Source organism: Shewanella sp. AC91-MNA-CIBAN-0169 (assembly GCF_040310165.1).
Lineage (GTDB): Bacteria > Pseudomonadota > Gammaproteobacteria > Enterobacterales > Shewanellaceae > Shewanella.
In genome coordinates, this window is sequence record NZ_JBEOPM010000026.1 from 1 (window position 1) to 57,671 (window position 57,671).

A 57,671-nucleotide genomic window follows, 5' to 3' on the forward strand; every position below is an offset into this window, starting at 1 on the left:
TTGGAGCGACATATCAGGTTCGAACTGATGACCTATACCTTGGCAAGGTATCGCTCTACCAACTGAGCTAATGTCGCGTACTGTTTGCTTCATTGTTACAATCAACAAGGTATCGTCTTTCAACCTATGCCAACTGAACTAATGTCGCGTACTTTCAAATTTCATTACAACTTTCTATGACTCAGAGTTTGGCGCTCTGTAGAAAGTTGAGGCCGCATTATAGGTAAATTTTACTATGCTGCAACCCCCTTTTTAAAAAAAATTGTTCGATTGGTTAAATTTTAAATACTTCTTTGCGATAAAACTGCATTTCAGCAATAGATTCCTTAATATCTTCTAATGCTTGGTGAGTATTTTTCTTGCTGAAGCCATTCATTGTTTCAGGACTCCAACGACGAACCAATTCTTTAACTGTGCTGACATCAATGTTGCGATAATGAAAGAACTCTTCAAGTTCCAACATGTACTTATTCAAGAAGCGACGATCTTGACCAATACTATTACCGCACATTGGCGATGCGCCTTTAGGCACGTACTGAGCTAAAAAATCAATCGTTTGTGTTATCGCATCTTGTTCAGAACATTTACTGGCACGCACACGGTCAACTAATCCAGACTCTCCGTGATGTTTTTGGTTCCAATCATCCATGCCTGCTAGTACTTCATCGGTCTGATAAATGGCTAGAACAGGGCCTTGAGCAATGATGTTGAGTTCTTGGTCGGTCACTAAAGTTGCAATTTCAATGACTCGATCGACATCTGGTTCTAAGCCTGTCATTTCCAAATCAACCCAAATTAGATTATTCGCATCAACAGCCATTTATGCCGCCTTATGTTATCTGTCGCCTAAATTCAGGCATTTTTATAAAAGAGTGTGTATCATACTGTTTTTTTGACACACAAAAAAACACCTATTTAATGAAGATAAGCCAGTGAGTAAAAAGAAACCCCTAAGCCAAGGCCAATTACGCCGAATGCGAGCGAATCAAACCAAGCGATTAAAGCGCGGTGACGATGACACTCAACAAGCTGAGTTACAGGATAACCTCTTAGGCCCTGAGCAAGCTGGAGTGGTTATTTCGCGCTTTGGTCAGCATGCCGACATCGAAACAGCTGACGGTACTGTATCGCGATGTAATATTCGCCGCGCAGTGACCAGTTTAGTTACTGGTGATAAAGTGGTGGTCCGATTAGCGACAGAAGTCCAATCTGGCTCCAGTATCGGTGGTATTGTTATCGCCGTTCACCCTCGAAAATCTTCTTTAACTCGACCAGATTTATACGATGGCGTAAAAATTATTGCCGCCAACATCGATCAAATCTTAATTGTGTCATCGGTATTACCCAGCTTTACCACTCAAATTATTGACCGATACTTAGTGGCTTCAGAAGATACAGATATCACACCGATCATCATTCTCAATAAAATTGATTTATTGGATGACACTAATCGTGATGAAATCGAAACGGCATTAACGCGTTACCAAAATATTGGTTATCAGGTTTTCCGCGTCAGTAGTCACACCGGTGAAGGCGTTGAAGACCTTAAAGAATTACTCAATAACAGCGTCAGTGTTTTTGCTGGTCAGTCTGGTGTTGGCAAGTCTTCTTTAATCAATGCATTAATGCCTGATGCTGAACTGTTGATCGGAGATGTGTCTGGCAACTCAGGTTTAGGGCAGCACACTACAACCACGGCCAAATTACTGCACTTTGTCAGCGGCGGTGATTTAATCGACTCACCTGGTGTTCGCGAATTTGCCTTGTGGCATTTGGATGCCATCAGAGTGGGCTGGTGTTTTGTTGAGTTTAGAGACTTTTTAGGATCGTGTAAGTTCCGTGATTGTAAACATGGCGACGACCCAGGTTGTGCTTTACAGCAGGCTTTAGCTGATGGAAAGATAACTCAAGACCGCTTTAGTAATTACCAACGTATTATTGCCAGTTTAGACGAGCAACGTCATGCACGACATTTTCGTGCTATTGATGAATAATACTCAATAGAATAATATTTTATGGTTCAACCAGATTAGAGAAAAGGAAAATACATTGGACTCAATTAAAATTGCTTTGCAATACATGCTACCAAAACATTTTCTGTCGCGTTTAGTGGGTAAGTTTGCTGCTGCGGAAGCAGGCGCTATCACCACGGCAGGAATTAAATGGTTTATCAAACAATACAAAATTGATATGTCTGAAGCACAGCAACCTGAGCCCGAAGCCTATAAAACGTTTAATGCATTTTTTACCCGTGCATTAAAGCCTGAACTCAGACCTATCTGCACAGAAAGTAATATGATGGCGCACCCTGTTGACGGTGCGGTAAGCCAATGTGGACCCATTGAAGCGGGCAATATTTTCCAGGCTAAAGGCCACACTTATACCTCTGAAGCATTGTTAGGTGGTAATAAGGCCGATGCTGCACGCTTTGATGGTGGAGATTTTGCCACCATTTATTTGGCCCCAAAAGATTACCATCGCCTGCATATGCCTATTACAGGTACATTATCAAAAATGACTTACGTGCCAGGTGATTTATTCTCGGTTAATCCACTTACCGCTCAAAACGTGCCAGGACTGTTTGCCCGTAATGAACGTGTTGTAGCTATATTTGAAACCGAAGTAGGTCCACTAGCAATGGTACTAGTTGGTGCAACCATTGTTGCCAGTATTGAAACCATATGGTCTGGCACGGTAACACCGCCAGGCGGTAAGCAAGTATTTAGCTGGGACTATCCAACCACGGGTCCAGAAGCGGTCACCTTAGAAAAAGGCGCTGAAATGGGCCGCTTTAAACTAGGCAGTACTGTGGTGATGTTATTTGCCCAAGATGCTATTGAAACATTTGCAGATGGTGTTGAACCAGGTGCAACAACTCGTATGGGTCAGCCGTTCGCTAAACTCACACAGCAGTAACCAACATGACAACAACTAAACCACACTCTGGCTTAGTTGAGTTACATATAGCCGTACTGCTCTTTGGTGGTACGGCTTTATTTTCTAAACTCATTCCCCTTAGCGCACTTAACATTACCTTTTTGCGCTGTATCATCGCCGCAATAGTACTCGCTGCAATGATTAAAGCGACCAAACGCCCACTTAGATTACAACGCCAACAAGATTATTGGGCGGCCTTAGCGCTAGGCACTTTAGTGTGTCTGCATTGGGTAACCTATTTTGCAGCTATGCAGTTGTCATCTGTCGCCATTGGCATGATTGCATTTTTTACTTATCCCGTCATGACGGTATTAATCGAACCATTAATCAATAAAACGCAGCTCAAACTTGTCGATGTAATATCCGGTATCGCGGTATTAGCAGGCGTAATAATGCTGATCCCTGAGGCAAATCTGAATAACGACACCACCTTAGGCATTATCGTTGGCGTTATTTCAGCAGTTTTATTTACCTGCAGAAATTTGCTTCATAAACGAGTGTTTTCGCAATATAGCGGTCCGCATGCTATGTTTTATCAGACACTGATAACGTTAATTCTATTGAGTCCTTGGCAAGATGTCGCTGCCCAGCACATTAGCCAAACCACTTGGGGATTGATTCTGTTACTTGGCATAGTGTTCACCGCCTTACCTCATGCATTATTTACTACAGCACTGCGTTTTTTAAGCGCTAAAACAGTGGGGTTAGTGTCGTGTTTACAACCGTTTTATGGTGCAGTGCTCGCATTATTGGTTTTAGACGAACAACTCACAACACCAACCCTTATCGGCGGAACCATTATTGTGGCAACGGCTTTATTTGAAACCCAACAAAGTCATCAAAAAAGTAGAGCATAATCACGCAAATTTGCTACCATGGCCTTACTCCAACCTGAGCAAAGTATTATGTTACGTTTAGCGTGTTTATTCCTGTGTTTCCTTATAGTTAATACACTGTCGGTTTCTGTATTCGCCAATACTCCCCTAACCCTAGATAAGCGTTTGGGGCTCAATAGCCAAGCCGAAAATCAGCCGCTTGATATCACATCTCAAATTGCAGAACTGCAAAGCAGCATTGAAAAGCTGCAAATAGAACAACAAACCTATACCAATATTGAACAATCTAACAACGAAACCAAACTATCACTTACAGGGCAGCTACGTGAAGCGCAAATAGCATTGAGTCTAGATGCGGATATAGACCTTGATCAGCAAGCTTCAATGGCCTACTTTCACTTATCGGAATTAAAAGAGACTGAGTCGAGCCTTAATGATAAGTTGCGCCTAATTTCACAACGTCAGACATTATTACCAGACTTAATCGTTCAGGCACAAAATGCCTTAACTCAACATAATAAAACCCTCCAAGTCCCGATTGAAACTCCGTTAGGTCAACGTAACAAACTTCAAGCAGAACTGCTAACGCAGCATATTGCGACCTTAGAATCGGAACGTTTAGCTAACCCTAAGCAATTAGAGATCACCCAACTACAACAACAGCTCAATCGCTTATCGTTAAGCCAACAAGAAACCTTTATCGAGCTTATCAACAAACATAATATTGAGTATCGTCAGCAGCAAACTGCAGACACCATAGCCAACAACTTAATTGATGCCCAAGAGCTAGCCGACCCATTGTCTCAAGATTTAAGCAAATTAAATCAACACTATGCAGAACAATTACAAAAACTTACTAGCAATATAAAATCTGCGATAGAGAAACAGCAACGCATTGAAAAACGCTATCAATCGCAAAATGCACAGCTATCAAACGTGCTTGAGCAAATTACCTGGGTTAAAACTAATTCTGCATTTGGCGATCGTTTTTTACAAATGCTGCAATCATTGCCGAAACCGCCCAATCTCGACAAATTGCAAACTGAATTAGCTGACACACGGCTAGAGCGCTACCAATTAGAACAACAACAAGCGTTAAATAGTCAGCAACTCGATGACAGCGAAATGTTTAATGAAACCCAAATCAAATTATTGCAATCACAGCAAGTATTGATAGAGCAGCTACTGCAAAGCTATGATCGATATTTAGCTGAATTTGCAAAATTGCGCATTGGGTATGAACAGTTAAATCAACTGCATAACACATTAAAAAACACTCTTAATGAGCATTTGTTTTGGGTACCTAACGCCCCTAGCATTGGCGCGTTATGGCTAATTGATTTAAGCCACAGTAGCGTTTGGTTGCTGCAACCGAGTCAGTGGCAGTCATTACAACAAGCGTGGTCCGAACAAAGTAATTATTGGGCTTGGTGGGGAATTTTATTATTGTGCTGTTTAATGGCACAAGACATGCTGACACCTAAGTTCAATAAAGCGATTGGGCGCTACGCCATCTTTGTCGGTAATGTGACTCAAGATAAATTTAAATACACCATCAAAACCTTAATCATCAGCCTAGTGTATGCCCTAATAAAACCCTTACCGGTGATCATGGCTGGGTTTATATTCTCGCGATCAGAACAAAACATGGTGTATGCCGTCGGAGTGGGCATCTTAGCCATTGGTGTCTGTTATCTCATTTATCAATTCTTTTACTTATTAACCGTTGATAAAGGCATTTTGATTAGCCACTTCAGACGGCCCAAAAAAATTGTTAAACAAGCACAACAAACCATGGCTTCATTTGTCATGGTATCGGCACCATTAATCGGCTTAATGGGTTTCACCGAAGCACTAGATACTTCATTAGTACGCAACAGCCTTGGCCGCGGGGCATTTATCGTTTTCTGTATTGTGTTATGCCTGTTGTATAAAGATATCATGTTACTTATTGGCCAATATCGTAAAAATAAGCCTAACGCCACTAACATGGAGTTGATTCAAAAAGCGGTATGGGCACTTCTAGTTGTCACGCCAATTTTTAGCGCTATCTTAGCGGGAATAGGTTACTACTTCACGGCTTTCCAGCTGCTATTACAGCTACAAATATCGGTACTGTTAGGCTTAGGTTTCTTACTCACCTATCAGCTCATTAAGCGTTGGATGTTAATCGAGCGTCGCTTAATTGCCTTTGACCGTGCCAAAGCTAAACGTGCAGAGCGTCTTGCACAGCGTGAAAGAGGCGAAATGAATAATGAGCCGATAGAAACCTACGAAGAACCCGTCGTTGATTTAGAAACCATCTCTAGCCAATCGTTAGGCTTAGTAAGATCGATCCTAATCTTAGCTTTTTTTGCCAGCTTATTAGGCATTTTGGCGCAAACGCATACCGCGGTATTCTCATTTTTAGATGGCATTACCTTATGGACCACCAATAGCAATGTAAATGGTATTGAGCAACAAGTGCCCATTACATTAAAGTCGATTTTATTTGGCATCATGTTAGTCGGGTTCTCAGTCGTTATTGCGAAGAATCTACCCGGTTTACTTGAATTAATGCTCTTACAAAGACTCGATTTATCACCAGGCACAGGTTTTGCGATTACCACGGTAAGTAGCTACCTTGTGGTATTTTTTGGCACGTTGTTCGGTTTTTCAACCTTGGGCATGGAATGGTCAAAATTACAGTGGTTAGTTGCCGCATTATCAGTGGGCTTAGGTTTTGGCCTCCAGGAAATTTTTGCCAACTTTATTTCCGGTATTATCATTCTATTTGAAAAACCGATCCGTATTGGCGATACCGTCACCATTAGAGATCTCACTGGTACTGTCAGTAAAATCCAGATTCGAGCAACCACAATTGTCGATTGGGACCGTAAAGAAATTATCGTGCCTAACAAAGCCTTTATTACCGAGCAATTGGTCAACTGGTCTTTATCAGATCCAATTACCCGCGTTATCGTCACGGTATCGGTGTCTCGTGATTCAGATCCAACCAAAGTAGAAATGTTATTGCATCAAGCGGTGCGCGAATGTGATTTATCATTAACTAGCCCAGAACCCGAAGTGTGGTTTGCTGGTTTTGGTCAACACACACAAGATTATGAAGTACGTTCGTATGCTAAAGACATGTCTGATCGTTGGCCACTACGCCATAATTTACATAAGCGTATTAGTAAAAAATTGAAAGACAATAATGTTGAACTTGCCTACCCTCAGATGGAAGTTCATATTAATCATGCGCCTAAAGAATCCACAGGATTATACAAGGGCTAAGCTAAGTATTGATTAAGGACACCTATGCTCGTTTTTGCTCACCGCGGCGCCAGCGGTTATGCTCCTGAAAACACCTTAGCCGCGATGGACAAAGCGCTCGACTTGGGTGTTAATGCCATTGAACTGGATGTGCATTGCGTTGAAGGTGAATTAGTGGTGTTTCATGATCGCCGCTTAGAAGGTAAATCAACCGGAACAGGGCTAATCCATTTAACCACCAAGGCAGCATTGGCTCAATTTACGGTTGGCGGACAAGCAATCCCCACATTGTGGCAAGTACTCGAACGAGTCAGTGTTAGCGGCAAAGGCTCGTGTACTATTAACATCGAATTAAAAGGCATTGGCTGCGTACAACCGTTTATTGCCTTATATCCTCAAGCCTTAGAGCAACTTAGTTTCACCCCAGAACAACTGTTAATATCATCCTTTAACCATCCTTATTTGGCGCAGATAAAACAGTCTTTTCCGCACGCGGTGATCGCACCATTATTAGCAGGCATTCCGCTCGATCTAGCTACAATAATGACCACACTTAATGCCTATTCAATCAACCTTGATGTTGGTTTTATTAATCAAGCCATTGTTGATGATGCCCACCAGCGAGGCGGCAAAGTGTTTGTTTATACGGTTGATAACCCACAAGATATTCAAGCGTTAAAAGCGATGGGCGTGGACGGTATATTCAGTAATTACCCAGATAAAGCCCTCGCTGCTGCAATGATGCCGATAACAACCGATTATAGCGCTTGGTTTGAATAATCTAGTTATCCCACGTTCGACAATGAGGTTAATGTGGCACATAAACTGTTATTACTCACCAGAGAAAACGATCAATATAGGCAACTATTAACAAAACTTTGCCTGCCGAACCTCGAAATTGTTGACGATCTGATGGTTGATGATTCAGGCCATTATACTGGCGGCAATATTAGCGATACCGATATTTGGTTAGCAGAACCTCATCTAGCCGCTTCATTATTGCCGCATGTACCGTCGCCCAAATGGTTACAATCTACCTTTGCCGGTGTCGATGCATTAATGCATATGTCGTTACCACATGATTATTTACTGACTAATATTCGCGGTGTGTTTGGTCCACTTATGAGCGAATATGTTTTTGGTTACCTGCTAAGCCATTATCGCCACCATAATGCGTACACTCAACAGCAACAACAGCAGCGTTGGTTACCGAGTAGTTATGGTACTTTGCAAGGAGTCAAACTATTAATATTAGGCACCGGCTCTATCGCACAGCACCTTACAAAAACAGCCCATCATTTTGGTATGACTGTCAGCGGGCTTAATCGAAAAGGTGCTCCTGTTAGTGGCTTTGATAACATCGACACCATTGATAAATTAGCCGACTATTTGCCTCTAGCAGATGTGATTGTTAGCGTATTGCCCAATACACCTCAAACCAAGCACATATTAAATGCGGCTAATCTGTCGTTATTAAAAGCAGATGCCATGTTATTTAATATTGGCCGAGGTAACGCCATTGAATTAGATGCGTTACAAGCTGAATTAACCTTACAACCACAACGTCAAGCCATATTAGATGTATTCGAACAAGAGCCCTTACCTGCTGAACATCCACTATGGCATTACCATAACGTCACTATCACACCGCATATCGCTGCACCAAGCTTCCCTGAACAAGTAACACAAATTTTCAGCCACAACTATCAACTATGGCAACAATCTAAACCATTACAATATGTGGTCGACGTTAAACAAGGTTACTAAAGCTGCAATCAATTTAGGATTAACAGGGAAGGCTTGCGGAGATTTTGATCACTTTGGTGTATAACATCAAGCATGTACTTAATCTAATCCAGCTAGCATCTAACATTAACCACTTTCACAGTTCTCTTCACTCATCGAACTAAATTAATTTATATCAATACGTTAATTAACAACTGGTTTATGCCGGGACTAATATCGTGGTGCTGGTTTATCGGAAAAAGGTGAGCCAGATCAAACTGTATTAAAAATGATCGCTACATAAGCAAAATAGTTATTGCCAATGATAACTGTTTTCATTTAGAATTGGATTACTTTCTAGCTCAGACCATTTTTTTGAATGAAGAGGCTTTCCCTATGTTCGTTTGTCTTTGTCATGCGATTACCGACACTCAAATCAAAGCAGCTGTTAGCTTAGGTGACAGTTCGTTAGCTGATGTAAAGAAACGTCTTGGCGTTGCAGACCAATGCGGCAAATGTGCCCGCATGGCTAGTCAAATAATTCAAACACAGCTTGAGTACGAACCTAATTTCTATGAAGTTGCCTAGTCGCATTAATATATAAGTCGACTCTGCTTCCATAAAAAAATGCTGCTCATATGACATATGAGCAGCATTTTTTTATTCTACAATCCAGCATTCTTACTCGTTTATATCCAGATTATCGTCTTGCAAGCCGTCTTCTGCCAATGGTCCCATTTCGACATCAACACTGTCTACGCGTTGTAATCCTCTTGGTAACTTAGCACCACGTCGACCTCGCTCACCACGATAGTGCTCTAAATCGCTTGGTTTCAAGGTTAGCTTGCGCTTACCGGCCCACAAGGTTACCGCGGTATTATGCGGCACTACATTTAAGTGCAAAAGTAACTCTTCACGATTTTTAGCGCGATCGGTTGGAATACCAATAATCTTATTGCCTTTACCTTTTGATAACTGTGGCAAGGCATCTAAACTAAACATCAACATTCGGCCTTCAGAGGTAATGGCTAACAACGATTGCTCTGCCGTTTTATTGATTAACTTTGGCTGCATAGCTAACGCATTGGTTGGCAGACTGAGTAGTGCCTTACCGGCTTTATTGCGGCTAACCAAATCTGGGTAAGCACAAATAAAGCCATAACCAGCATCGGTTGCCAACAAGAAGAACTGTTCATCTTCGCCCATGAGTACATGTTGCATCGTCGCGCCAGGAGCCATATTAAAGCGTGTGGTAATTGGCTCGCCTTGGCTGCGCGCCGAAGGCAACGTATGACTGTCTGTGGCAAATGCACGTCCAGTCGAATCTATAAACACCGCAGCTTGGTTACTCTTGCCCATCACGCTACAAAGATAACTGTCACCAGACTTATACGATAAGCCTTCTACATCGACATCATGGCCTTTAGCACAACGTACCCAGCCTTTATCAGACAATACAACTGTGACAGACTCAGTTGGCGTTAACTCTTGCTCAGTCAGCGCTTTGGCATCTAAACGCTCAATAATTGGCGAGCGACGATTATCACCATAAGTCTCACCATCTTGGATTAATTCTTTTTTCACTAAGGTTTTCATGCGACGTTCTGAACTTAACAATAACTCTAATTTGTCACGTTCTGCCGCAAGCTCATCTTGCTCACCTTTAATTTTAAATTCTTCAAGCTTGGCTAAATGACGTAATTTTAACTCTAAAATTGATTCAGCTTGTTTATCCGACAAGTTAAAGCGTGCCATCAACTCAGCTTTAGGTTCGTCGTTATAACGAATAATTTCGATCACTTCATCAATGTTTAAAAACGCAATCATTAACGCTTCTAAAATATGTAACCGGGCTAATACTTTATCAAGTCGATATTGCAAGCGGCGAGTGACCGTTGTAAGGCGGAACTCCAACCACTCAGTTAATAGTTGTTTCAGACCTTTTACTTTCGGACGACCGTCCAGTCCCAACACATTTAGGTTAACTCGAAAGCTTTTCTCAAGGTCTGTAGTCGCAAATAAATGGGTCATTAGCTGATCACAATCAATGCGATTTGAACGAGGTACAATCACTAATCGCACTGGGTTTTCATGATCAGATTCATCACGTAAATCAGACACCATCGGCAGCTTTTTGGCCTGCATTTGATTGGCGATTTGTTCTAAAATTTTACCGCTACTGGCTTGATGCGGTAATGACGTAATGACAATCTCGCCCTGCTCTTCACTGTAAACTGCACGCGCTCTGATTGAGCCTTTACCAGTTTCATAAATCCGCTCAATATCAGCTCTAGGAGTAATAATTTCGGCTTCTGTTGGATAATCAGGACCAGGAACAAACTCCATTAGGCGGGCTAAATCAGCTTTAGGATTATCGATTAGCTCTATACAGGCGCCTACTAATTCACGCACGTTATGCGGCGGAATATCCGTTGCCATGCCCACTGCGATACCGGTAATACCATTCAATAATATATGCGGTAATCGTGCTGGTAAGGTTACAGGCTCTTTCATGGTGCCATCAAAGTTAGGGCTCCAATCTACGGTACCCTGCCCTAATTCCGACAATAACACTTCAGAAAACTTTGATAATCTAGCTTCGGTATAACGCATTGCAGCAAATGACTTAGGGTCATCTGGCGCACCCCAGTTACCTTGGCCGTCAACCAGCGGATATCGATATGAAAATGGTTGCGCCATTAACACCATAGCTTCGTAACACGCACTATCACCGTGCGGGTGATATTTACCTAACACGTCGCCGACAGTACGGGCTGATTTTTTGTGTTTAGATTGCGCTGATAAGCCTAATTCGCTCATTGCATAGATAATGCGGCGTTGGACAGGTTTTAGACCATCACCAATGTGCGGTAGGGCGCGATCCATAATCACGTACATGGAATAATTTAAATAAGCCCCTTCGGTAAAGCGCCTCAGCGGCATTTGCTCTACACCATCAAGGCTTAATTCAATCGCATCACTCATTATTCGTTTCCTGTGATTGTTCGGGTGCATTATAAAACAAGCGGTAAATATTACCTTTTAGATCATCTGAAATGTACATTGCACCATCAGGCGCATTAATCACATCAAATGGACGTGCTACCGGAAATTCTCCATCCAGAAAACTCACCACGGTTTCACGTTTCATAATTTTGTTATCTTCCATTTCAAGCATCACAATTTGATAACCGACTTTACTTGAACGGTTCCACGAACCGTTTTCAGCCACAAAAATCTGTTTGCGATAACGTTCAGGAAATTGCTCGCCTCGGTAAAAGCTTAATCCCGTTGCAGCAACATGGGCTGGTAATTCAAATTCGGGCAGGGTGATGTTTAAATTTTCCGGTTTATCATAGGCGGGTTCAATAACATTTTTACCGTGCAAATAAGGAAAGCCAAAATGGCTGCCTTTAACGTCTAAACGGTTTATCTCATCAGCGGGAATATTATCGCCCATCCAATCTCGGCCTAAATCAGCAAACCACAACTTGTTAGTATCGGGTGACCAATCAAAGCCAATAACACTGCGAAGCCCAGAAGCTACTTGCTCACTGGCACCGGTATCGACATTAATCGCTAATATACTGCCAAATGGCGAAGCAGCCTCGCACACATTACAAGGCGATCCGATGGCAATGTATAAACGTCCGTCGGGTCCAAAATGCATCGAACGCGAATACTTTTTGTCTAAGCTTGGTAAATTTGAATACACTTCACGCGCACGGCTAGGGCGACGCAAGCGAGACTCAATCTCTTCAAAACGGATAATGCGATCGTCTTCAGTGACGTATAATGAACCATCATGAAAGGCTAACGCTTCAGGATAATCGAGGCCTCTGGCAATAAGATAACGTTTATCAACTTGGCCATTTTGATCGCTATCAACTAGCGCATAAACAGTGCCACTTTTTTGAGAGCCTACAAAAAGAGTGCCCTCATCGCCTACAGTTAATTGCTTAATATCACCTAAATCGGAAGCATATAAACTTAATCCAAAACCTTTGGTAACGGTAATCATCACCGATTGCGCAGCAGAGGCTAAAATAGGCGTCAGGGCTAAAAACATAACCCCCATGAAGGCGAATTTACCGCCCAAATTTACGTAAGATCGTAATCTAATATATTGCATGCTAATTATCTTTTGCCTTATGTTATACATTATTATTGGCACTAAGAAACACGGCTAAAGTAACGCTAGGTCACCTTTGGTTTCTAACCAACTTTTACGATCCGGTGCACGCTTTTTGGCAAGTAACATATCCATTAATGCCACGGTCTCATCGGCATCATCAATGGTTAATTGCACTAAGCGTCTAGTATTGGGATCCATAGTGGTTTCACGTAGCTGCAACGGGTTCATTTCACCCAGACCTTTAAAACGAGTCACTTGCACTTTACCTTTTTTATTTTCTGCCGCTATACGGTCTAAAATACCGGTTTTTTCCGCTTCATCCAAAGCGTAAAAAACCTCTTTACCGATATCAATACGAAATAACGGTGGCATTGCAATATACACATGACCATTGTTAACTAATACACGATAATGCTTTAAAAACAACGCACACAACAATGTCGCAATATGCAGCCCATCAGAATCCGCATCGGCTAAGATACAAATTTTACCATAACGTAATTCTGAAATATCATCACTGTCAGGATCGCAACCAATCGCAATCGAAATATTATGTACCTCTTGCGACGCTAACACTTGTCCGGAATCAACTTCCCAGGTATTTAAAATCTTACCTCTTAGCGGCATAATCGCTTGAAACTCGCGGTCTCGTGCTTGTTTGGCGCTACCACCAGCAGAATCACCCTCTACTAAAAACAACTCTCCTCGCATTGGGTCTTGGCCGCTACAATCGGTTAACTTGCCCGGTAACGCAGGTCCAGAAGTGACTTTTTTACGCGCGACTTTTTTGGCTGCCTTTAAGCGCCGCAATGCATTGCCAATACACAATTCTGCCAACTGCTCTGCTAACTCAGTATTAGAATTTAACCACAACGAAAAGGCATCACGAGCAATACCAGAAACAAATGCAGAGCTTTGACGGCTCGATAATTTTTCTTTGGTTTGCCCAGCAAATTGTGGGTCTTGCATTTTTATCGATAAAATAAACGCCGCACGGTCCCAAATGTCTTCGGGCGACAACTTAATTCCCCGAGGAACAAGATTGCGAAATTCACAAAACTCACGCATAGACTCAAGCAAACCTTGTCTAAACCCATTCACATGAGTACCACCTAATGGTGTCGGAATTAAGTTAACGTAGCTTTCACTTAAACTTTCGCCACCTTCTGGTAACCATGTAATAGCCCACTCAGCAGCTTCTAATTTGCCTTTAAAGCTGCCGACAAAAGGCTCTTCAGGTAATAAAACCGAGTCTTTTATCGCTTCTTTGAGGTAATCAGTTAAGCCACTTTCATAAAACCATTCATGCACATCACCATTTTGTTTATTGGTGAATTTAATCCGCAAACCAGGGCACAATACCGCTTTAGCTCGCAGAATATAAATTAATTTACTGACCGAGAAATTAGGTGAATCAAAATAACTTACATCGGGCCAAAAATGCACTCGGGTCCCGGTATTGCGACGTCCACAAGTACCCGTCACCACCAACTCTTCGACCTTAAAACCATTCTCAAAGGCCATTTCGTATATTTGTGCATCACGGCGAACGCTGATTTCAACTCGGGTGGATAAGGCGTTAACAACAGAAATACCAACCCCGTGTAAACCGCCCGAAAATTGGTAGTTTTTATTGGAAAACTTACCGCCAGCGTGCAATTTAGTTAGGATCAGTTCAACCCCAGGAATGCCTTCTTCAGCGTGAATATCCACCGGCATACCGCGGCCATCATCGGTCACTTCAAGGGAATTATCAGTATGGAGTACAACTTCAATTTTAGTCGCATGTCCTGCCAGAGCTTCATCAACACTGTTATCAATGACTTCTTGCCCAAGATGATTTGGTCTAGAGGTGTCGGTATACATACCTGGACGGCGTTTTACCGGGTCAAGTCCATTAAGGACCTCAATAGCGTCAGAAGTATATTGGTTGCTCATAATCCACACATTTGGAGTTAAATAGAGCCAAAGTTAGCTCAAATTGATCGTTGTTTGTAACGGTAGAAAGTTACAACTGAATAAATTTACATATTTTGTCTAATTGTTGTTCATAGCCGACAAAACTGTGATCGCCATTAGGCTCTAAATGTAATTCACAGCTATGGTACTTATGTAATGCTTGTCGATAATCTAACACTTCGTCACCAGTTTGCAACAGCACCAGAAAACGATCCGGGTGCCGGATCACGTGAGTATTATACAGGGCGACATCATCTTGATGCTGCGGCAACACTTGATAATGCTCATTGGTATAAGGATTATATTGAGGCCCGATAAACTCTTCAAATAATTCGAACGGTTTTACCGCCGGATTAATCAAAACAGCTCTGCCACCATACGTTTCGGTTAAATAACTGGCAAAATAACCACCTAACGACGAGCCAATAAAGCGCAATATCTGCCCTTGCCGTTTCGCTTGCTCAGCGATGTTGCACAATAAAGCCATAGCAGCAGAGGGTGATGAAGGTAATTGTGGTTGGTGAAAGTCGACTTGTGGATAATGTTGCTGAATATAGTGTGCGGTTTGAACGGCCTTATCCGACTGAGGAGAACTATTAAAACCATGTATATAAAGCAGCATATTCCCTCGCGAGACGGTTAATCAATACTTAACGTCCCTTAGTAACATAAGATGACGCACTAAACTAGTATCCGCTGGCCTCATTATCGGGTGCAAATCGATTTCCAGGCACGCGATACACATTAGTACGAATGCTACCATCGCCTGCCAACTCCAGCAAACGATAACCCGGTTGACGATGATCTAAGGCGAAATAGGAGGATAATGGTTTAAACTGAATACACGTCGATGGTGTCGCCATTAGTGGAATAGGACCATGCGGTCCACGATGAATATTATCGACTTGTTGGTGTACGTGCCCCCAAAGAACGCCTTTCACTTGCGGGTAGCGACTTGTTCGTTGCAAAAAGTCTTCGCCATTCATCATGCAATGCTGATCTAACCAAGCGCACTGCATTAAAATAGGATTATGGTGCATCACTAATAACACATGTTTATCTGGTGTCGCCTTAATTGAAGCCTCGATCAATGCAAACTGCTGTTCGCCCATATAGCCACCAGGCTTACCACGAACAGTTGAATCAAGCATTAATATTAGCCAGTTACCAATAATTATCCGTTGTTGACCAAACACTTTTTCACCCTGCATACGCAGACTCATTAAGCGAGGATCATCGTGGTTTCCGGGTAAGTAATGACAAGGCAGATCTAACATCTCAATCTTCTGCACAAAGTGCTGATAAGACTCAGGTGAATAATCTTGGCTAATATCTCCCGTAGCCAATAAAATATTGGCGGGATATTGGGTTGCAATAAATGTATTCAACACGGCTTGAAGACTTTGTGCCGTATTAACACCAAGCAATTGACCTTCGGGATCAGCAAAAAGATGCGGATCCGTCACTTGTACTAATCGCACAGGCTCATTTTCAGCAACAGAATAATGCACTGCGTCTTTAAGCACAAAATATTCCTAACATGGTAAAAAGAAGAAAAAAGCTACGATTGGCAAGTCACTCTCAGAGACCCAATCTTCAACAGCTCCTCAAGGAATGCATTCACCTGAAATTTTTCATCGCTATGATGCATATGTATATTCGGGTAATCATACACTGGCTTTAAGCGATAAATCTGTTGGCTAGTTAACACTTCTGCTAATTGAGCATCATGATAGACACGAACAATTGCGTTTGGAGATTTAAAAAAATGTCCATTTGGTATAGGGCGCGATATTTCGATTAACTGAGTATATTTAGTATTCTCAAGAAGATTGATCGACAACTGGCCAAACTCACCTTCAACCTGCCAAGGCACATTGACCGTAATTTGATCGGGTAACCATTTTAAAATATGTGCATAATTTCGACCACATACCGCTAAAAACGCACTGATATTGGGTTGATATTTTTGCTTGTTTCGCTGGTTAAACTCTGCCACTCAATCATTCCTATCTTGCTTATCACCATGTTCAATAAACTAAAGTGCGTCACGAATCTGTTGGTAGTTTAGCATCAACCATTGGATGCCTAATACCGTCGATGCATTGTCAATGCGACCATTATTAATCCACTCATAGGCTTGTTCACGGCTAACAACATGCACACGAATATCTTCATTTTCATGTTCAAGTCCGTGTATTCCGCCAGCTTTGGTCGTATCAACCTGCCCCCAAAACAAATGAAAACGCTCAGAAGTGCCACCAGGACTGACTAAGTAACTGTTTATGCGTGTTAAACCTAATAGACTTAATCCAGCTTCTTCGGCCAATTCTCGCTCTGCAACTTGTTCTGGAAATTCGCCGGGCTCAATCATACCTGCCACTAACTCAAGAAGCCAGATTGATTTAGTAGTTGCTAATGCAGGTACCCTAATTTGTTCGATTAATACAATTTCATCACGAACGGGGTCATAAGGCAGTACAACCACCGCATTACCGCGCTCAAAAACCTCACGGGTAATCTCACCACTCCAGCCACCTTTAAACAACTTATGCTTAAAGGTGTATTCGTCCAACTGGAAGAAACCTTTATACAACACTTTTTTAGATATCAAACTAAAACCTGACTCTGCGTCAAAGGTTGTTAACACCGATTGCTCAGACATATTTATCCTTGTCTATCAAAACATAAACTAACGGGTCATTTTAACAGTTTAAATTAACATAATTAAGAACTAAGCATTTGAGCTTGAAAAAAGCAAAAACGGGTCTAATTAAAATAAAATCTGTTACACTTCAAATTTGACTTGAAAATGAAAAAATCACTACTATTAAGTAGTGCACAATATGTAGTAATCGACATGACATAATCGATATATTGTGAGCAATATGTAATCAACAATGAAATGTCGACATTGAACGACGCTATCATCTGTAAATTATTGTGCATATTCATTAAGCAAGTGAGTTAACACTGATTGCCGAGTTAAGATTAAATGATGATAAATCATTCACTTAACCAAGAGCATGACCAAATTATAAGTTAATCAACACCTCAAATTACCGAGGAATTGTCTAAAAAGGGCAGCAAATGAAATTCAAAATTGGTTCATTATACGCAGCATTAGCATTTGCTATTGCAGCACCAGCAGTACAAGCTGACGATTTACTTCAAATATATCAGCAAGCACTCACTAGCGACCCTATCGTTTTACAAGCCAAAGCACAACGTGATGCGTTATACGAGAGTATTCAAGAAAACCGTGCACCGTTATTACCAACCATCAGCGCAAACGTTGGTTATGCCAAAGCGTGGAACGATCCTTTAGCAGACACCGACGGTTTAACGGGTGGTGTTAGCTTAACTCAAGTTATATACGATCATAGTGCATGGGTTGGTTTAGATCTTGCTGAAATGGCAGCATCTCAAGCCGACTCAACTTATGCATCGTCATTACAATCGTTAATCACTCGCGTAACTAAAGCGTATTTTGACGTATTAACGGCTAAAGATAACTACGAGTTCCAAGGTGCAGAAAAAGCCGCCATTGAACGTCAGCTTGAACAAACTAAGCAACGTTTTGCAGTCGGCCTAACCGCAATTACTGATGTACATGAAGCTCAAGCACAATATGACTTAGCATCAGCATTAGAAATTTTGGCTCAAAATACCCTAGACAATAGCTACGAAACATTACGTGAAATTACTGGTATAGATCATAAATCAATTGATATTCTTGATACTAACCGTTTTTCAGCCGTTACACCTGCCCCAGCATCGTCTGCTGCTTGGTTAAAAATGGCCGAAACCAATAGTATCGATTTAATGACTCAACGTATCGCTAAAGATATCGCCAATGAAACCATTAAATTGTACAAAGCTGGCCATATGCCTTCATTGAACTTCAATGCTGGTTACAACAAAGGCGTTGATCAAACGCCTGGTCCAGATTATGACAACAGCAATGTTGGTATCACGTTAAGCATTCCAATTTTTGAAGGCTTTAAAGTCACCTCTCAAGTGAAGCAAGCGCAATTCCGATATGTGGAAGCTAGCGAGAAATTAGAGCAAACTCATCGTAGCGTTACCAAAAACGTGCGTAATAACTTTAACAACGTGAATGCGTCTATCAGTTCAATCAAAGCGTATGAGCAATCAGTTATTTCATCTGAAAGCGCGCTAAAAGCAACCCAAGCTGGTTTTGAAGTGGGTACGCGTACAATTGTTGATGTGCTAAACCGTACACGCGACTTATATGATTCAAAGCGTCAACTATCTGAAGCTCGTTATGGTTATATTAACTCTATATTAGCGCTTAAACAGGCTGCGGGTACGTTGAACGAAGATGATGTTATCTCGATTAACAGCGGACTTATTGCTCAATAAGCACTAGTCACTAGTCACTAAGCACTAAGCACTAAGCACTAAGCTTACACAAAAATAAGCTCCCACAAAAAAACCGCCAATTGGCGGTTTTTTTATAGGCATTACAATTACTTATATAATCGTTAAGCTCGATACCGAATTAGAAAACTAATTCAACACCAGCAAATGCACCACTAAAGTCAGTATTCTGAGAAACACCAGAGAAGTTGCTTACATCAAAATTGAACTCGCGGTAACCAACACGGATAGAAGTATCGACAGCTAATCCGTCAAACTGCCATCCTAAACCTGCACCGTAGTCATATACATTAGATTCATCTACACCGATCATTACATCAGCAAAGCCAAACAAACCTAAACCAATCATGCCGACTTGTGCACTGGCGTATCCCATCACGATACCGCTATCGATATCCACCTCTTCTGGGTGACCTGCATCAGCAACACGTAATGAACCACTCATTAACTTGTATGCCGCACCTAAATCAACAGACACTAAGTCGTTATCGAGAATTTCGTAATACAATACAAAGTCAGTATTACTTAAGTCATTCGTCACTGAGGTTTCGCCAGTAAAATTGTGACCGTTAAAGTTAAAGTCGGCATTAGCAAGACTCGTGCTCGACTCAAGACGGTTTTCACGAATTTTAACATTAGGCACAAACGGCAATGGATGCTCAACAGCAATCCACACACTACCTTGTGAAGAATCATCATTAAAGCTGTGAGCAACACCACTATCATCATTAAATGCATTTGTGGTGTCTGCCTGCCAATAATCGGCGCCTACTTTAAAACCCAATACAGTTGCCGCATGAGCCGATGACACACTTAAAAGGCCCACTACAGCTGTGGCAAGAAGAGTCTTTTTCATCATTATCCTTGTGAGAGTAAATTAGTTAAATCAATTACCGCGGCATTTGCACGCGAAATATAATTAGCCATCACCAACGAGTGATTAGCCACTAAACCAAAACCATTTCCATTAAGAACCAAAGGGCTCCAAACTGTTTGCTGAGTAGCTTCAAGTTCACGAATAATTTGACGTAAACTGACCTCAGCATTTTTCTTTTCTAACACATCGGCAAAATCAACTTCAATAGCCCGCATAAAATTCAATAATGCCCAGGCTGAACCACGGCTTTCATAAAATACATCATCAATTTTCCACCAGCTGGTTTTAATTTCATTACTCGATAAACCCGGTGTAGATTGACGCGCAGACTTATCACCTGCTAAATCAGTATTTAAGCGTTCTTGGCCCACACTGGCAGATAAGTGTTGCGACATACTGCCTAAGCGTTTCTGAACTTCTTTCAACCATTCATTGAGATTATCTGCACGAGCATAAAACTGAGCATTATTGTTATCAGCGTCGTTGATTTTAGCACGGTAAAGTTTCAATAATTTGATCGCATCACGATACTCACCTTCAGCACTTGGCACTAACCAACTAGTATGACCAATGTTTAACTTCGAATGAGCGGCTAACAAATCAGTGTCCGCCGTCGACTGCGACTGCGAACGACTAAACTCTTTACGCATAGTCAGTGCTAAATCACGCACTTGCTCTAATGCACCAAATTCAAATGCAGGCATGTTATCCATCATTACCGACGGAGGCATAATATCATTAGATAGCCAACCACCTGGTTTATCCAGCAAGGTTTCCATGGTATCAATTAATGCAGTCGTTGTGGCATAACCCACAATTAACTTACCGTTATCGGTTTGCGACGAGACCGGCTTAATGGGATCCGGCTCAACGCTCCACCACACGCTAACAAAGTAAAGTACTAAACCCAGCACACCAACAACGGCTAAAATTTTATTCCTTGTTACTTGCATCAATATTGCTCCTTAATGATGGTGATGATGCTCGACATGTTCATCATGTTGAGCCGCGGTCTGTTTAAGCACTGCAAGCTCAATCATAAGATGCTGACCATCTTCAAAAATTAATTCTAAAGGCACTTTATCATCAATAACCAATGGCGCGGTTAACGACAACAACATCACATGGTCGCCAGTAGGTTGAAGTGTTAACGAACCGTGAGACGGTATAGTAAACCCTTCGACTTGACGCATTTTAACCATGCCATCTTCTTCTAAAATTGTATGTAACTGCGCTACTTTTGCCGCACTGGTCTTCACTTCAACTAACTTAACATCGCTGTTGTTATGATTTTCTAACGTAAAATAAGCGGCGGTATTAGGCACACTCGCAGGCATAGCTCTAACATGTCCATCGACCAGGACAACGTTAGCAGTGGCGGCGAATGATAATGATGATAACACTAAAAAGTTAAACAGATGTTTGAATATTGCTTTCAATGTCTTAAACTCCATGTAATCCCACTCGCGTTCACAACAGGAAGCTACGAATGAGTCATATTCAGGTAAGAGATGATCAAGGCGTGCGTATCATCAGTTTTAATCGTCCAGAAAAGCGCAATGCCTTTAATCTAGAAATGTATCAGCAATTCACAGAATACCTGATCCAAGGTGAAGCCGACAATGATATTCGTGCCTTTCTGTTCCATGGTACCGAAAACTGTTTTACCTCTGGCAATGATATCGTCGATTTTCTGCAAAGTGGTGCCTTAGATGACAATCATCCAACCGTTAAATTCTTGTTTTGTTTGTTAGATCTTAAAAAGCCTGTGGTTGCAGCGGTAACCGGAGCGGCTGTGGGAATAGGAACAACTCTACTATTGCATTGCGACTTAGTGTACGCCGACAATCAGGCTAAATTCCAAATGCCATTTGTCAATTTAGCGCTAGTACCAGAAGCAGCCTCAAGCATCTTGTTACCCTTAATTGTTGGCCAACAAAAAGCGGCTGAACTAATTTTACTGGGCGAAGCCTTTGATGCAGAGACGGCTGAAAAATTAACCATTATTAACCGCGTGGTTGCCCAAGACGAGCTCATTAGCTTCAGTCTAGCGCAAGCAAAAAAATTGGCAGCTCTGCCACCATTATCTATGCAAGCATCAAAACGGCTTTTACGTCATAACCAGGCAGAAGTTAAAGCTCAGATGAAATTAGAATTAGTTGAGTTTGCTGAACGCTTACAAAGTGACGAAGCAAAACAACGCTTCCAAGCTTTCTTAAAAAAATAACCACATACATCAATGCATAACCTATCTGCGGGGTAATTAAACTTCCCCCGCTTACTCATTACTGGGCAAGCCTTAAAATCGAGATGTTTTTTGACTCATCACCACTGCAATCACAAAGTACGCAAGTAAACTAATACTTGGATTGGTTAGCACTAATCCTACTGTCACAATACGAGTCCAAAGTAATGACCAGCCATATTGTTTTGCTAACTTCGCAGATACGCCACATACAATTCGAGTTTCATCTTGTAATCTATTGATTAAACGGTTCATATTATCCTCTCGTACTTAATAAGGTTTATTCTAAAAGCAATGAGTTAAGATTAAGCTTGGTCATTAATGCTTGGCCAAAACAGCCAGCTGACTAACATCGCACACAATACAAAACTGATAACTGGCAATAACAATAACGACATTAATGGCAGCACCAAGCCTATATTCATCGCCCCATCCATTACTTATTCTCAGCAGCTACAGCGGTACTCACTTGTGGTTGTTCAAAGCTAGCAAACTCTAAAGCTGAATTAATTTCAAAAACTTGTTCAGCAATTTGAGTTTGCAACGACAGCATTAACTCTTGCTTCACATTTGAAATCATCTCTTGGCTCGCTTGCGTCATATTCTGTTCTAGCGCAGCGACTGTATTAGAGATTGAAATTTCATCTGCTTGTGCCGAAACACTGGCGGTAACCAATAATGCTGCAGCAATTGATAGTTGAACACTACGGCGAATCACGTTGGTTGAAGTTAATGTAGACATAATGGCATCCTTTCTTGTGTTGGTTAATGGCAACTAAACACCCGTCTAGTTGATTACACAATAGGTATTACAAGCTGCGTGCCAACTTTCAAAAACCACTCTAACCACTTAATTTGTAAACCAAATAAATTAATTATAGTTTATATAACTGAACTAAAGTCGTGAGCAAAAAACCAACAGGTAGTAAAATTAACCATATAGTTAGTGAAAATGACCAGTGATTTTTATTAAGCATCTTAGCAAGACTAAAACGTCGTCAGAAATAGCCCAATATTACCACCCACCGAAAAGCTACAGCGAAGTAAGTGCTTAGATGAGTGGCTGAAGTAGAGGTTAAATTAACGGCGAGATTAATAGTTGATGAATGTGATGGTTACGCTGACAGAGTTAATGATTGAGATAATGGATGAGTTAATAATTGAGAAAATGATTGCGTGAGTGACAGGTTTAGTAACTGGATTCGTGACAATAGTTACTGACAATAGTTACTGACAATAGTCAGTGACGGTCTAGTCTTTCTAGGTCTTATCATAGGTAATTGTCTTGGCCACTTTTGTCTAGCAGGCTTTATGGATTCTCGAGCTGATTTTACAAGCGAGTTAAAAAATCAAAAAGCGCCTAATAAAAGACGCTTTTGATATGCTAACGGCTATTGTTAATATAACCGTCTGGGCGTTTATTTGACAACGTATTCTATTGAAATACCTCGCGATATAACTTCTCGATATAACCTATTAATATAAAGTGTTATATCAAAGTCGATTCGTCACTGGCCAATGCTTCGGCATCAACAAACTCAGCGGCTTTAAGCACTACCCCAATATCAGCATTAGGCTTATGAGCATTCTCACTTAAATGACGACGCCAGCCACGTGAACCCGGCAATCCTTGAAATAAACCAATCATATGACGAGTAATGTGGTTTAACCGACCGCCTTGGGCTAAATGAGCCTCAATATACGGCAACATTTGCTCAATCACTTGCTGACGAGTAATCACCACGGTATCGAGTCCACACAATTGCTGATCAACTTGCGCCAATATATAGGGGTTTTGATAAGCTTCACGCCCCACCATCACTCCATCTAGCTGGGTTAGATGCAGCTTAGATTCTTCAAGGGTTTTAATGCCACCGTTAATGCTGATGTTCAAGTGTGGATAATCACGCTTTAACTGGTAAACCCGATCATAATCTAGCGGCGGAATTTCACGGTTTTCTTTCGGGCTTAACCCTTGTAACCAGGCTTTACGCGCATGAATAGTAAATGCACTACAACCTTGAGCGCTCACGGTTTCAATAAAATCCGTTAAAAACTGATAACTGTCTTGCTCATCAATCCCAATACGGGTTTTTACCGTGATCGGAATATCGGTTACCAGCTTCATCGCATCAACACATTGCGCTACTAACGCAGGTTCAGCCATTAAACACGCACCAAAGCGACCATTCTGCACTCTATCAGACGGACACCCTACATTGAGGTTCACTTCATCATAACCGCGCTCAGCAGCCAATTTGGCACACGCCGCTAAATCCACAGTGTTAGAGCCACCCAACTGTAACGCTACAGGATGCTCTTGCTCGTTATAAGCTAAATAGTCGCCCTTACCTTGTAATATAGCACCCGTGGTGATCATCTCGGTATACAACAAGGCTTTGCTCGACATAAGGCGTGCAAAGTAACGATAGTGGCGGTCAGTCCAATCCAGCATCGGCGCTATGGAAAAGGTGCGATCAAGCGTATCTGTTGGTATGACTAGCTTTGGTGTTGTATTCACTGAATTCTTTATACTCATAGTTTGCGGTATTGATGCACCTTTTTAGCTGCATTTTGGGTAATCGTTGTTGCACAAGGAGCCAGTAAAAAAGTCATAAATTAGGCTAAAACAACTGGGCTGCCCTAAGTAATGGCTAATTATATCATTAACCCATCATCGAGAAGCAAGTGTCTACTGATTTAGGGAAAGATCACGGTGCGATAGAGTGTATACGTTGGTATGGCTAGCTTTGACGTTGTATTCACTGAATTAACACCTCTCACGTTTTTGAGTTTTTCACACATTTTAAGACGTTTTTACACGTTTTTAGAGGCCAGGGGAACCATAATGCATTGGGCAAATGAAAGTGGGGAACCCAAATTATGGTGTCTTATAGCATTCATAAACGTGATAAAGCTGATAATACACGTCAGTAGCGTTACTTAATTCGCGTAAAGAGAGACTCGCTATTGGCAGCCACTGTTATTGATTAGTTTATTTGGTTTACAGTTGTTTTAATTCAGACCTAAGTGCAGATATTTGACGATCAATTGATTCGACTTCTGTACTGCCCTGTTGCATAACTGCGGTCATTTCTTGCGCTAGACTTTGCTGCCACTAAATTATTGTTAGCTCGCTTACCAGTGGTACGCAATTGATCGATTTTATCATCACGATCTTTGAACGCTTTTTTCCTTTCTTTTTCGAGGTTTCTAATGTCACGTTCAATTTTTTGTTTACGTAAGTATTGAGCGATTTCAGCTTTTTTATCACGCGCATTAACAGCACTATCCAGCTGCCTTGCATCTATGGTCTCGTTAGTTAGGCTTTCAGGGTAACCTCTCGATGGTGCAACCACGCTGCCTACATTACTTAAATCTAACAGTTCGCTTTGGTCGTCGCACGGGTCTGCTTGATACTTACCATCTGCACACTTATAGACTTCTGCAGAAGCTGAAGCTGAAGCTGACACCATTATTAAAATAACGATTAATGATTTTCCATCCATAGAACACCTCTTATTTAGTTATTTTTATTGTACAACGATATGATTTCTCATGAAATTAAAAAACAATCTAAAACAATAGCTTAAAGTTTAAATGTGCAGAGTAATCCAAGGTTTATCTTCTTACTACCTTTCACAACGGCACTTTTCACGACAGCATTTTTGCTTAACCGAATCGGGCTGCTCGCGCTAATGGGTACTTAATACGGCTTCAGCCGACCTATCGTTATTTGTATGTTCCGTTTGGCTTCTCGATACTATGCTCTGTTGGTTGCGGTGTTATTGTCATAATTTTAACACCTTCTGGTGATTCAAAACGGTGCCAAACATCTTGGGGGATAACCAACATTTGCCCCGTCGATAAAGGGTAACGTTGCTCTACGTTATCAACTAGAAGGACTAATGTCGTTTCTCCACCTAAAATCTGAACGAACTCATCACCTTTTGGGTGTTTCTCCCACTCACTAAAACCGGAATAATGAGCGATATATATTCCACCGTCTCTATATTCAGATAATAGCGCAAAAGCATTTTTTGCTTGTTCATTAGTGGTTTCTGGCGTTCTATGTTTCAGAAAATCAACTCGTGAAAATTGATCATTTATTGTGATTGCTACAGATTCCGACACTTGCTCGATCCTTGTGATACATGACGTTTAGTCATTGCGTTATTGATTTATCCTACATTTGCCATCTTATTGATGTAAAGCGATTAAATCATCTTAGCTTTTCAGGTAGCCAACACAGCGTTAAAAACATGAACTAGCTAATAGAAATTCCAAGCTGAATCATTACAATTACAGTCAGCGACTTAACATAATGAACTATCCAACATCGGTATAATGGAAAAGAAGCGCACGAACATAACTATTGCTGTGCTTATCCGTTGGTGAGCCTCGCTTTGATGTGGTATTAACCGAATTTATCATCATTGGATAATCAACGTTTGCAGTCTTCGCTGTCGCGTTAATTACTTTTAAGTGCATGGGTAATCAATATTAGCTCCAACTAGAAACCACCTTAGTCAGTAGCGCAATCAATTGATGCTCAGCTCAGCCCTTGTAGCGTTAGACCGACCATAGTAAATTAATGGCTCATTCTAGATTTTTGTTACATGAATTAACTGTATAAAAATATTTTTACCGTTAATGCCACTATCAATTTCCTTTTTGTGCTCTAAGCTTAAACCTGTATTTCACTTTGCTGATATAGTCAGTATTTGTGTTAGTCAGCTACTATAATGATAGGGCCGTGTAGCGTTACGCACTCTTTATGCCCTCTCTATATACTATGCCACCCTTTAAAATGTAGAAGGATTGCTTTGCCTATGAACGTTGAATTCATCAACCCATTTCTTGTGTCTTTAATCAATGTAATCTCTACCATGGCAACAATGGATCTTAAGCCTGGTAAACCTCAATTAAAAAACCATGACCTTGCAAAAGGTGACGTATCTGGCTTGATTGGTATGGTGGGTCCTAAAACTCGCGGTTCGCTGTCGATTACTTTTGAGCAATCACTTATCCTTGAAATTATGAATAAAATGCTTGGTGAAAAACCGGGGGTTATTAATGATGAAGTAACTGATTTAGTGGGTGAAATAACTAACATGGTGACTGGCGGTGCCAAAAACTTACTCAGCGAAAAAGGTTACGACTTTGATATGGCAACACCGGCTGTGGTGTCTGGTAAAAACCATACTATTTCTCATAAAGCGCGCGGTAAAAAAATCATGATGCCTTTTAGCCACGAATTCGGTAACGCTTTTATTGAAATTTGCTTTGAGGATTCTTAATCAAACATTAGAAGTTAACACCAAAGTGAAAAACTGAATCTAACGCTGGCACCCAATTCTTAAAAACAACAGAGCCTCAAAACTACAGCACCTAAAAAAGTATCTAAAACAACAATGCCCAACACATTATCTACGTATTGGGCATTGTTTATATCAATCTCATGCTCAATCGAGCAGTTCAACCAACACTCGTGGCGTAAGCTTAGTGACTAATTCATAAGCAATGGTACCAATGTGTTCGGCCACTTCTTCTACTGCAAGCGCTTTACCCCACAGCTGAACACTATCGCCGACGTTATCTTGTGCATCGGCACCTAGGTCTACGGTTAACATGTCCATAGACACTCGACCGACTATCGGTACTCGGCGGCCGTTAATCCATACCGGTGTGCCTTCTGGCGCATTACGTGGGTAACCATCACCATAACCAATGGCAACAACCCCTAAGCGAGTGTCTTTTTTAGCGGTCCAAGTTGCACCGTAGCCGACACTATCGCCGGCTTTATGTTCGCGCACAGCTATCAGATTGGATACTAATTCCATCGCCGGAATTAATCGATGATTAACGCCCCTATCACCCACCACCGGAGATACACCATAAAGCGCAATGCCGGGTCTTATCCAGTCGGCTTGGCTTGTTGGCCAAAATAAGGTACCTGCAGAATTTGCTAAGGTGCGATCGCCTTCTAAGCCACTAATCAATTGCTCAAAGGCATTCATTTGCGTTTGAGTAAGGATATTATCGGGTTCGTCGGCGCAGGCAAAGTGAGTCATTAAATGAATCGGCTTAGCCACTTGCGGACAAGCCAGCAAACGCTGATAAATACTGTCGAACTGCTCAAGACTAAAGCCAATACGATGCATGCCAGTATCAATTTTTATCCATACGGTGACAGGCTTATCTAGCGTGATAGTTTCAAGCATTTGCAATTGCGATTCATGATGAACCACAGTATCGATATTATGACTAACCAGTGTGGGTAAATCTGACTGACGGAAAAAACCCTCTAATAATAAAAGCTTACCTTTTACGCCGCCTTCTCTGAGTTGCAATGCTTCTTCAAGCCTTGCCAAACCAAACCCATCTGCGCCGCCATGATACTTGCCGACACTTTCTACATAATTTAATAAGCCGACACTTTCAGCCACATTTAATAACCCATGGCCATAACCATTGGCTTTAACCACTGCCATAATTTTGCTATTGGGCGCAATAAGGCGCAATTGTGCCAAGTTACTTTGCAATGCGTAACGACTGATTTCTGCACGAGGAAAAGGTTTCAATAGGTTGCCTTAATTAACAATAAATAACATGGCGCGGCTTGCTGTCTGTTAAGAGGTTTAGGGCCATGAATGCAACCTCATTAACAGAGATAAACTAATATCATAAATAACGATACTAAAAACACAAATACAGTCTAATCAATGATTAATCTTCTTCAAATTGCGGCCCAGCATAGTTATCAAAGCGAGAGAATTGACCTTGGAATACCAGACGAATACGACCAATAGGTCCGTTACGTTGCTTACCGATAATGATTTCTGCGGTGCCTTTATCTTCAGAGCTGTCGTTATACACTTCGTCGCGATAGATGAACATAATTAAATCGGCATCCTGCTCAATCGCACCCGATTCACGTAAGTCAGAGTTAATTGGGCGTTTATCGGCTCGTTGCTCTAGCGAGCGGTTAAGCTGCGACAATGCAATAACAGGTACTTCTAATTCTTTGGCTAAGGCTTTTAATGAACGAGAGATCTCTGAAATTTCTAAGGTACGATTATCTTTTAACGACGGTACCTGCATTAATTGCAGGTAATCGATCATGATCATTGATAAACCGCCATGCTCACGCGCAATACGTCTGGCACGACTGCGCACTTCGGTTGGGGTTAATCCTGAGCCATCATCGATGTACATTTTACCTTGTTCAAGCATGATACCCATGGTTGAAGACACGCGCGCCCAATCTTCATCGTCTAATTGACCTGTACGAATTTTGGTTTGGTCTACACGGCCAAGCGAGGCTAACATACGCATCATAATCTGTTCTGACGGCATCTCGAGACTGAAAATAAGTACTGGCTTGTCTTCATTCATGGCGGCTTGTTCACACAAGTTCATCGCGAAGGTGGTTTTACCCATAGAAGGACGCGCGGCTACAATAATTAAGTCGCCAGACTGAAAACCTGCGGTCATTTTATCTAAATCATTAAAACCACTTGAAACACCTGTCACACCGTTATGGGGATTGTTATAAAGCTGCTCAATTCTATCGACGGTTTTTTCAAGAATGCTTTTAATGTTTTCCGGGCCTTCATTGGCATTGGTACGCATTTCTGCGATTTTAAAGACTTTGGTTTCAGCCAAGTCTAATAATGCACTTGAATCACGGCCTTCTGGGTTATAACCCGCATCAGCAATTTCGTGGGCAACGGCAATCATGTCACGTACTACGGCACGTTCACGCACAATGTCTGCGTAAGATAGAATATTACCGGCGCTGGGGGTATTTTTGGCAATTTCGCCTAAGTAAGCAAAGCCGCCAGCATCGTCTAATTGATCTTCAATTTCGAGCTGTTCGGATACGGTAATTAAATCCAGCGGTTGGCCCGATTCCATTAAACGTTGCATAGCCGTGAAAATCATTCGATGAGAACGAGAATAAAAATCTTCTGGCACAACCGCTTCAGAAACACGATCCCACGCTTCAGCATCTAGCATCAATCCACCTAACACGGATTGTTCTGCTTCTATTGAATGAGGAGGCAATTTTAATGCATTAACTTCTACATCTCTTTGCCTGTTTCTTGCTTTAAAAGCACCTTGCTGTGACATTAACACTCCCAATTTCCAACGACTTTATAAAATATGGTATAACACCGTGGTCTAGCTTAATTTGCCGTCATTACCGATTAGAATAACAGCTCCGTCAAACGGAAATAAAATAATTATTTAAGGAAAATACATGCGTATAGCACTCGTTGCAGCACTTGTGCTGACATCTGGTTTTGCCTTTGCCGATGAAGGGCAGTGGCAACCGTATCAAATGCCATCCATTGCCGACAAACTCCTGCAACGTGGTATTGATATTCCCGCATCACAACTGGCAGATTTGGGACAGTACCCAATGAATGCTGTCGTCAGTTTGGGGTATTGTACCGCCAGTTTTGTATCCCCCCAAGGCCTAGTTGTCACAAACCATCATTGTGCTTATCGCGGCATACAATATAACAGCAAAAAAGAACATAATTACCTCGCAGATGGCTTTTTAGCAAACACCCAAGCGGAAGAACCTTCTGCTGGGCCAAACGAACGCTTATACATTACCGAGGAAGTTACCAACGTGACCGATAGCGTTATGGCTAACTTAAGCACCGAACCTTTGGTACGCTTTGAAGATATCCAGGCGAATAAAAAAGCATTAATTAAAATCTGCGAATCAGATGACAACTACCGTTGCTCAGTTAACAGTTTTCACCACGGCTTAGAATATTATCTGACGAAACAGTTAATCATTCGAGATGTACGCTTGGTGTATGCGCCACCTAAAAGTATTGGCGGCTTTGGCGGCGATATCGACAATTATGAATACCCTCGTCATTCTGGCGATTTTACCTTTTTACGCGCCTATGTGGGCAAAGACGGTAAGCCTGCAACGTTTAAGAAAGGCAATGTGCCATATCAGCCTAAGAGCTACTTAAAAGTGAACGCAGACGGTGTAAAAGCAGGCGATGGTATTTTTGTGGCCGGTTATCCAGGTTCTACCAGCCGTTACAACTTAACCAGTGAGTTACAGTTTGCTAGTGATTGGATATATCCAACCTACGCAAAACGCTACCAGTTGCAAATTGATACCATTACCTTAATGGGCGATGTAGATAAAGATATCGCGCTTAAATATGCCGGCACTATGGCGTCAATGGCTAACCGGATGAAAAAGCTTAATGGCTTATTAGATGGCTTTAACGCCACTGATATTGTTGGTATTAAACAGCAACGTGAGAATGACTTTCTCGCTTGGCTTAAAAAAGATCCTGGTGCTAACCAAAATCTCATCAGTGATCTTGAAGCACTACTTGCTGAAAAACATCAGCAAATGCAAACCAATTATTTCTTTAAAAATGCCCAATCAAGCGAAATGCTCCAGGCTGCTAGCAAACTGTACCGTTTAGCTAAAGAAAGGAAGAAACCCAATGACCAACGTGAGTCAGGGTTTCAGCTGCGTGATATGAAAATGTTTAAAGCAGCACTTAAACGTATCGATAGCAGCTTCGATCCCGTGGTCGATAAAATTTTATGGTTACAAGACTTACAAGCCTATGTAAGACAACCGTTAAAAACTGAAGTGTTTGATAACGCCTTAAGCAGCTCAGACAATTTTGAACAGCTAGAGTCTAAAGTGGAAGGTTTGTATGCATTAACAGAGCTCACCGACCAAGCTAAACGCCTAGCGTGGATGAGTAAAAGAGCTGAAGATTTTGAGATTAGCGATGACCCATTTATTCGTTTAGCGGTGGCCATTCATGACACCAATATGGCATTGGAAAAGAGCGAAAAGCTACTTGCAGGTAAATTGTCATCTGTTCGTCCTGAATATATGAAGGCGATTATTGATTATTACAAATCAAATAACTGGCCTGTATACCCTGATGCTAACCGCACATTACGTATTACCTACGGTATGGTTGATGGCTATCAATCTAAAGATGCATTATACAAGCAGCCATTTACTCGCTTAGCTGGCATCCTAGCCAAAAACACCGGTGAAGCACCGTATAATGCTCCCGCGCAACTGTTAGCGGCAATTAAAGCTGACGACTTAGGTAAACATCGCGTCACATCGGTATATAAGCAGCAAAGCAGTTGTCAATTTATGTCTTGTTTAGACAAGCCCGCCGATTTTAACTCTGTACCGGTTAACTTTTTATCAAGTGCTGACACTACTGGTGGTAACTCAGGCTCGCCAGTGTTAAATGGTAAAGGTGAGTTAGTTGGTCTTAACTTCGACTCAACTTATGAAGCCATCACTAAAGACTGGTTCTTTAACCCAACGATTACCCGTGCCGTACATGTCGATATTCGCTACATTTTGTGGATGATGGACAAGGTCGATCACGCTGATAATTTGATAAAAGAGTTAACCTTAGTGACCAAGACTGAAGGAGAAGCAAAGGTAGCAACTGAAGTTACTGCCATAGCAACAACCGAAATATTGCCTGAAATTGCAACTGAAGCAGTAACAGTCGTCACACCCGAAGTGGCAACTGAGACACCAGCCAAAGTGGCAACTGAAGTAGCGTCTGATGTTGCCATAGAAACTGCAACTGAATTACCTGCAGAAGCGGCAATTGAAGTTGCACCCGATGTTGCACCCGATGTTGCAATAAAAGCAGCGACTGAAGTTCCTACCAATGCAGTGGTTGCAGTAACACCAGAAGCAGCTGCCGAAGTTACAACTGAAATACCAGTCAAACCAGCAGTTGCAGTAACGCCTGAAGTAGCCCTCGAAGTTACAACCAAAGCATCTGCTAAAGCCGGAGTTGTAGTCGTACCAGAAGCCGCTGCAGAAGTTACAACCAAAGTACAAGCCGAAGCGGCAGTTGTAGTAGTACCAGAAGCCGCTGCAGAAGTTGCAACTAAAGTACAAGTCAAACCAGCAGTTGCTGTAGCCCCTGAAGCAGCTGCCGAAGTTGCAACCAAAGCATCTGCTAAAGCCGGAGTTGTAGTAGTACCAGAAGCCCCTGCAGAAATTACAACCAAAGTACAAGCCAAAACGGCAGTTGTAGTAGCCCCTGAAGCAGCTGCCGAAGTTGCAACCAAAGCACCGGCCAAAGCGACTGTTGTAGTAGCGCCTGAAGCAGCGACTAAAAAAGAACTAAACTAGCCCTGGTAAACAATATTCCAGTGACCATCAAATAGAGGTTCACTGGAATATTCTCTGGCATTGAAAGATCCTAAACAGCTGGCCATGCGGCCTAAACAGATGGTGTTAACAAGGCTAGTGATTAAATCGCAGAGATAAAAAAACACCGCCCGGAGGCGGTGTTTTTTATGGAGCTAAACAGTAATTAAGCTTCTGCTACAATAGCAATCTTAACTACAGCTTTAACTTCAGCGTGTACTTGAACTTCAATTTCGAAGCTACCAGTAGTGCGTAAAGCACCTAAAGGTAAACGAACTTCAGATTTAGCAAGTGTTACGCCAGCTGCAGTAACTGCATCAGCGATATCACGGTTGCCAATTGATCCGAATAATTTACCTTCATCACCTGCTTTAGAAGCAATAACAACAGCTTCTAATGCAGTTAATTTATCAGCGCGAGCTGTCGCAGTAGCTAATTCAGCAGCTAATTTAGCTTCTAATTCAGCACGACGAGCTTCAAATACTTCAGTGTTTGCTGTGTTTGCTACAACTGCTTTACCATAAGGTAAAAGGAAGTTACGAGCATAACCAGCTTTAACAGAAACTTGGTCGCCTAAGCTACCTAAGTTTGCAACTTTATCTAGCAAAATAACGTTCATTATCAAATCCTCAATATTCTGTTAGGAATAATTAATACTGCAATATTACTGATGTAAATCAGTATATGGCAGTAGAGAAAGATAACGAGCACGCTTGATAGCGCGAGCTAGTTGGCGTTGATATCTAGCACTGGTACCAGTGATACGGCTAGGAACAATCTTGCCGCTTTCAGTGATGTAGTTCTTTAAAGTAACGATATCTTTGTAATCAATCTCGACAACACCTTCAGCGGTGAAGCGACAGAACTTGCGACGACGGAAATAACGTGCCATTTTGACAGTCTCCTAAGTTTTCAATTCGACATTTTCAGCATGCAAGACTAAACGGTTTTGTCCATTTCGCCCTTGTTGTAGTGAAAGAAACCCTTCAACATCAACTTGCACACCTGCTTGTAATTTATTTGCTACGCTATCAAAGCGCGGACCACTTAATACCACTTGAATCAAACAGTAGACGTTTCTCAACATTTCTACTTCTTGTCTTTGTGATTTATGCTCTACCGTTATGACCACATGGGCTATACCGCTAGGGCTATCTAATCGTCTTGAACGAGTTATCGTTCCAGACAACATTAAGTGATTATTCACAAAAAATTATTCAGCGTTTTCTTCAGCGCTTTCTTCTACATTACGGTCATCAGAAGGTGAACGACGTGAATCACGTTCGTCTCTTGCTTTTGCCATAGGAGAAGCTTCAGTAACTGCAGCTTTAGTGCGCATTACCATGTTACGCAGAACAGCGTCGTTGAAACGGAAAGCTGTTTCTAGTTCTTCGATAGACTCTGCAGATGCTTCTACGTTCAAAAGAACATAGTGAGCTTTATGTAGGTCTTGGATCGGGTAAGCCAATTGACGACGGCCCCAATCTTCTAAACGGTGGACTGTACCATTAGCAGCGGTGATAACACCGGTGTAACGCTCAATCATACCAGGGACTTGTTCACTTTGATCTGGGTGAACCATAAATACGATTTCATAATGACGCATTTATTGCTCCTTACGGTTAAGTAGCCTCTTTTCTGGCTCAGTCAGACCAATGTGGAGGCAAGGAACGAATTAAAGTGACTGATTTGAGCGCGCGATGATACATAAAGTGCGCTATAAACTCAAGCACTAACTCACTCTTTTCAGCAATCTTGAATACAGGTATGATGGCGACAGTCCAAAATACCGCGTTTACGCCGTCAAGAATAAAACAGTCTAATGATAACCATGAAAAACATAGTCACAACATGCTGCCTCTTTTTATTGTCTGCTCCGGCATGGGCGTTAGTACCACCAGATTATCAAGAACCGCCTAGTAATTTTAATGCTGAAGTTGAAGCTGGTTTACAGCTAAACAGTGGTAACAACGAAACTAAAAACTTTAACGGCCGTACTTATTTAACTTACGACTCGCCGAGCACCAAACAAGAAGCGACATTAAAGGCTTATTATGCCTCTGATGGAAATGAGTCTACTGCGGAAAAGTACGAATTGTTTTTACAGTCTAACTATAAATTAGAGCGTGGTTATGTATTTGGTCGTGGCGAATTTACCTGGAACGAGTTTGGTTCTTATACCCGTATTTCTACTATTTCTACTGGTTACGGTTTTGACTTAATTAAAAACTATAAAACCAAATTGAGCCTTGAAGCCGGCCCTGGTTATCGTTACGACCAACCGCAAGCCAGTATTGCTGAACCAAACCCTGATGAAAATCGTGATGTAATATTACGTTCAGCGGCTAAATATACGGTAAAATTGCAAGAATATACTAGCTTCAACGCCGACGTAACAGCCGAAACAGGTTTAGACAACAACACGTTAACCCTTGATATGAGTTATAAAAATACATTTATTCAAGATTGGGCATTTAAAATCGGTATGAACATCAAGTACACTGAAGTGGTGCCTGATGAAAGTAAAAACACCGATACAGTCACCACATTCAACTTGTTGTACACGTTTCAATAATTATTGATCGTAAATGAAGCGTAACAAGACAATCAATCAGTAGGGCTAACGTAGCCTTACTGAACCAATAAAGGCGCAGTTATGGACAGCCCGCTTCGCAGTTTTGCATCCTTATATAGCACCACTTTTTTAATGGTACTTGCTGCAGGTCTACTGACAACCTACCTGGGCTTAAGCCTGACCACCATGCAAGTGCCACAAATATGGATTGGTGGCATGATGTCTGCCTACTATATTGGTCTTGTGTGCGGTTCCAAAGTTGGCCATAAACTTATCGCTCAAGTTGGCCATATTCGTGCTTTTGTTGCCTGTGCTGGAATCGTCACCGCATCAGCACTGGGTCATGCCCTCATCGACAACTTAACCATATGGTTAGTATTGCGCCTTGCCGTTGGTATGGGAATGATGTGCCAATATATGGTGTTAGAAAGCTGGCTCAATGAACAGGCCGAAAATAATCAACGCGGCACCGTATTTGCCAGTTACATGATTGTATCTTATTTAGGGTTAATGGCTGGCCAGGGAGCCATTAGCTTATATCCTGATTTGGGCATAGAACCACTGCTGTTAATCGCCATATGTTTTGCATTATGCATTGTGCCTATTTCAATCACTCGAAGAATTCACCCAGAACCGTTAACGCCGGCACCATTACAAATGGGTCTGTATTGGAAACGTGCCCCTCAAGCCTTAACGACAATAGCGTTAGGAAGCATGATTGTAGGTTGTTTTTATGGTTTAGCGCCATCTTATGCGACTGCTAAAGGTATTGATCCTGAACATGTTGCACTCTACATGTCTTGTACCATTTTTGCCGGGTTGTTAGCCCAATGGCCAATGGGTAAATTATCTGACATTATTTCTCGTAGCTTATTAATTCGCATTAACTGTACGTTATTGGGGGTTATCGTATTAATTATTACGGTCGTTCCATTCCATTCAGTGTATTCATTAATATTAACCGGTTTATTTGGTATTTTAGCGTTCACCTTATACCCATTAGCAACTGCCTTAGCAAACTCACGCGTAGACCAACACGAACGAGTTGGACTGTCTGCCACTATATTAGTGACCTTCGGTATCGGAGCAAGTATTGGCCCCTTAGTTGCTTCTGGTTTAATGCAGGTCTTAGGTGACCAAATGCTGTATGGGTTTATGGCAATCTGTTCGTTTACTTTATTAGTAAGACTACTGTGGATTAATTTACGCCAAAAAGCCGAACAGACTGCCACTGGAGATTACATAATGGCAGGTGGTGATTTAGTCAGCTCGCCGTTGGCAGCATCATTCGATCCACGTGTGGATATAGAAATGGTCAACGAGCAAATGATCAATCCTGCCGAGGATGCATTTGATAGCGTGCCAGATTCAACCGACGATGAGCTTGAAGATGCCGATGAGCAAGCCGGTTATAATACTGCTTATGCTAGCGTAGTAAACGATGATAGTTTGGGGCATGAGGAATTGGATGACGAAGATGTCGATAATGAGATCGGTAGACGTTAATTGATGTCATAAATTGCATATATAAAGTGTATTTATTTAAAGTGCACTTGTTTAAACTGAGCGCATTAGCCGTTTTGAATTAATAAAAACGTTAAAGCAGTATGTAAAACACTCAATATCCTGAGCTCGAGATAATAAAAAACGGCGATTAATATCGCCGTTTTTTGATCGCATTCTTTGCTATTTTCGCTAGCAACAACGCTAATGGATAGGTGATTAACCTAAACGCTGTCTAACCGCTTCAAATAAGCAAACACCAGTGGCAACAGACACGTTGAGACTCGACACGCTTCCAGACATTGGAATCGATACAAGTGAATCACAACCTTCGCGTGATAAACGACGTAAACCTTTATCTTCCGCGCCCATAGCAATCGCTAGCGGCCCTTTGAGGTCTGCTTGGTATACATTACCTTCGGCTTCGCCTGCAGTACCTACAATCCAAACACCTTTATCTTGCAAGTGACGCATAGTACGAGCAAGGTTAGTCACTTGAAATAACGGTATGGTTTCTGCTGCGCCACAAGCAACTTTGCTTACGGTTGAGGTTAACCCTACTGAGTTATCTTTTGGTACGATAACCGCATGTACCCCAGCAGCATCAGCATTACGTAAACATGCGCCAAGGTTATGTGGATCAGTTACACCGTCTAAAATTAATAAGAAAGGCACTGCAGTTTTATCAAGTAACTCATCTAAATCTTTTTCAGTCAACGGCTTAACAGCCTTAACGCGAGCCACAATACCTTGGTGTTGTGAGCTACCCGCTTTATCATCTAACACTTTACGTGCTGCACGTTGTAGTGTTGTACCAAAGGTTGACGCTAGATTAATTAACGGGGTTAAGCGTTCGTCATCACGGCCTTGTAGTAGCCAAAGTTCAATGACACGTTCAGGGCTGTTATCTAACAAAGCTTGAACGGCGTGAATGCCAAAAATGGTATCTTGTTTTTTCATTTAATTACTTTCTCTTGCTGCGCTTGGCAGGGTTTTTCTTAACGCTAGAATCTGGTTTTGCTGCATCCGTTTTTTGTGCAACTGCAGAAGATTTTTTCACCGCCGCTGGTTTTGCTGCTGGAGATGAAGCTTTTCCGCTTGAACGACGCTTGCTGGCTTTAGGCTTATCAGACTTTGGTTTGTCAGACTTTGATTTATCAGACTTAGGCTTATCTGATTTAGGTTTATCAGACTTTGCAGATGACTTACCTCGTGCTGACTTAGCGCCTTCAGCATTCACTCGTTGGCGCGCTGTTGTTGGCTTACTGCCTTTACGCGCTGTTTTACCCGCACCTTTAGTGTTGTCACCCACCATCAATAAATCAATTTGACGATCATCAAGATTCACCGCCGCAACTTTAACCGTCACAGGATCGCCTACTTGATATACTTGGCGAGAATTTTCACCAATTAACCGTTGGCGCATTGGATCAAATTGATAATAGTCACTGGCAAGACTTGAAATATGTACCAGCCCATCAATAAATAATTCGTTTAATCTGACAAATAACCCAAAGCTAGTGACTGAGGCAATAACCGCATCGAAAGTGTCGCCGACGTGATCTTGCATATATTCACATTTAAGCCAATCACTCACATCACGGGTAGCTTCATCTGCACGACGCTCAGTGGTGGAACATTCTTCACCTAATGCATCTAACTCTTCAATCTGGTAGAGATAACCACCATCTTGAGTCCATTTATCGTTAACATTGTCCTGCTCTTTTGCGAGTAAATATTTAATTACTCGGTGCAAAACTAAGTCAGGATAACGACGAATTGGCGACGTAAAATGCGAATAAGCTTCTAATGCCAAACCAAAGTGACCTTCGTTGTCTGGGCTGTAAACGGCCTGGCGCATTGAGCGCAATAACATCACCTGAATTAACTCAAAGTCAGGACGGTCAGCAATTTTTAACATCAGATTTTGATAGTCAGTCGGGGTCGGCTCTAATCCGCCATCCATGCTTAAACCACGCTCAGCAAGAAACTCTTTAAAATTAGCCAGTTTTTGCTCTGATGGTGCTTCGTGAACACGATATAGCACTTCACCTTTGTGCTTTTTAACAAATTTCGCCGACGCCACGTTGGCTAAAATCATACATTCTTCAATGATTTTATGCGCTTGATTGCGACCTCTAGGGACAATTTTATCAATTTTACGTTGTTCATTAAAAATGAATTGCGTTTCTAGCGTTTCAAAAGCAATCGCCCCACGCTCTGCACGGCGCTCATCTAAGATCAGATATAACGACTGCAAACACAATAAATGCGGGAATAATACTTCATGCTCAGGGGCAATTGCACCACCTTCTAGCATGTCGGCAACTTGGGTGTAGGTAAAACGTGCATGAGAGTGCATTACCGCGGGATAAAACTTAGTACCCGATAACTTACCCGCTGCAGAAATGGTCATTTCAGCAACCATACATAAACGGTCGACTTTTGGCTTTAATGAACACAAGCCATTAGATATTTTCTCAGGCAACATTGGGATAACTTGCGATGGGAAATATACCGAGTTACCACGTGAGCGCGCTTCAGTATCTAATGCTGAATCAGTGCGTACATAATGACTCACATCAGCAATTGCTACCCATAAACGCCAGCCACCACTTGGTTTTGCTTCAGCATACACCGCGTCATCAAAATCACGGGCATCTTCGCCATCAATAGTGACTAACGGTAAATGACGTAAATCGACGCGACCTAATTTATCTTCTTCGGTGACTTCGTCAGGAATACGTTTGAGTTTTTTCTCAATAATCGCTGACCAAGTATGTGGTAAATCATAATTACGTAACGCAATTTCAATTTCCATACCCGGTGCCATTGTCTTACCCAAGACTTCGGTCACTTTCGCTGCCGCTTTAACAAAACGACCAGGGCGACGGGTTAACTCAACCACGACAACATCACCGGCGCGCGCGCCTAGTGTATCTTCGCTGGCAATTAATATTTCTTGGGTGATGCGTCTGTCATCAGCAATAACAAAACCCATGCCGCCGTCGACGTGATAACGGCCAACTAATGCAGCTGTTCGCTCATGAACTAAGCGCACAATTCGTGCTTCGCGACGACCACGACGATCAGTACCTGCTTTTTGAGCAAGCACTTTATCGCCATGGAAATACATCAGCATATCGCGATTATTAATAAATAAATCGTCACCGCCTTCATCTGGCTTAAAAAAGCCGAATCCATCGCGATGGCCTAAAACGGTACCAGACAATAAATCCATCCGTTCAGGTAAGCCATAGCTTTGTCCGCGGGTAAAGACTAGCTGGCCATCACGCTCCATTGCACGTAAACGACGGCGGAGGGCTTCTAATGGCACTTCATCTGTAATGGATAATGCTTCAGCTATTTTATCGCGGGAAACAGGAGACTTTTGGGCGCGCAAGTATTCTAAAATATACTCACGGCTAGGAATAGGATTGTCGTACTTGTCTTGTTCTCTCTCAAAATGAGGATCGTTGATCATTCAATTTCCAAATAATTCGCTCCATATTTTGGAGCCTTTAACGTGTGTACAGCTGAGGCTGCTGTGCCCTGGCCACAATACTGGCGGGCATTTTTGCAGCGAGCATCTGCAGTAAAGACGAGGCCTTTTTCTGTTGGGCGTCGTCATCAAATATACTGTTATATAACCAATGATAGCCAAGTTCATAATCGGCAGGACTTCCGTAGCCTTCACCAAATAAATGAACCAATGTCATTCTTGCGGTTAAATCCCCATTAGCTGCCGCAGGCAATACATATTGCACTGCACGATTGGGATCTTTAACCACTAGTTTACCGCGATAATAATAATCTGCCAATTTTACCATCGCTTCAGCGCTACCCTGCTCAGCAGAGGTTTGCAGCAGCGCCATGCCGCGAGAAGGATGAGCCTTGACACAAACACCGTTATTAAGCATTTCAGCCCATAAAAATTGGTACATGGGTTGCTGTAATACTTCAGCACGGGCTTCAATGTCTTGAACCAGCTGACAGTCGTCTGCTTTTACGCGTTGTAAATATTGATTTGAGCGGATGAGCGAAATCAATTGTTGATCGCTATAGATATCGACGGCTTCTGTCACCGCAAATACATTGATCGAAACCACACTCAACAACAATAAACAGATACGCAACATAAGGATTCTCAATGGCACTTTCATGACTTATCCATCGGCAGTATAGCGTATTTCTTGAATAGAAACTGTTACAACCGTTAATAGCATCCATTAAAAAGGCCGCTTATCGCGGCCTTTTTGGTTTACTTGAACGGACTCACCAAAATCATGGTTTCATTTCTGTCCGGCCCCGTAGAGATAATATCAATAGGCGTTTCTAATAACTCTTCGATACGCTTGATATAATTTATTGCCGCTGGAGGCAATTGCTCGATTGTTGTGGCACCAAAAGTGGTTTCACTCCAACCAGGCATGGTTTCGTATATTGGGGTAACTAAATCATAACCTTCTGCAGCCAAAGGCGTAACCTTTGAAACTGTTCCATCAGCATATTGATAGCCAACACAAATTTTAACTTCTTTTAGGCCGTCTAAAACGTCTAATTTAGTTAAACAAAAACCACTAACACTGTTGATTTGAACTGCGCGGCGCATTGCCACAGCATCTAACCAACCTGGACGACGCTTACGACCAGTTGTTGCACCAAACTCTTGGCCTTTCTCACCAATATAATCACCAATTTCATTGGCTAATTCTGTTGGGAAAGGACCAGCACCGACACGAGTCGTATAAGCTTTCATGATGCCTAAAACATAGTCTAAATGACGAGGACCAAAACCTGAACCGGTCGCAACACCACCAGCTGTCGTGTTTGATGAAGTCACAAATGGATAAGTACCGTGGTCGATATCCAATAATGTGCCTTGAGCGCCTTCAAAAAGAATTGGCTCACCCGCTTTACGCGCAACATCAAGCATTTCGCTAACATCAGTACACATGCTTTTTAGATAATCAGCAATCGCTAATGCATCATCAAGTGTTTGCTGGTAATCAACGGCTTCAACTTTGTAGTACTCAGTTAGCATGAAGTTATGATATTTCATCACTTCTTGTAACTTAGTCGCAAAAAGTTCTGCATTAAACAAATCACCGATGCGTAAACCGCGACGAGAAACTTTGTCTTCATATGCAGGACCAATACCACGACCAGTTGTACCAATGGCTTTATTACCGCGAGCTTTCTCGCGAGCAACATCCAATGCACAATGGAATGGAAGGATAAGCGGACATGCTTCAGAAATTAATAAACGCTCTTCGACAGGTACGCCGCGTCCTTTTAGCATGTTGATTTCTTTCATCAACGCATCAGGAGCAACAACCACACCATTACCGATAATACATTTTACGTTATCACGTAAAATGCCTGACGGAATAAGATGAAGAACGGTTTTTTCACCATCAATTACCAAAGTATGACCGGCATTATGACCGCCTTGGTAACGAACTACGTATTTTGCCTGTTCTGTTAAAAGGTCGACAATCTTACCTTTGCCTTCGTCACCCCATTGAGTGCCGAGTACGACTACATTTTTGCCCATTATTAGCTGCAACGTCTTGTGGTATAAAATAGAATTTTAACAGATTTTAGGGGGTTATAGGCAAGTGTTTTATTGAAAAATGATCAATAAAACAATTCCTGCAGTAACTAAACATCCACCTAAGCGTCTGAGAACATTTTGCTTTTGTGTAGAAAGCTCTAATAAATATTTTTGCCACTTGTTAGGAAAAAGTAACGGACCAAGCCCTTCAATAATTAAAACTAAGCCAAATGCGGTCATTAACAATGGTAAATTCATGTTTTAGCCTCTTTTTAACTGATACCAATTCCATTAATTATGTAACCTCAACTCGGCATATAAATGAGGTTACATCATTATAAAAATTAAAGCTTAGTCATTAGCCACTATCAAACTTGTCATTTATTTTACTAACAAGGCAAATTGACGCGTCAATAGCTGGCCTATTGCAAGCCTGCTTGTATAAAGAATAACGCAGTTAGCAAGACAAAGGACTGCTTGCGAGGCGTTTGTTATCTCAAGTTCAGGCTATGTACCTTTCAGCCGATGTTTCTGGCCTATTCACATTGATGCTATACAACATCATTAACCCACACAGCACATTTTACACGATAAATTTTAGACAATAAAAAACCCAGCAAATGCTGGGTTTTTTGAATCCAAAAAACGAATTAACGCTTAGAGAACTGTGGCTTACGACGTGCTTTACGTAGACCAACTTTCTTACGTTCAACTTTACGTGCATCACGGGTAACAAAACCAGCGCTACGTAGAGTAGGACGTAAAGCTTCATCTAGTTGCAATAATGCACGGGTAATACCGTGACGAATTGCACCAGCTTGGCCAGTAGTACCACCGCCCTTTACAGTTACATAGATGTCTAACTTATCAGTCATTTCAACTAATTCTAATGGTTGACGAACAACCATACGAGCAGTTTCACGACCAAAATATACATCCAAAGGACGTTGGTTTACAACGATATTGCCACTACCTGCTTTAGCGAAAACGCGAGCTGTAGATGTTTTGCGACGGCCAGTGCCGTAGTACTGAGTTGCAGACATTTGCTTACTCCTCCCGTTTAGATATCAAGAACTTGTGGTTGTTGTGCAGCGTGGTTATGTTCTGTGCCAGCGTAAACTTTAAGCTTACGGAACATGGCACGGCCCAAAGGACCTTTTGGTAACATACCCTTAACTGCTTTCTCGATGATCATTTCAGGCTTATGAGCTTGAAGCTTCTCAAAGCTGATTTGCTTAATGCCACCAATGAAGCCTGAATGAGAGTAGTAAATCTTACCAGCAGCTTTATTACCAGTTACAGTCACTTTTTCAGCATTGATAACGATGATATAATCACCAGTGTCAACGTGTGGAGTGTATTCTGGCTTATGCTTGCCACGTAAGCGAGTTGCGATTTCAGTTGCGATACGGCCTAAAGTTTTGCCTTCAGCGTCAACAACAAACCAGTCACGAGTTACAGTTTCTGGTGTAGCAGTAAAAGTCTTCATTATTACAAAAACCCAAAGTTAATTTTCTGTCTCACATGCTGACTGCAGGTTGCAATCAACACAAAATTACCGATTCTTGCCCCTTCGAACATGAATATTGGCTTACAACTTCCGCCCAAATTGGCGGATTAACGCGGGCAGGTCGCAGATTATACGCAAAGCCACAGCAAAGATCACCTGCTTTCTGATAATATTTCAAATAAACTACTCAATGAGTGCTGAACAAAATATGCCCGAGTTTTCAAAAAGTACCGTTTGCAGGCTTAAGGTAAATGTTCCAGCGCCAGATACTCTCTTGATTGCATTTCAATCAGCCTTGAACGACAGCGTCTGAACTCAAAATTTAGCTGGCCATCGGTATAAATATGTTCCAATTCGACTTGGGCTGAAATAATCAATTTGACATTTCTTTCGTAGAATTCATCGACCATGGCTAAGAAGCGTCTGGCAATATCATCACCCGTTTGCTGCGATCCCATTTGCTCTAAACCACTCACCAGCACGGTATGATAGAGGCAAGCCATTTCCATGTAGTCACGTTGCGAGCGAGGCCCATCACATAAATCACGGAAGTTTATTAATAGTACTCCTTGTGACTGTTGACGAATACGAATTGCACGCCCATCAACTTCTATAGAAGTGGTAAGCTTTTCAGATTCCGGCGCCAGTTGGTCAAAATAATGTATTAGATTGATGTCAGCTTGTTCATCGAGGGGATAATGATAAATCTCCGCCTGCTCTAAAGTTCGTAAACGGTAATCAATTCCAGAATCGACATTTAAGATTTCACAGTGCTGATTAATCAAGGCAATGGCAGGTAAAAAACGCACCCGTTGTAAGCCATTTTTATATAATTCATCAGGAATGATGTTTGAGGTGGCCACGAGGGCAACCCCTTCTTTAAATAATGCTTGAAATAACGTCCCTAACAGCATGGCATCGGTGATATCTGACACAAAGAATTCATCGAAACAGATGATTTGATATTGTGACGCCATCTTTTTAGCGATAGTAAGCAGAGGATCTTGTACGCCTTTTAGTTCACCTAAGTCATGATGAATTTGATGCATGAATCGATGGAAATGAGCGCGTAATTTTAGCTCTGTAGGCAAGGCATCAAAAAAGGTGTCCATTAGATAGGTTTTACCCCGGCCAACCCCACCCCAAAGATACAAACCTTTTACTGGTGGAGGTGTAGACTTAATCCCTATTGCGCTAAACAATTTACTGACGCCAGATGCCGGTTTAGCAGCGACAATCAATTCATCATATACTCGCTGTAGTGACTTAACCGCTTGTTCTTGTGCGGCATCATGTGAAAAATCATCTCGGGTAAGGTCTTGCTGATAATGCTGCCAAGGGGTTAACTGCGACACGATTACGACTCTCTTGCATCAAATAATTGCTGCGAATAATAACATTAAATAATAAATACGAGTAATGGCTTCAACGGATCAAATTAACCTTTGTTAATAAAAATGGAACTAACACGATGATCGTTACTCTGATTGATTAACGTAAATTTGTTAATTGTTTGCTTATCGTTGTGCTGACTTGCTCGCCATTGTAGAACATCATTAAACAAGCTCACGACTACACACTAACAAAAATGATTAACGATATTTAACTTTGAAATCATGCCATCAAGCCACATATTTTATGTTATCAAGCTTGAATGCATACAGGAGCTATCCATAGATGAAAACCAAATTAAGCTTACTTTCTGCCGCGTTATTAACTGCATCGTTAGCCATGACACCCACGCTATCATTTGCTGCCATTCCACAAGCTGTCGACGGGCAAGCCATTCCTAGCTTAGCGCCAATGTTAGAACGGACAACGCCAGCTGTTGTGTCGGTAGCAGTATCGGGTACCCAAGTTTCCAAGCAACGCGTACCAGATGTGTTTCGTTACTTCTTCGGTCCAAATGCACCACAAGAACAAGTTCAGGAACGTCCTTTTAGAGGTTTAGGTTCAGGGGTTATTATTGATGCCGACAAAGGCTACATCATAACCAATAACCATGTCATCAATGGCGCTGACGACATTCAAATCGGCTTACACGACGGTCGTGAAGTTACAGCTAAGCTAATCGGTGCAGATAAAGAATCAGACATTGCCCTGCTTCAAATTGAAGCAAAAAACTTAATTGCTATTAAACAAACTGATTCTGACGAAATTCGCGTCGGTGATTTTGCTGTGGCCATTGGTAACCCATTTGGTCTTGGACAAACCGTCACGTCAGGGATAGTCAGCGCGCTAGGCCGCAGTGGTTTAGGCATTGAAATGCTAGAAAACTTTATCCAAACCGATGCCGCTATAAATAGTGGTAACTCGGGCGGCGCATTAGTTAACTTAAAAGGTGAACTCATCGGAATTAACACCGCAATCGTGGCCCCTAATGGTGGTAACGTCGGTATTGGTTTCGCGATTCCTGCCAATATGGTTAATAACCTTGTTGATCAAATTATTGAACACGGTGAAGTAAGACGTGGCGTACTGGGAGTATCAGGACGAGACCTTGACAATGAACTTGCTAAAGCCTTTGGTTTAGACACTCAGCATGGTGGCTTTGTGAATGAAGTTATGCCAAAAAGTTCAGCTGACAAAGCCGGACTAAAAGCGGGTGACATTATTACCAGCCTGAATGGCCGCAGCATTAAGACTTTCCAAGAACTGCGCGCAAAAGTTGCCACTATGGGCGCGGGTGCAGAAGTAGAGTTTGGGATTATTCGTGACGGTGATAAAAAGACCATCAAAGCGACCTTAGGCGAAGCGGATAAAGTCGAAGCTGAAGCGGGTAACGTCCACCCTATGTTACAAGGCGCAACGTTAGAAGACAGCAAGAAAGGCATCCAGATCACTGAGATTGCTCAAGGCTCACCAGCTGCAATGAGCGGTTTGCAAAAAGGAGACTTAATTGTGGGACTTAACCGCAACAAAGTGACCAGTCTTAAAACATTAAAAGAAATGTTGAAAGACAATCAAAGCTCTGTAGCGCTAAAAATATTACGTGACAACAACTTGCTCTACCTAGTTTTACGTTAATATTGTCAAACCACTAGAATCGCACTCGATAACAACCATGAGTTTATTGAGTGTGACTTCAGTTAAGGAATTAAGCATCGACAACCGTTTGGTCGATGCTTAATTTTTTGAGCTATGTTAATATAATAGCCATTTTTTTTAACAATTATTCATGCCATGAACCTAAAAGACACTTGCATCTATATAACTAAAGCTGTGGTATTTGGTCTGATCATGGCAGCAGTTTTTTTAGCCATAACCTCCTTGCTCCAAAACTCCTCGCTCAACCATAGCTTAACGAATGTCAGCAATAATGGCTCAGAATTATCTTTTGCTAAAGCGGTCCGCCGTGCAGCCCCTGCCGTTGCTAATATTTATAGCCTTAGTATTGATCAACATAATCCACTCAATTCAAGTTCACTTCAAGGTCTCGGCTCTGGAGTAATAATGAGTAAAGAAGGTTACGTATTAACCAATTACCATGTGATAAAAAAAGCCGATGAGATTGTGATTGCGCTGCAAGATGGGCGTAAATTTACCGCCGAAGTGGTTGGTTCTGATCCCGAAACTGATTTAGCAGTACTCAAAATTGAAGGTGACACTTTACCTATCGTACCGATTAATCTTAATAAGCTCGCCCAAGTAGGCGATGTGGTATTGGCCATTGGCAATCCTTATAATATTGGCCAAACCATTACCCAAGGGATTATCAGTGCAACAGGACGTAACGGCTTAAGTTCAGGTTACTTAGACTTCCTACAAACTGATGCCGCCATCAATGCTGGCAATTCTGGTGGAGCATTAATCGACACCAGTGGTGAATTAATTGGTATCAATACTGCCGCATTCCAAGTGGGTGGTGATAATGGGGGTAATGGGATTAGTTTCGCGATTCCGATAAAGTTAGCTCACAGTATCATGGACAAATTGATTAAGCATGGTCGAGTTATCCGCGGTGCATTAGGCATTTCTGGTGAACCACTTAATCCCGTAATGGCCCAGATACTCAACTTACCTGATTTAAAAGGTGTGTTGGTTACAGGTATTGATCCTGGCGGACCAGCAGCACGTGCACGTTTATCTCCTAGAGATGTTATTACTCAATATAATGACGAAGATGTTCCAGGTGTTGAAATGTTAATGGACAGAATTGCAGAAACTACCCCGGGTACTAAAGTCAACATGACCATTATTCGTGAAGGTAAAAAGCAAACACTACCGGTGATTATTTCAGAAAAGATCACTGCAGCAGAGTAGCAGACGCAAATATTCACAATGTATTTCGACAAAAAAACCATTCAAATGAATGGTTTTTTTATGCGTCAGCAGTAATGTTTATGACGACTGCACTTGATCTATTTCACACCAGCTATTTCACACCAGCTATTTCACACCAGCTATTTAACCCTGACGACTTCAGCACCTAAGCCTTGGAACTTAGCTTCAATGTGCTCGTAACCACGATCTAAATGGTAGATACGATCTACTGTTGTCGTTCCTTCAGCCATTAAGCCTGCAATGACTAAGCTGGCAGATGCACGTAAATCTGTCGCCATAACTTGGGCGCCATTTAACCGTTCAATACCATGAATAATGCAAGTGTTGCCTTCAAGCTCTAGATTAGCACCCATGCGGCTCAGCTCTGGTACATGCATAAAACGATTCTCGAAAATCGTCTCTGTAACACGGCCAGTGCCTTCAGCAAGAGCATTCAACACACAAAATTGCGCTTGCATATCGGTTGGAAACGCAGGATAAGGTGCAGTTTTAATATTGACTGATTTTGGACGTTGGCCCTTCATATCAAGCTCAATCCAGTCCTCGCCGGTCGTGATCTCAGCACCGGCATCTTCAAGCTTTGATAATACCGCTTCTAATGCACTAGGGTCTGCAGATACACAGCGAATTTTGCCACGTGTTACCGCTGCGGCAACCAGGAAGGAACCGGTCTCGATGCGATCAGGCATAACACGATATTCGCAACCCGATAAACGCTCAACCCCTTCAATCTTTAAGGTCGCAGTGCCTACACCAGTAATCTTTGCACCCATAGCAATTAAGCAATGTGCTAAATCAGTGACTTCAGGCTCACGGGCAGCATTTTCAATCACTGTGGTGCCATCAGCTAACGCAGCGGCCATAAGCAAGTTTTCAGTTGCGCCGACACTGACCATATCCATAAAGATATGTGCGCCTTTTAAACGACCATCTACGCGCGCTTTGATGTAGCCTTCTTTGACTTCAATCTTAGCTCCCATTAACTCTAAACCATGTAAATGCAGATTCACCGGACGTGCGCCAATAGCACAACCGCCAGGCAAAGAAACATCTGCAGTACCATAACGGGCAAGCAATGGACCTAAAATAAGAATAGAAGCGCGCATTGTTTTGACTAAATCATAAGGGGCGCAGTATTCATTTAAATTGGTGGTTGAAATACGAATGCGGCTACCGCCTAAGTCTTCAACCTCTGCACCTAAACAGCGTAGTAGTTCACAGCTGGTGATCACGTCACGTAAGTTAGGCACATTTGAGACAATAAAATCTGTTTCAGCTAATACGCCAGCCATTAAAATTGGCAATGCTGCGTTTTTTGCACCAGAGATCACGACTTCGCCAGCTAAAGGGTTGCTGGCTTTAATAGTTAATTTATCCACTGTGAGTCTCAGTTGTTACATATTGAAAAGTTTTTCACGCTTCCACTGGGTAGGCGTAAAAGTTTTAATCGTTAACGCGTGCAATTCACCACTGGCAATTTGCTCAGCTAAAGGAGTATAAATCGCCTGCTGCTGTTTTACACGGCTCATGCCTTCGAAGCATTCACCCACGGCGACCACTTTGTAATGGCTGCCATCAGAGGTCACATGTGCTTCTGTTAGCGACAACGCCTCTGTTAAAATCTGTTCAATAACCTTGCATTCCATGAAATCAATTACCTTTACTATTTGAGACTATATTTGGCTGAAAAAAGCGTCTAAATCATAAAGCTCAATCATTTTCTTGAGCTGATCACTTGGATTAACCAATTGACGTGACACACTTGTTTCTTGGCTACTTGAAGCATGTAGTTTGATAAACGCTAATAACAATGCAACACCTGCACTGTCGACGTATTCCAATGCTGATAAGTCTACCACTTGAGTAGATGCAGTAAACAATTCATGGCGTTTAGGCCACAATTGTTTTACATCATCTTGTGTTAACCGACCGCTGACAATGCAACGTTGCTCTTGTTGATTAAAGGTAATCACGCAGCTGCTTCTTTTGCTGGTTGGCGATCAATATTCTGTTGGGTTTTATCATTCAACATTGTAATCACCGCTTCAATACCTTGCTGACGGATTAAGTTTGAAATTTCAGACTGTTTAGAGGCGAGTAAACTCACCCCTTCCGCCACTAAATCAAATGCTTTCCAAGTGTTGTCTTTCAGACGACGCGCTTTAAATTGAATTTTAATCGGTGGACGACCTTTTTCGATAATCTGCACGTTCACTTCAACTATTTTTTCGTCGCTAAAATCACTCGGCGGATCAAAGGCCACTTTTTGATCGGTATATTCTGTTAATGCTTGAGCATAAGTTGCGACCAAATAGCCTTCGAAAGCCTCAACAAAACGGTTACGTTGATCTACGGTGGTATCACTTAAATACTGCCCCATGACTTTATATGCAGCGTATTTATAATCGACGTAAGGCATAAGCTCTTCACGTACAATCACTTTTAAATGACTTAAATCGGCATTAATTAATTCTTTATCTGATTTAAACCGATCAAAGGTCATATTGGCTACTTGTTTGATCATCTCATAAGGATCACTAGTATTCACCTCATCATTAGCAGCCGTAGCACCTTGGCTGATAACAGCGCTACCCACTAGGCATAAAGCTATAACACGACTAAAAAACGTTTTCATAATAGGGATCCTATTTATCTTTAGATGACATGCTGTATAACAGCTGACCAATTAAATCTTCTAAAATCAATGCACCACGCGTGTCATGTACTTTATCGCCATCGGCAAGCATCGAAATATCATCGTCCATAAATCCAGGTGTTAGACCAATGAACTGCTCCCCAAGTAACCCTGAAGTCAAAATGGCCAAACTGCTGGTTTCGGGGAATTTATCAAAGCGCTTATCCATTGTTAACGTCACAACAGGCACTAATTTATGGCTATCAAGGGTAACATCAGTCACGCGTCCGACAACGACTCCGCCAACTTTTACCGGCGAACGTACTTTTAGGCCACCGATATTATTAAACTCAGCCACCAAGGTATAAGTCTGGGCATTGGATTTTACTTTCACATTAGCAACGTTGAATACTAATACGCAAAATGCCAACAAACCTGACAATAAAAATACACCTACTAATAACTCTATTTTCCGTGTCAACATACTATTAAACCACTTAAATTAATCTAAACAATGAAAAAATCTTAATTTCCAAACATGATTGCCGTAAGCAAAAAGTCCAGCGCTAAAACAGCTAAGCTTGCCTGCACAACCGTTGAGGTTGTCGCACGACTGATGCCTTCTGGATTGGGTTGAACTTCATAACCTCGGTACAAGGCTATCCATGTCACCACCACACCAAAAATAGCACTTTTTATCAAACAGTTAACAATATCTTGTCGCCACTCAACCGATGCTTGAAGAATAGACCAAAACGCACCACTATCAATGCCCTTCCATTCAACACCGACTAAGTGCCCACCTAAAATACCCACTAGACTAAACATTAACGCCAGTAATGGCATGCTAATGACACCCGCCCAAAAACGCGGTGCGATGATTTGCCTTAATGGGTCTATCGCCATCATCTCTAAACTCGACAATTGCTCTGTCGATTTCATTAAGCCTATTTCGGCGGTTAACGCTGAACCTGCTCGTCCGGCAAATAATAATGCAGCAACGACAGGCCCAAGTTCGCGTAATAAGCTTAACGCTACCATTGGGCCTAAGCTTTCTTCAGTGCCAAACCCAACTAAAATATTATATCCCTGCAGAGCCAATACCATGCCAATAAACAAACCGGACACTAAAATGATGACCATTGAACGAACACCAAGCACATAAACTTGCTTAATCAGTAATGGGGTACCTTTTTTGATGTTAGGAAAATGCGCAATCGCGCGCCATAACATGATGCCCGCTCGACCATAACCCTGCACCAATCTCAGTGCATATTTGCCGGTGTCGGCAATATAATCAATTACGCCCACGAAGTAGCTCCTCTTGATAATCCTCTGCAGGATAATGGAATGGCACAGGGCCATCTGGCGCGCCTTTGATAAACTGGACCAGTTGTGGATTGTCAGATTGACGTAATTGCTCTGGTGTTCCATGTGCAATGACTTTTTTATCGGCTATCACATAGACATAATCTGCAATACCTAATACTTCATCTACATCATGAGAAACCACTACTGAAGTGAGTTTTAATGAATCCGACAACTCACGAATAAGTTTTACTAGCATGCCCATTGAAATAGGATCTTGTCCGGCAAAGGGCTCATCGTACAGCACCATCTCAGGTTCAAGTGCAATCGCTCGCGCCAATGCGGCTCGACGCTGCATACCACCAGATAACTCATTAGGCATCATATACGCGGCACCGCGAAGTCCGACAGCTTGCAGCTTCATCAATACAATGGAGCGGATAATCTCTTCAGGTAATCCAGAATGCTCTCTTAATGCAAACGCGACATTATCGAAAACATTAAGGTCGGTAAACATTGCACCACTTTGAAATAGCATACTCATGCGCTTACGCAATTCAAACAGATCTTTGCGTTTAAGCTTATGTATATCATGGCCATCGAATAAAACTTGCCCACTGTTGGGGGTTAACTGTCCGCCAATCAATTTTAATAGGGTGGTTTTACCGATACCGCTGGGCCCCATGATAGCGGTTACTTTACCTTTGGGAATCGATAAAGAAATATCTTCATAAATCACGTGTGAACCATGGCTAAACGCTAAATGGTTAACTTCGACCAAAGGTTTATTAATTGATTTGCTCATATCAGACATTGGCGTTGAGGAGATAACAGCCTTCCTTGCTTTAAGTTGAAGAGTAAATTGTACTGTAATTGTCGATTAAGCGACAACTATATCCATATCAACACTCTTCATTACCAGAGCAATTACTGTGCAATGCTTTCAATTTGATAAAAATCCAGCGAAAATAGTCGTTAATTAAATACTACTATCGGAATCACATGCTAGTTAATATCCTAATGTTAGTTGTTGGCCTTGCTGTTTTAGTTTGGAGTGCGGATAGATTTGTCTATGGGGCGGCGGCATTTGCCCGCAACTTAGGCTTACCTCCGATGTTAATTGGACTCACCATTGTTGCTATGGGTAGCTCTGCACCTGAAATGTTTGTTGCGGCCACCGCATCAATGGATGGCATGCGTGATACCGCCATTGGTAACGTATTGGGCTCAAACATTGCTAACATTACCTTAATTTTAGGATTAACAGCCTTACTAGGTGCCATTAGCTTAGATTCGAAGACCTTAAAACGCGAAATACCTATCATGCTTGCTGCTACGGTATTTGCCGGTTACACCTTGCATGATAATGTGTTGACACAAACAGAAGGTATCATGCTTATTGCATTACTTTTGTTGTTGATGGGATATTTCATTTGGCAAGCTACTCATGACAAAACCCCAGACAGCTTAGATGATAAACTTGAATCTGAGATCCCTAAAAATGTGCCAACCTTTCATGCTATCATTTGGCTGGTCGTCGGTATTATATTGCTCCCGCTATCAGCAAGTTGGATGGTCGATGGCGCTGTAGGTATTGCAAAGTTTTATGGGTTGTCAGATCTTGTGATTGGCTTAACCATTATCGCAGTAGGAACCAGCCTACCAGAATTAGCGGCCTGTATTGCTGGTGTATTAAAAAAAGAACACGACCTTGTCATTGGTAACATTGTTGGGTCTAACTTGTTTAACATTCTTGCGGTACTGGCACTACCAGGATTGATCTCCCCTGGTGAAATAGATGCTTCAGCCAGTGGAAGAGACTTCTATATGGTATTAGGCACCAGTGCAGCATTAGCCGTTTTAGTATTATCCAGTGGCGCTAAGCAACAACTTACTCGCTGGCATGGCGCACTATTATTAATCACCTTTATTGCGTACCAAATTGTTGTCTTTCAGTCGCATTAGATTGGAGCATGAAAGTAAAGTATTAAGCTAACAGAGAGAGTCGCATGGTAAATCACACTCAATTTCGTCAATGGGGTCGTAAAGTCATTGATATAGAAAAAGCTGCCTTAGATAATTTATATCAATATGTAGACTCGGTTGAGTTTGACCAAGCATGTCAATTGATCATGCAGTGTAAAGGTAAAGTAATTGTCATGGGGATGGGCAAATCCGGTCATATTGGTAACAAAATATCCGCGACCTTTGCCAGCACCGGCACACCGGCATTTTTTGTTCACCCTGGTGAAGCCAGTCATGGTGATTTGGGCGCATTAGCCAAAAATGACATTGTACTCGCCATTTCCAACTCTGGTGAATCAAGCGAAATACTGACATTAATGCCTGTTATCCAGCGTATGGGTGTACCAGTGATTGCGGTGACCGGTAAACCAGACTCCAATATGGCGCGTTTATCCAAAATCCATTTATGCATTCAAGTGCAAGAAGAAGCATGTCCATTAGGATTAGCACCCACTTCCAGCACCACTGCAACACTTGCTATGGGCGATGCATTAGCCATTGCTTTATTACAAGCAAAAGGTTTTACTCGTGATGACTTTGCCTTATCACACCCTGGTGGCTCTCTTGGAAGAAAATTACTTCTAAAAGTCGACGATGTCATGCATAAAGACGATGATTTACCGATCGTCAATGATGATATTTGTATTACTGAGGCACTTTATGAAATATCTAAAAAGGGCCTTGGCATGACGGCAGTAGTCGACCATGCCAATAAACTTGTGGGCATTTTTACCGATGGTGATTTACGCCGGGTTATCGATGCAGACGTGAATCTTCGAATCACTCCTATTGCCCAGGTTATGACCGAAAATTGTGTTACCTGCCCTGCGGGGATTTTAGCCGCACAAGCACTGCAAATCATGGATGAAAAGAGCATCAACGGACTGATTGTCGTTAATGAAAAACATCAACCGATCGGAGCATTAAACATGCTCGATATGGTTAAAGCTGGAGTCATTTAATCATGTCAGAATCAACCTCGTTTCACCAAGGATTTTACGGCCCTGTCAGCAATGATATTTGGCAACGAGCTCAAAAAATCAAACTGTTAATCTGTGATGTCGATGGAGTATTTTCAGATGGACGTATTTACCTCAGTAATGCAGGTGAAGAACTCAAAGCGTTCCATACTCGTGACGGTTATGGTGTGCGTTCTTTGCTTACCAGTGGTATCCATGTTGCCGTGATAACAGGACGTAAATCCAAGATTGTTGAAAACCGCATGACGGCATTAGGTGTAACACATATTTATCAAGGTATTGATAATAAATTTGAGCCTTTTGAGCAATTATTGTCGCTCTATAATGTGACTGCTGATGAAGTGGCTTACATTGGCGATGACATGGTAGACCTACCTGTAATGAAAGCCGTAGGACTAGCCGTTTGTGTCGGTGATGGTCATCCGTTTGTCAAACAACAGTGCCATATGACAACCACCCTCAATGGTGGCCACGGCGCACTGCGTGAACTCACCGATTTATTACTATTAAGCCAAGATAAATTTGCCAGTGCTCATGGTATGAGTATATGAGTAGAGTCACGCTAGGTATTATTGCTTTTTTTGGGCTTGCTTTTATATTGTACTGGCAAGCACAAGTAAAACGCAGTGAAATGGACGCGGTACAAATACGCGGTATTGAGCGCCCAGATTTTGTTGCAGATAACCTACGCACTACAGAATTCAATCAACTAGGTTTCGTCGAAAGTCGAGTCAGCGCCGAACACATGGAGCATTACGCCTCAAGTGACATCACTCACTTTACCAAACCGATTTACCTCATTTACCCTGAAAACGGTAAAGCACAATGGCAATTAAGTGCAGACCGTGGGCAATTGAATAAAAATACCAGCAAAGTCACATTAGAAAATAATGTTATTATTGATGCCATTGATATAGAAGAACCCCTGCAGTCACTGAGTACCCAAGCTATTTCGGTGGATTTAACCACTATGATAGGATCCTCGCAAGAGATGGTGTACATCAAAGGTAAAGGGTTTATTATTCAAGGTTTAGGCCTACATGCTGACTTGAATTCGCAAAAATTATCGCTACTAAGCCAGGTAGAAGGAACATATGAGCCACATTAATCGTCTCCACACTCGCGCCAATGTTATGTTATTAAGTAGCATACTTTGTATATTGAGTTTGCCTGCCATAGCGAAACAAGGGGATCTGAAACAAGAATTGAAAATCGCTTCAGTCAGTCAGTCTGCCGACATTAAGAATAATCAAATTGTTTTTAATGGTCCGGTAACGATTGTCCAAGGCACGATTAATATCAATGCAGATCAGTTACGGGCGTTTACCCCTGAAAACACCACCAGCAAGAGATTAATTGCTACTGGCACCCCAGCTACATTTTCACAAGAATTAGATGACGGTAAAATTGGTACCGCAAGTGCTAACGAAATTAGCTATGACCTTGCCACTACTACACTCACATTGACTGGCAACGCCAAATTGGATCAATCTGGTAGCCAGGTTACCGGTAATAAAATCAAGTACAACATCAGTGCTCAAGAGCTGATTGCCGAAAGTACTGGTACAGGACAAGATCGGGTAATCACCATCATTCAACCAGAGAATTTCCAAGACGAGTCAGCGCCAAAGCAAAAACTCCCTGAAATTCCTGTTAACAAGCAGATCAAACCATGACCCAAATTACCTTAACCGCTGAAAATCTAGCTAAAAGCTATA

The 57,671-nt window shown here is 41.9% G+C and carries 57 protein-coding genes, 1 tRNA gene and 1 pseudogene (1 of these 59 running past the window's edge); 21 read left to right on the forward strand and 38 right to left on the reverse strand.

The genetic code is table 11. The features are described from left to right. Position 1 precedes the first annotated feature (1 nt). A tRNA-Gly gene (locus AAEY98_RS18150) sits at positions 2–77 on the reverse strand. Positions 78–274: 197 nt separating this feature from the next. Continuing rightward, a complete protein-coding gene (gene orn / locus AAEY98_RS18155) occupies positions 275–820 on the reverse strand; it encodes an oligoribonuclease (protein ID WP_351000892.1) in 546 nt (181 codons plus the stop codon). A gap of 112 nt (positions 821–932) precedes the next feature. Between orn and rsgA the strand changes: the two genes are divergently transcribed. From rsgA to AAEY98_RS18190, 7 genes are all read left to right on the forward strand, one after another. After that, the gene (rsgA, locus tag AAEY98_RS18160) at positions 933–1,994 is read left to right on the forward strand and encodes a small ribosomal subunit biogenesis GTPase RsgA (RefSeq protein ID WP_101085231.1); all 1,062 of its coding nucleotides are present in this window, start codon (positions 933–935) and stop codon (positions 1,992–1,994) included. Positions 1,995–2,049: 55 nt separating this feature from the next. After that, on the forward strand, positions 2,050–2,916 hold the full coding sequence (gene asd / locus AAEY98_RS18165; protein ID WP_101085230.1) for an archaetidylserine decarboxylase: 867 nt from the start codon (positions 2,050–2,052) through the stop codon (positions 2,914–2,916). Positions 2,917–2,921: 5 nt separating this feature from the next. Next, on the forward strand, positions 2,922–3,794 hold the full coding sequence (locus tag AAEY98_RS18170) for a DMT family transporter (RefSeq protein WP_351018664.1): 873 nt from the start codon (positions 2,922–2,924) through the stop codon (positions 3,792–3,794). A gap of 18 nt (positions 3,795–3,812) precedes the next feature. Then, positions 3,813–7,049 carry a mechanosensitive ion channel domain-containing protein gene (locus AAEY98_RS18175; protein WP_101085228.1) on the forward strand — a complete coding sequence of 1,079 codons (3,237 nt, stop codon included), beginning with the start codon at positions 3,813–3,815 and terminating at the stop codon, positions 7,047–7,049. A gap of 24 nt (positions 7,050–7,073) precedes the next feature. Beyond that, positions 7,074–7,808, forward strand: a complete 735-nt coding sequence (locus tag AAEY98_RS18180; protein ID WP_351018667.1) for a glycerophosphodiester phosphodiesterase — start codon at positions 7,074–7,076, stop codon at positions 7,806–7,808. Positions 7,809–7,841: 33 nt separating this feature from the next. Beyond that, positions 7,842–8,795 carry a D-2-hydroxyacid dehydrogenase gene (locus tag AAEY98_RS18185; protein WP_351018670.1) on the forward strand — a complete coding sequence of 318 codons (954 nt, stop codon included), beginning with the start codon at positions 7,842–7,844 and terminating at the stop codon, positions 8,793–8,795. Between the two features lie 354 nt (positions 8,796–9,149). Beyond that, the gene (locus AAEY98_RS18190; protein WP_011638763.1) at positions 9,150–9,341 is read left to right on the forward strand and encodes a bacterioferritin-associated ferredoxin; all 192 of its coding nucleotides are present in this window, start codon (positions 9,150–9,152) and stop codon (positions 9,339–9,341) included. Between the two features lie 93 nt (positions 9,342–9,434). On the opposite strand, the gene parC is transcribed toward AAEY98_RS18190, so the two are convergent. From parC to nudF, 7 genes are all read right to left on the reverse strand, one after another. Further along, on the reverse strand, positions 9,435–11,738 hold the full coding sequence (gene parC / locus AAEY98_RS18195) for a DNA topoisomerase IV subunit A (RefSeq protein ID WP_351018673.1): 2,304 nt from the start codon (positions 11,736–11,738) through the stop codon (positions 9,435–9,437). After that, the gene (locus AAEY98_RS18200) at positions 11,731–12,831 is read right to left on the reverse strand and encodes a PQQ-dependent sugar dehydrogenase (RefSeq protein ID WP_254439942.1); all 1,101 of its coding nucleotides are present in this window, start codon (positions 12,829–12,831) and stop codon (positions 11,731–11,733) included. Before AAEY98_RS18200 ends, parC begins: the two co-directional genes overlap by 8 nt. Positions 12,832–12,939: 108 nt before the next feature. Continuing rightward, positions 12,940–14,826, reverse strand: coding sequence for a DNA topoisomerase IV subunit B (gene parE, locus AAEY98_RS18205; protein ID WP_101085223.1), 1,887 nt, complete (start codon positions 14,824–14,826; stop codon positions 12,940–12,942). A gap of 70 nt (positions 14,827–14,896) precedes the next feature. Next, entirely contained in the window at positions 14,897–15,469 is a 573-nt protein-coding gene (locus AAEY98_RS18210) for a YqiA/YcfP family alpha/beta fold hydrolase (protein ID WP_162023876.1), read from the reverse strand. 64 nt (positions 15,470–15,533) lie between these two features. Continuing rightward, on the reverse strand, positions 15,534–16,373 hold the full coding sequence (gene cpdA, locus AAEY98_RS18215; protein WP_101085221.1) for a 3',5'-cyclic-AMP phosphodiesterase: 840 nt from the start codon (positions 16,371–16,373) through the stop codon (positions 15,534–15,536). 35 nt (positions 16,374–16,408) lie between these two features. Next, complete coding sequence (locus AAEY98_RS18220; RefSeq protein ID WP_162023877.1) at positions 16,409–16,846, reverse strand: DUF1249 domain-containing protein; 438 nt, start codon at positions 16,844–16,846, stop codon at positions 16,409–16,411. A gap of 39 nt (positions 16,847–16,885) precedes the next feature. Further along, entirely contained in the window at positions 16,886–17,512 is a 627-nt protein-coding gene (nudF, locus tag AAEY98_RS18225; protein WP_101085219.1) for an ADP-ribose diphosphatase, read from the reverse strand. Between the two features lie 425 nt (positions 17,513–17,937). Here nudF and tolC point away from each other — a divergent pair, with 425 nt between their 5' ends. Further along, positions 17,938–19,233 carry an outer membrane channel protein TolC gene (gene tolC, locus AAEY98_RS18230; RefSeq protein WP_162023878.1) on the forward strand — a complete coding sequence of 432 codons (1,296 nt, stop codon included), beginning with the start codon at positions 17,938–17,940 and terminating at the stop codon, positions 19,231–19,233. A gap of 139 nt (positions 19,234–19,372) precedes the next feature. Here the strand turns inward: tolC and AAEY98_RS18235 are convergent, their stop codons facing one another. Genes AAEY98_RS18235 through AAEY98_RS18245 form a run of 3 tightly spaced genes read right to left on the reverse strand, consistent with a single transcriptional unit; the run spans position 19,373 to position 21,582 of the window. Then, the gene (locus AAEY98_RS18235; protein WP_101085217.1) at positions 19,373–20,107 is read right to left on the reverse strand and encodes a TIGR04219 family outer membrane beta-barrel protein; all 735 of its coding nucleotides are present in this window, start codon (positions 20,105–20,107) and stop codon (positions 19,373–19,375) included. Positions 20,108–20,109: 2 nt separating this feature from the next. Then, entirely contained in the window at positions 20,110–21,081 is a 972-nt protein-coding gene (locus tag AAEY98_RS18240; RefSeq protein WP_101085216.1) for a DUF2333 family protein, read from the reverse strand. Between the two features lie 12 nt (positions 21,082–21,093). Beyond that, positions 21,094–21,582, reverse strand: a complete 489-nt coding sequence (locus AAEY98_RS18245; RefSeq protein WP_351018677.1) for a copper chaperone PCu(A)C — start codon at positions 21,580–21,582, stop codon at positions 21,094–21,096. Between the two features lie 35 nt (positions 21,583–21,617). Here AAEY98_RS18245 and AAEY98_RS18250 point away from each other — a divergent pair, with 35 nt between their 5' ends. Beyond that, positions 21,618–22,355, forward strand: a complete 738-nt coding sequence (locus AAEY98_RS18250; protein ID WP_182743153.1) for an enoyl-CoA hydratase-related protein — start codon at positions 21,618–21,620, stop codon at positions 22,353–22,355. Between the two features lie 72 nt (positions 22,356–22,427). Here the strand turns inward: AAEY98_RS18250 and AAEY98_RS18255 are convergent, their stop codons facing one another. The 5 genes from AAEY98_RS18255 to AAEY98_RS18275 all read right to left on the reverse strand — a co-directional run bounded on the left by AAEY98_RS18255 (position 22,428) and on the right by AAEY98_RS18275 (position 26,507). Beyond that, positions 22,428–22,628: a PspC domain-containing protein gene (locus tag AAEY98_RS18255; protein WP_011638776.1), complete on the reverse strand. Its 201-nt coding sequence runs from the start codon at positions 22,626–22,628 to the stop codon at positions 22,428–22,430. Positions 22,629–22,809: 181 nt separating this feature from the next. Continuing rightward, a complete protein-coding gene (locus AAEY98_RS18260) occupies positions 22,810–23,115 on the reverse strand; it encodes a hypothetical protein (protein ID WP_059744650.1) in 306 nt (101 codons plus the stop codon). A 747-nt stretch (positions 23,116–23,862) separates the two neighbouring features. Beyond that, positions 23,863–24,912, reverse strand: coding sequence for a tRNA dihydrouridine(20/20a) synthase DusA (gene dusA, locus AAEY98_RS18265; protein WP_351018680.1), 1,050 nt, complete (start codon positions 24,910–24,912; stop codon positions 23,863–23,865). Positions 24,913–25,420: 508 nt separating this feature from the next. Next, complete coding sequence (locus AAEY98_RS18270) at positions 25,421–25,882, reverse strand: hypothetical protein (protein ID WP_351018683.1); 462 nt, start codon at positions 25,880–25,882, stop codon at positions 25,421–25,423. Between the two features lie 223 nt (positions 25,883–26,105). Further along, entirely contained in the window at positions 26,106–26,507 is a 402-nt protein-coding gene (locus AAEY98_RS18275; protein ID WP_162023881.1) for a cupin domain-containing protein, read from the reverse strand. Positions 26,508–27,205: 698 nt separating this feature from the next. Here AAEY98_RS18275 and AAEY98_RS18280 point away from each other — a divergent pair. Further along, on the forward strand, positions 27,206–27,673 hold the full coding sequence (locus AAEY98_RS18280) for a chemotaxis protein CheX (protein ID WP_101085209.1): 468 nt from the start codon (positions 27,206–27,208) through the stop codon (positions 27,671–27,673). Between the two features lie 165 nt (positions 27,674–27,838). Here the strand turns inward: AAEY98_RS18280 and alr are convergent, their stop codons facing one another. Continuing rightward, positions 27,839–28,957 (reverse strand): alanine racemase, encoded by a 1,119-nt coding sequence (alr, locus tag AAEY98_RS18285; protein ID WP_101085207.1) that lies wholly within the window; start codon positions 28,955–28,957, stop codon positions 27,839–27,841. A gap of 145 nt (positions 28,958–29,102) precedes the next feature. Then, complete coding sequence (gene dnaB, locus AAEY98_RS18290; protein ID WP_101085206.1) at positions 29,103–30,509, reverse strand: replicative DNA helicase; 1,407 nt, start codon at positions 30,507–30,509, stop codon at positions 29,103–29,105. A gap of 130 nt (positions 30,510–30,639) precedes the next feature. Between dnaB and AAEY98_RS18295 the strand changes: the two are divergent. After that, positions 30,640–32,829, forward strand: a pseudogene (locus tag AAEY98_RS18295) (S46 family peptidase); the annotation flags it as partial. A 913-nt stretch (positions 32,830–33,742) separates the two neighbouring features. On the opposite strand, the gene rplI reads toward AAEY98_RS18295, so the two are convergent. From rplI to rpsF, 4 genes are read right to left on the reverse strand one after another with little or no spacing between them, the layout of a single operon-like run. Continuing rightward, positions 33,743–34,195, reverse strand: a complete 453-nt coding sequence (gene rplI, locus AAEY98_RS18300; protein WP_101085204.1) for a 50S ribosomal protein L9 — start codon at positions 34,193–34,195, stop codon at positions 33,743–33,745. 45 nt (positions 34,196–34,240) lie between these two features. Continuing rightward, entirely contained in the window at positions 34,241–34,468 is a 228-nt protein-coding gene (gene rpsR, locus AAEY98_RS18305; RefSeq protein WP_101085203.1) for a 30S ribosomal protein S18, read from the reverse strand. A 12-nt stretch (positions 34,469–34,480) separates the two neighbouring features. Then, positions 34,481–34,768: a primosomal replication protein N gene (gene priB, locus AAEY98_RS18310; protein WP_011638788.1), complete on the reverse strand. Its 288-nt coding sequence runs from the start codon at positions 34,766–34,768 to the stop codon at positions 34,481–34,483. Between the two features lie 21 nt (positions 34,769–34,789). Next, positions 34,790–35,182, reverse strand: coding sequence for a 30S ribosomal protein S6 (gene rpsF / locus AAEY98_RS18315; RefSeq protein WP_011638789.1), 393 nt, complete (start codon positions 35,180–35,182; stop codon positions 34,790–34,792). A gap of 216 nt (positions 35,183–35,398) precedes the next feature. On the opposite strand from rpsF, the gene AAEY98_RS18320 reads away from it, so the two are divergent. Together AAEY98_RS18320 and AAEY98_RS18325 are read left to right on the forward strand one after the other, a co-directional pair. Next, complete coding sequence (locus AAEY98_RS18320; protein ID WP_174839655.1) at positions 35,399–36,151, forward strand: DUF481 domain-containing protein; 753 nt, start codon at positions 35,399–35,401, stop codon at positions 36,149–36,151. Positions 36,152–36,232: 81 nt separating this feature from the next. After that, the gene (locus AAEY98_RS18325; RefSeq protein ID WP_162023885.1) at positions 36,233–37,657 is read left to right on the forward strand and encodes an MFS transporter; all 1,425 of its coding nucleotides are present in this window, start codon (positions 36,233–36,235) and stop codon (positions 37,655–37,657) included. A 216-nt stretch (positions 37,658–37,873) separates the two neighbouring features. Here AAEY98_RS18325 and rlmB read toward each other — a convergent pair whose 3' ends face one another. The 8 genes from rlmB to zapE form a co-directional block, all read right to left on the reverse strand. Further along, positions 37,874–38,614 (reverse strand): 23S rRNA (guanosine(2251)-2'-O)-methyltransferase RlmB, encoded by a 741-nt coding sequence (rlmB, locus tag AAEY98_RS18330; protein WP_011638792.1) that lies wholly within the window; start codon positions 38,612–38,614, stop codon positions 37,874–37,876. A 4-nt stretch (positions 38,615–38,618) separates the two neighbouring features. Further along, on the reverse strand, positions 38,619–41,138 hold the full coding sequence (gene rnr, locus AAEY98_RS18335; RefSeq protein ID WP_101085199.1) for a ribonuclease R: 2,520 nt from the start codon (positions 41,136–41,138) through the stop codon (positions 38,619–38,621). A gap of 37 nt (positions 41,139–41,175) precedes the next feature. Further along, a complete protein-coding gene (locus AAEY98_RS18340; protein ID WP_392341439.1) occupies positions 41,176–41,793 on the reverse strand; it encodes a tetratricopeptide repeat protein in 618 nt (205 codons plus the stop codon). A gap of 122 nt (positions 41,794–41,915) precedes the next feature. Beyond that, the gene (locus AAEY98_RS18345; RefSeq protein ID WP_101085197.1) at positions 41,916–43,211 is read right to left on the reverse strand and encodes an adenylosuccinate synthase; all 1,296 of its coding nucleotides are present in this window, start codon (positions 43,209–43,211) and stop codon (positions 41,916–41,918) included. Positions 43,212–43,280: 69 nt separating this feature from the next. Continuing rightward, positions 43,281–43,469 (reverse strand): DUF2065 domain-containing protein, encoded by a 189-nt coding sequence (locus AAEY98_RS18350; RefSeq protein WP_011638796.1) that lies wholly within the window; start codon positions 43,467–43,469, stop codon positions 43,281–43,283. 392 nt (positions 43,470–43,861) lie between these two features. After that, complete coding sequence (rpsI, locus tag AAEY98_RS18355; RefSeq protein ID WP_011494965.1) at positions 43,862–44,254, reverse strand: 30S ribosomal protein S9; 393 nt, start codon at positions 44,252–44,254, stop codon at positions 43,862–43,864. A gap of 17 nt (positions 44,255–44,271) precedes the next feature. Further along, positions 44,272–44,700 carry a 50S ribosomal protein L13 gene (gene rplM, locus AAEY98_RS18360; protein WP_011638797.1) on the reverse strand — a complete coding sequence of 143 codons (429 nt, stop codon included), beginning with the start codon at positions 44,698–44,700 and terminating at the stop codon, positions 44,272–44,274. A 263-nt stretch (positions 44,701–44,963) separates the two neighbouring features. Further along, positions 44,964–46,076, reverse strand: a complete 1,113-nt coding sequence (gene zapE / locus AAEY98_RS18365; protein WP_182743142.1) for a cell division protein ZapE — start codon at positions 46,074–46,076, stop codon at positions 44,964–44,966. A gap of 322 nt (positions 46,077–46,398) precedes the next feature. Between zapE and degQ the strand changes: the two genes are divergently transcribed. Then, complete coding sequence (degQ, locus tag AAEY98_RS18370; RefSeq protein WP_162023889.1) at positions 46,399–47,748, forward strand: Do family serine endopeptidase DegQ; 1,350 nt, start codon at positions 46,399–46,401, stop codon at positions 47,746–47,748. 156 nt (positions 47,749–47,904) lie between these two features. Then, complete coding sequence (gene degS / locus AAEY98_RS18375; protein WP_182743140.1) at positions 47,905–48,984, forward strand: outer membrane-stress sensor serine endopeptidase DegS; 1,080 nt, start codon at positions 47,905–47,907, stop codon at positions 48,982–48,984. Positions 48,985–49,124: 140 nt separating this feature from the next. On the opposite strand, the gene murA is transcribed toward degS, so the two are convergent. Genes murA through AAEY98_RS18410 form a run of 7 tightly spaced genes read right to left on the reverse strand, consistent with a single transcriptional unit; the run spans position 49,125 to position 53,762 of the window. Continuing rightward, a complete protein-coding gene (gene murA / locus AAEY98_RS18380) occupies positions 49,125–50,384 on the reverse strand; it encodes a UDP-N-acetylglucosamine 1-carboxyvinyltransferase (RefSeq protein ID WP_192114194.1) in 1,260 nt (419 codons plus the stop codon). Between the two features lie 15 nt (positions 50,385–50,399). Further along, complete coding sequence (locus AAEY98_RS18385; protein ID WP_011638802.1) at positions 50,400–50,651, reverse strand: BolA family protein; 252 nt, start codon at positions 50,649–50,651, stop codon at positions 50,400–50,402. Positions 50,652–50,678: 27 nt separating this feature from the next. Continuing rightward, entirely contained in the window at positions 50,679–50,978 is a 300-nt protein-coding gene (locus AAEY98_RS18390; RefSeq protein ID WP_101085192.1) for an STAS domain-containing protein, read from the reverse strand. Beyond that, on the reverse strand, positions 50,975–51,640 hold the full coding sequence (locus tag AAEY98_RS18395; protein ID WP_351018688.1) for an MlaC/ttg2D family ABC transporter substrate-binding protein: 666 nt from the start codon (positions 51,638–51,640) through the stop codon (positions 50,975–50,977). Before AAEY98_RS18395 ends, AAEY98_RS18390 begins: the two co-directional genes overlap by 4 nt. Before the next feature lie 10 nt (positions 51,641–51,650). Next, positions 51,651–52,124, reverse strand: a complete 474-nt coding sequence (gene mlaD / locus AAEY98_RS18400) for an outer membrane lipid asymmetry maintenance protein MlaD (protein ID WP_101085191.1) — start codon at positions 52,122–52,124, stop codon at positions 51,651–51,653. 41 nt (positions 52,125–52,165) lie between these two features. Continuing rightward, entirely contained in the window at positions 52,166–52,951 is a 786-nt protein-coding gene (gene mlaE, locus AAEY98_RS18405; RefSeq protein WP_101085190.1) for a lipid asymmetry maintenance ABC transporter permease subunit MlaE, read from the reverse strand. After that, positions 52,938–53,762, reverse strand: coding sequence for an ATP-binding cassette domain-containing protein (locus AAEY98_RS18410; protein WP_162023891.1), 825 nt, complete (start codon positions 53,760–53,762; stop codon positions 52,938–52,940). Before AAEY98_RS18410 ends, mlaE begins: the two co-directional genes overlap by 14 nt. Before the next feature lie 188 nt (positions 53,763–53,950). Here AAEY98_RS18410 and AAEY98_RS18415 point away from each other — a divergent pair, with 188 nt between their 5' ends. The 6 genes in view from AAEY98_RS18415 to lptB are tightly spaced (at most 44 nt apart) and all read left to right on the forward strand, a layout consistent with a single transcriptional unit that may run on beyond the window. Then, positions 53,951–54,913, forward strand: coding sequence for a calcium/sodium antiporter (locus tag AAEY98_RS18415; RefSeq protein WP_101085188.1), 963 nt, complete (start codon positions 53,951–53,953; stop codon positions 54,911–54,913). Between the two features lie 44 nt (positions 54,914–54,957). Continuing rightward, positions 54,958–55,935 (forward strand): KpsF/GutQ family sugar-phosphate isomerase, encoded by a 978-nt coding sequence (locus tag AAEY98_RS18420; RefSeq protein WP_101085187.1) that lies wholly within the window; start codon positions 54,958–54,960, stop codon positions 55,933–55,935. Positions 55,936–55,937: 2 nt separating this feature from the next. Then, positions 55,938–56,504 (forward strand): 3-deoxy-manno-octulosonate-8-phosphatase KdsC, encoded by a 567-nt coding sequence (kdsC, locus tag AAEY98_RS18425; RefSeq protein WP_162023893.1) that lies wholly within the window; start codon positions 55,938–55,940, stop codon positions 56,502–56,504. After that, positions 56,501–57,061, forward strand: coding sequence for an LPS export ABC transporter periplasmic protein LptC (gene lptC / locus AAEY98_RS18430; RefSeq protein WP_182743137.1), 561 nt, complete (start codon positions 56,501–56,503; stop codon positions 57,059–57,061). The genes kdsC and lptC overlap by 4 nt, the downstream gene beginning before the upstream one ends. Next, positions 57,048–57,629: a lipopolysaccharide transport periplasmic protein LptA gene (gene lptA, locus AAEY98_RS18435; protein WP_101085184.1), complete on the forward strand. Its 582-nt coding sequence runs from the start codon at positions 57,048–57,050 to the stop codon at positions 57,627–57,629. The genes lptC and lptA overlap by 14 nt, the downstream gene beginning before the upstream one ends. Further along, on the forward strand, positions 57,626–57,671 hold the beginning of the coding sequence (gene lptB, locus AAEY98_RS18440; RefSeq protein ID WP_011638813.1) for an LPS export ABC transporter ATP-binding protein. 686 nt of this gene lie beyond the right edge of the window; only the first 46 of its 732 coding nucleotides appear in the window; the start codon lies at positions 57,626–57,628; the stop codon falls past the right edge of the window. The genes lptA and lptB overlap by 4 nt, the downstream gene beginning before the upstream one ends.

Excerpts from the sequence above, each read along its gene's own strand:
- degS (WP_182743140.1), top strand. The coding sequence starts at position 47,905 with ATGAACCTAAAAGACACTTGCATCTATATAACTAAAGCTGTGGTATTT.
- AAEY98_RS18325 (WP_162023885.1), top strand. The coding sequence starts at position 36,233 with ATGGACAGCCCGCTTCGCAGTTTTGCATCCTTATATAGCACCACTTTT.
- rplI (WP_101085204.1), bottom strand. The coding sequence starts at position 34,195 with ATGAACGTTATTTTGCTAGATAAAGTTGCAAACTTAGGTAGCTTAGGC.
- tolC (WP_162023878.1), top strand. The coding sequence starts at position 17,938 with ATGAAATTCAAAATTGGTTCATTATACGCAGCATTAGCATTTGCTATT.
- parC (WP_351018673.1), bottom strand. The coding sequence starts at position 11,738 with ATGAGTGATGCGATTGAATTAAGCCTTGATGGTGTAGAGCAAATGCCG.
- AAEY98_RS18200 (WP_254439942.1), bottom strand. The coding sequence starts at position 12,831 with ATGGGGGTTATGTTTTTAGCCCTGACGCCTATTTTAGCCTCTGCTGCG.
- degQ (WP_162023889.1), top strand. The coding sequence starts at position 46,399 with ATGAAAACCAAATTAAGCTTACTTTCTGCCGCGTTATTAACTGCATCG.
- rpsI (WP_011494965.1), bottom strand. The coding sequence starts at position 44,254 with ATGTCTGCAACTCAGTACTACGGCACTGGCCGTCGCAAAACATCTACA.
- AAEY98_RS18240 (WP_101085216.1), bottom strand. The coding sequence starts at position 21,081 with ATGCAAGTAACAAGGAATAAAATTTTAGCCGTTGTTGGTGTGCTGGGT.
- AAEY98_RS18340 (WP_392341439.1), bottom strand. The coding sequence starts at position 41,793 with ATGTTGCGTATCTGTTTATTGTTGTTGAGTGTGGTTTCGATCAATGTA.
- orn (WP_351000892.1), bottom strand. The coding sequence starts at position 820 with ATGGCTGTTGATGCGAATAATCTAATTTGGGTTGATTTGGAAATGACA.
- rnr (WP_101085199.1), bottom strand. The coding sequence starts at position 41,138 with ATGATCAACGATCCTCATTTTGAGAGAGAACAAGACAAGTACGACAAT.
- rpsF (WP_011638789.1), bottom strand. The coding sequence starts at position 35,182 with ATGCGTCATTATGAAATCGTATTTATGGTTCACCCAGATCAAAGTGAA.
- lptC (WP_182743137.1), top strand. The coding sequence starts at position 56,501 with ATGAGTAGAGTCACGCTAGGTATTATTGCTTTTTTTGGGCTTGCTTTT.
- AAEY98_RS18410 (WP_162023891.1), bottom strand. The coding sequence starts at position 53,762 with ATGTCTGATATGAGCAAATCAATTAATAAACCTTTGGTCGAAGTTAAC.
- AAEY98_RS18385 (WP_011638802.1), bottom strand. The coding sequence starts at position 50,651 with ATGGAATGCAAGGTTATTGAACAGATTTTAACAGAGGCGTTGTCGCTA.
- AAEY98_RS18180 (WP_351018667.1), top strand. The coding sequence starts at position 7,074 with ATGCTCGTTTTTGCTCACCGCGGCGCCAGCGGTTATGCTCCTGAAAAC.
- AAEY98_RS18175 (WP_101085228.1), top strand. The coding sequence starts at position 3,813 with ATGGCCTTACTCCAACCTGAGCAAAGTATTATGTTACGTTTAGCGTGT.
- AAEY98_RS18235 (WP_101085217.1), bottom strand. The coding sequence starts at position 20,107 with ATGAAAAAGACTCTTCTTGCCACAGCTGTAGTGGGCCTTTTAAGTGTG.
- AAEY98_RS18190 (WP_011638763.1), top strand. The coding sequence starts at position 9,150 with ATGTTCGTTTGTCTTTGTCATGCGATTACCGACACTCAAATCAAAGCA.
- AAEY98_RS18260 (WP_059744650.1), bottom strand. The coding sequence starts at position 23,115 with ATGTCTACATTAACTTCAACCAACGTGATTCGCCGTAGTGTTCAACTA.
- dnaB (WP_101085206.1), bottom strand. The coding sequence starts at position 30,509 with ATGTCACAGCAAGGTGCTTTTAAAGCAAGAAACAGGCAAAGAGATGTA.
- AAEY98_RS18245 (WP_351018677.1), bottom strand. The coding sequence starts at position 21,582 with ATGGAGTTTAAGACATTGAAAGCAATATTCAAACATCTGTTTAACTTT.
- AAEY98_RS18320 (WP_174839655.1), top strand. The coding sequence starts at position 35,399 with ATGATAACCATGAAAAACATAGTCACAACATGCTGCCTCTTTTTATTG.
- nudF (WP_101085219.1), bottom strand. The coding sequence starts at position 17,512 with ATGTCTGAGCAATCGGTGTTAACAACCTTTGACGCAGAGTCAGGTTTT.
- mlaD (WP_101085191.1), bottom strand. The coding sequence starts at position 52,124 with ATGTTGACACGGAAAATAGAGTTATTAGTAGGTGTATTTTTATTGTCA.
- kdsC (WP_162023893.1), top strand. The coding sequence starts at position 55,938 with ATGTCAGAATCAACCTCGTTTCACCAAGGATTTTACGGCCCTGTCAGC.
- AAEY98_RS18345 (WP_101085197.1), bottom strand. The coding sequence starts at position 43,211 with ATGGGCAAAAATGTAGTCGTACTCGGCACTCAATGGGGTGACGAAGGC.
- rpsR (WP_101085203.1), bottom strand. The coding sequence starts at position 34,468 with ATGGCACGTTATTTCCGTCGTCGCAAGTTCTGTCGCTTCACCGCTGAA.
- priB (WP_011638788.1), bottom strand. The coding sequence starts at position 34,768 with ATGTTGTCTGGAACGATAACTCGTTCAAGACGATTAGATAGCCCTAGC.
- rplM (WP_011638797.1), bottom strand. The coding sequence starts at position 44,700 with ATGAAGACTTTTACTGCTACACCAGAAACTGTAACTCGTGACTGGTTT.
- AAEY98_RS18395 (WP_351018688.1), bottom strand. The coding sequence starts at position 51,640 with ATGAAAACGTTTTTTAGTCGTGTTATAGCTTTATGCCTAGTGGGTAGC.
- AAEY98_RS18255 (WP_011638776.1), bottom strand. The coding sequence starts at position 22,628 with ATGAACCGTTTAATCAATAGATTACAAGATGAAACTCGAATTGTATGT.
- lptA (WP_101085184.1), top strand. The coding sequence starts at position 57,048 with ATGAGCCACATTAATCGTCTCCACACTCGCGCCAATGTTATGTTATTA.
- AAEY98_RS18210 (WP_162023876.1), bottom strand. The coding sequence starts at position 15,469 with ATGCTGCTTTATATACATGGTTTTAATAGTTCTCCTCAGTCGGATAAG.
- parE (WP_101085223.1), bottom strand. The coding sequence starts at position 14,826 with ATGAGCAACCAATATACTTCTGACGCTATTGAGGTCCTTAATGGACTT.
- dusA (WP_351018680.1), bottom strand. The coding sequence starts at position 24,912 with ATGAGTATAAAGAATTCAGTGAATACAACACCAAAGCTAGTCATACCA.
- AAEY98_RS18170 (WP_351018664.1), top strand. The coding sequence starts at position 2,922 with ATGACAACAACTAAACCACACTCTGGCTTAGTTGAGTTACATATAGCC.
- AAEY98_RS18415 (WP_101085188.1), top strand. The coding sequence starts at position 53,951 with ATGCTAGTTAATATCCTAATGTTAGTTGTTGGCCTTGCTGTTTTAGTT.
- AAEY98_RS18270 (WP_351018683.1), bottom strand. The coding sequence starts at position 25,882 with ATGGATGGAAAATCATTAATCGTTATTTTAATAATGGTGTCAGCTTCA.
- AAEY98_RS18350 (WP_011638796.1), bottom strand. The coding sequence starts at position 43,469 with ATGAATTTACCATTGTTAATGACCGCATTTGGCTTAGTTTTAATTATT.
- rlmB (WP_011638792.1), bottom strand. The coding sequence starts at position 38,614 with ATGAAAAAACAAGATACCATTTTTGGCATTCACGCCGTTCAAGCTTTG.
- AAEY98_RS18420 (WP_101085187.1), top strand. The coding sequence starts at position 54,958 with ATGGTAAATCACACTCAATTTCGTCAATGGGGTCGTAAAGTCATTGAT.
- AAEY98_RS18280 (WP_101085209.1), top strand. The coding sequence starts at position 27,206 with ATGAACGTTGAATTCATCAACCCATTTCTTGTGTCTTTAATCAATGTA.
- AAEY98_RS18250 (WP_182743153.1), top strand. The coding sequence starts at position 21,618 with ATGAGTCATATTCAGGTAAGAGATGATCAAGGCGTGCGTATCATCAGT.